This window comes from Methylobacterium brachiatum (assembly GCF_020523825.1).
In the GTDB taxonomy this organism is placed as follows: Bacteria; Pseudomonadota; Alphaproteobacteria; order Rhizobiales; family Beijerinckiaceae; genus Methylobacterium; species Methylobacterium brachiatum.
The window spans coordinates 277546-332025 of sequence record NZ_JAJALK010000005.1; the positions used below are offsets into that span (position 1 = coordinate 277546).

Here is a 54480-nt window from a genome sequence, read left to right on the forward strand (position 1 = left end):
GCGGTCGAAGGCCGCGGCCTCCTCCGGCGTGATGCGGTCGAGGCCGGCGCTGCCCTGCTCGCGCGTCGATTCCGCCGTCAGGCTGCGGGCCCGGGCCTCCGGGCCGGCGAGCTCCGGGTGGTTGTTGAGGAAGGCGCGGCGCCGCTCCGCCGGGGCGGCACGCACCGCCTGCATCATCGCGTCGTGCAGGGCGCCGACGCTCGCGAAGGGCCGGTGCGGCCAGGCGGCCTCCGCCACCCAGGGCGCGTGCTCGAACACGCCGCCGAGCAGCGCCACGAAGGCCTCCGCCTCCATCCGGTTGATCGCGGCGAGATCCGGCATGGCCTCAGCTGCCGCGATAGGTGGTGAAGCTCGCGGGCGCGCACAGCATCGGCACGTGGTAGTGCTGCCGGGCGTCGAAGATCGCGAAGCGCACCACCGGGTCATCGATGAAGATGTCGGCCTCGGCCGTGCCCGGGCGCTGCCGGAAATAGTCGCCGACGTGGAAGACCAGCTCGTACTGGCCCGTCCGGGCCTCGTCGGCGGGCAGGATCGGCGCATCGGTGCGCCCGTCCGCGTTGGTCACCGCGCTGCGCACCAGCCGCCACCTCTCACCGTCGAGCACCGAGAGCTCGATGCGTACCCCGGCGGCCGGGCGGCCGCGATCGGTGTCGAGGACATGGGTCGAGATGCCGGCCATGGATGCGCAGTCCCGGTAGGGTTGGGCTCAGCTGCCGCGATAGTAGGAATAGCCCCAGGGCGTGAACAGCACCGGCAGGTGGTAGCGCTGGCGCGGATCGCGGATCTGGAAGCGGATCGGCACGCGGTCGAGGAAGTTGGGGCTCGGGAGCGCCACGCCGAGGGCGGCGAAATATGCCCCGACATGCAGCAGCACTTCGTAGCGGCCGGGCTTCAGCGCATCGTCGACCAGAAGGGGTTCGGCCGGGCGACCATTGGCCGTCGTGGTAACCGTCTTGATCGGCCGGTACAGCTCGCCTTCGCGGATCGACAGGTCGCAGACCAGGCCGGCCCCCGGGGTGCCGTGGGCATTGTCGATCGCGTGCAGGGTCAGCCGGGGCCCGAGCCCGGCCTGCGAGGTCGGGGCCGCGGCGAGCGGCCCGGGCTGAGTGCCTGACGCGGGAGCAGCTCCGCTGGGCTGCGCCTGGGACGGCGTCCCGGCGACAGCCACGGCGCCGCCGAGGCCGAGCCCGCCGAGGCTCCGGCGGGTCAGGGCGATACGGTCCACGCCGGTCCCCCGTTCGTCCGCATCGAATGCCCCTCGCCCCGGGATGCGGCGCGTTTCGGCCGCAGAGGGCGACAGAACCGGTGTGAAACGAATCGCGACAGCATTCCGCCTGCCCCTCGCGCCATCGACAGGCCCGGTCTCGCAAAGGCCGAGCCAGCCGTCGAGGGCCTCAGGGTGTCTCGGGGTCGGTCGACGGGGGCGACGGTGCGGCATCGGCCTTCTTGCGGTCGCGCTCCTTGCGCAATTCCCGCTCGGCCAGAAGCCAGAACTCGATCTCGAACCCCTCCGGCCGGTGATTGCGCTCCCACAACTCGTAGGCGCGCTCCCGGATCTGCTCGAACGGGATCGCGTCCGGCGCGCCCCTGTCCTCGGTTCGATTCGGGGGCGGGCGCGGGCCGCTCTCCGGAGCGCTGGGCTCCGGAGCGGACCGTATGTCGGGACCGGTTTCCGGCGCCTCGTCTTTCATCAGGAGGCCGGCCTGTCGAGATAGGCGGCGACGCTGGTGATGCGGCTTCCCACCATGGTCACGGCCTTGCGCAGCCGCTCCTCGCTGACGCCGAAGCGCTGCGCCCACTCCTCGCGCATCACCCGGTCGTAGATGTCGATATGCGTCTTGCCTCTGAACTCGGTGGACATGGTTCGCACGCTCTGGATTGCTGGTCAGCCGCGGCCAGGCCGGGCTGTCTGAAGGGACAACCGGAGAGGGCGGGATCGGTTGCCAGGCATCGTTCGATCGGACGGCGCCTTCGGATCGCGGAGGCGGCGGCGGGCAAGCCCTCGGTCGTCGGCCGCCTGAGCCGGCCTCGATCCGGATGCCGGCGTCCGTCTGAGACGTCGTATTTCTGGACGATCGGTCTTCCGGTTCGTCACCCGGCGCTGCCCCCAACCGGGCGGCGCTCGGCCGGCGCTTCCTCCGCGCGGACCGACTCGCACAGGAAGGGCGATGGCGGGGCCTCGACGCCGCGCCAGCGGGCATAGGCCCAGGGGCGATACCAGGCGGCCCCATCCGGAAGGCGGTCGGGCACGAGATCGATGCCGTGCGTGCCGAACGGACCGCAGCGGCAGATCCGCGAGAAGCCCATCCAGGCCCCCGGCCAGACCCCGTGCCGGGCGATCGCCTGGTCGGTATATTCGGAGCAGCTCGGCCAGTGCCGGCACTGGCGGCCGATCAGGCCCGACAGGGTGAGCTGGTAGGTGCGAATCGCCCAATGCGCGGCGCGGCGGACCATCGGGCCCTACGCGGCCGCCTGACGCTTGATGGCGATCTGGTCGAGGGCGTCGACCACCGCGTCGAAGGTCAGCAGGGTCGAGGCGTGCCGCGCCTTGAAATCCCGCACCGGTTCCAGGACCGCGAGATCCGCCCAGGCGCCGCCGGGGGCCGGGCCGTTCTCCTTCAGCATCGCCCGCATGGATTCGCGGACATTGCGCAACTCCTCCGCGCTGGCGCCGACCACGTGGCGGCCCATCAGCGACGAGGAGGCCTGGCCCAGGGCGCAGGCCCGGACCTCCTGGGCGAAATCGGCCACGCGGCCGTCCTCGCCCAGGACGAGGTCGACCGTCACCGTCGAGCCGCACAGGCGGGAATGCGCGGTGGCGCTGGCGTCGGGCCGTTCCAGGCGTCCCAGCCGCGGGATATCGGCGGCCAGTTCGAGGATACGGCGGTTATAGATGTCGTCGAGCATCGGGGCCTCGGCCGGGTGCGTCATCCGATCGGGCTTTTGCCCATCGGGATTCTGCCGCGCGACGCGTGCATTGCGTGTTGCCGCGCGAACAATGATATAGGCCGCATGCGGTCGCTTCGCGAGGAGGCGGCTCGTCGACCAGGGTCGCGCCCACGGCCAAGGTAGTTCCCACGGCTCAAGTCCAACCGGGGCGCCGGCTCGAAGCTGTTTCGAGCCCGGGATCTCCCTCTCAGCCCGACGCGATCCGACGATGTATGCCAAGCCTGATAGCACCACGATGAAGTCCCGTGTGGCGCGGGCCGGAGATGCCATGGATGCCGCGCTTAAATCACTGTCCTACCGGGGTGAGGGAAACGGTCTGGACCGTGGCGGCCTCGATGGGCAAGATCTGGGACAGAGTCTGACGGGTATGCGCAACGACAACCGCCCGGTCGATGACGGCCGCCCCGCTCCGGTCGAGATCGCGCCCGAGCCCGCCTCCGCCACCCGCGTGCCCGAGGGCATCGAGACCGGCCGGCCGAGCCGCGCCGAGGCCGAGGCCGCCGTGCGCACGCTCCTGCGCTGGGCCGGCGACGACCCGAACCGCGAGGGCCTGCGCGACACGCCGGCCCGGGTCACCAAGGCTTTCGGGCAGCTGTTCGGCGGCTACGAGATGGACGCCGAGGCCCTGCTGGCCCGGGTCTTCGAGGAGGTCGAGGGCTATTCGGACATCGTGCTGGTGCGCGACATCCCGTTCTACTCCCATTGCGAGCACCACATGGTGCCGTTCATGGGGCTCGCCCATATCGCCTATTACCCGACCCGCGGCGTCGTCGGGCTCTCGAAGCTCGCCCGCGTGGTCGATACCTTCGCGCGCCGCCTCCAGACGCAGGAGACGATGACCGCCCAGATCGCCGACGTGATCGAGAGCATCCTCAAGCCCCGCGGCGTCGCCGTGATGGTCGAGGCCGAGCATCTCTGCATGGCGATGCGCGGCGTGCAGAAGGCCGGTGTCTCGACCATCACCAGCCAGTTCCGCGGCGTGTTCAAGGACGACGCCAGCGAGCAGGTGCGCTTTCTCACGCTGGTGCGCGGCGGGACCAAGTAACCGCGGGCCGGATCGCCCGATCGGGCGGCCACCGTCACGCGGTCTTCATCGATCAGCCTACACGCAATAGCCTCGACGCAGCTTTACCGGACTCGCTTCTGCCGCCATGACCGCAAGCGACATCGCTTTCGATCCCCCCGGCACCCGGGCCGAGGTCGAGGAAGGCACGACCTTCACCCCGCGCTTCGACCGGGACGGCCTGGTCACCTGTATCGCGGTCGACGCCCATGACGGGCGGGTGCTGATGCTCGCCTACATGAACGCCGAATCGCTGGCCCGGACCATCGCCACCGGCGAGGCCTGGTACTGGTCGCGGTCCCGGCAGGAGCTCTGGCACAAGGGCGCGACCAGCGGGCAGATCCAGCGCGTCGTCGAGATGCGGGTCGATTGCGACCAGGACGCGCTGCTGATCCGCGTTGAGGTCGGCGGCGATGGCGGCTGCTGCCATACCGGCCGCCGCGCCTGCTTCTATCGCCGGGTCGTCCGCGGGCCGGATGGCGCCGTCGCCCTGGAGGCGGCCGGGACATGAGCTCGTCCCTTGCCTTGCAGTGGCAAGAGTGTCCGGCCGTCCCCCATTTCCTTCCCGGCACCGTCGAGCCGATCCGCCCCCCGCCCAGCGCCGGCCCCCGCATCGGGCTGGCGCTGGGCGGCGGCTCAGCCCGGGGCTGGGCCCATATCGGGGTGATCCGCGCCCTCGAGGAAGGCGGCATCCATCCCACCGTGGTGGCCGGCTGCTCGATCGGCGCCGTGGTCGGCGCCTGCTACGCCGCCGGCCGCCTCGACCGCTTGGAATCCTTCGCCCGGGAGCTGACAAGGCGCCGGGTGGTCCGGCTGATCGACCCGCGCTTTCCCGGTTCCGGGCTGATCGCCGGCAACCGCCTGCGTCAGCGGCTGTTCGCCGATCTCGGCACGCGCCGGATCGAGACCCTGCCGATCCGCTTCGGCTGCGTCGCCACCGAGTTCGGCAGCGGCCTGGAGGTGAGCCTGACCGAGGGCCCGACGGTCGAGGCGGTGCGCGCCTCCTACGCGATCCCCGGCCTGTTCCCGCCCGTGACCCATGAGGGGCGGGTGCTGATGGACGGGACGCTGGTCAACCCGGTGCCGGTGGCGCTCGCCCGCACGCTCGGGGCCGACCTCGTGATCTGCGTGAACCTCAACGGCGATACCGGCGGCCCGGTGGTGCACGAGGTGCCGACCCCGGCTCCGCGGCGCAGCTTCCTGCAGCTGATCCGCGCGCGCCTGCCCGGCTTCGAGCCCCAGGAGCCGGAGATCCCGGTGCCGGGCATCGCCCGGGTGGTGCTCGGTGCCTTCAACATCACCCAGGACCGGATCTCCCGGGCGCGGCTGGAGCGCGACCCGCCGGACGTGGCGATCGGCCCGGATGTCGCCGGTTTCGGCCTGTTCGACTTCCACAAGGCCGACGAGGGGATCGCGATCGGCTACCGGGCGGCCCGGGCGGCCCTGCCCCGGATCCGCGCCGTCGTGAACGGCGCGGCCGCGCGGGCCTAGAGACCCATCCGGCTAAGCAATTGCCGGCTCTGGGAAAAAGACGGCGCCCGATCCAGCGCACGGTCGGCCGGTTTCGCGCCAGGATCGTCACGCGGTTGTCGCAGCCGGTTGCGATGGGCCCTCATCGACCTAGAGGGCTTCCAATGTATTCGAGCCGCCGCCAGATCCTTCTCTCCGGGGGGGCCAGCCTCGTCGGGATGGCGACCGGCCTGGCCCGCCCCGGCCTGAGCCGGGCCGCCGACCGGCCGCTCCTCAGCCACGGCCTCCAATCCGGCGATGTCGGCACCGATTCCGCCGTGGTCTGGGCCCGCTCCGACCGGCCGGCCCGGGCGATCATCGAGTGGGCGACCACCGAGAGCTTCTCCGAGATCCGCGGCGGGGTCTTCGCCGACGCGCTGCCCGAGAGCGACGGCACCGTGAAGGTGGCGCTGACCGGGCTGCCGCCGGGTCAGGACGTGTTCTACCGGGTCCGGCTCCAGGACGTCGCCGCGCCGACCATCGTCGGCCCCGCGCAGGTCGGCCGGTTCCGCACCGCGCCGGCGGATAAGCGCTCGGTCTCGTTCTGCTGGTCGGGCGACACGGTTGGCCAGGGCTGGGGCATCGACGAGGCCCGCGGCGGCATGACGATCTACTCGGCGATCCTCAAGAACCGGCCGGACTTCTTCATCCATTCCGGCGACACGATCTACGCCGACGGGCCGATCCAGTCCGAGGTGAAGCTCCCGGACGGCAGCCTCTGGCGCAACCGCGTCACCGAGGAGGTGTCGAAGCCCGCCGAGTCGCTCGCCGAGTTCCGCGGCCGCCACAAGTACAACCTCACCGACCGGAACGTGCTGGCGATGAACGCCGCGGTGCCGATCCTGGCGCAGTGGGACGACCACGAGGTCACCAACAACTGGTGGCCGGGCGAGCCGCTCACCCGGGCCGAGCACCTGAAGAAGAAATACGCCGACCCGAACGTGCTCGCGCTGCAGCTGCGCGCGGCCCGGGCGTTCCACGAATACATGCCGATGCGCTTCGAGCCGGCCGAGCCCGGCCGGGTCTACCGCAAGATCGCCTACGGCCCCCTGGTCGACGTGTTCATGCTCGACATGCGCTCCTACCGGGGCCCGAACGGCGAGAACCTGCAGAAGGAATACGGTCCCGACGCGTATTTCCTCGGGCCGCAGCAGATCGCCTGGCTGAAGCGGGCGCTCACCGAGTCGCGCGCCACCTGGAAGGTGATCGCCGCCGACATGCCGCTCGGCCTCGTGGTGACCTACGACGTCGACCGCGATTTCGGCTCGGAGGCGGTGGCGCAGGGCGACGGACCGCCGCTCGGGCGCGAGCTGGAGATCGCGGACCTGCTACGCTTCATCAAGCAGTCCAAGATCCGCAACACGGTGTGGCTGACCGCGGACGTGCACTACACGGCCGCGCATTACTACGACCCCAACAAGGCGCAGTTCCAGGATTTCGACCCGTTCTGGGAGTTCGTCTCCGGGCCGCTCCACGCCGGCACCTTCGGGCCCAACGCGCTCGACAACACGTTCGGCCCGCAGCTGCGCTACGTGAAGGCCCCCGAGAAGGGCCAGGTGAACCTGTCGCCGGCCGCCGGCTATCAGTTCTTCGGCCATGTCGCGGTGGACGGCACCACCGAGCAGATGACCGTCACCCTCAAGGACGCGGCCGACACCGATCTCTGGCACGTCACCCTCGACCCCGCGAAGGCGTGAGGGACGCGGCGCGCCGGCCGGACCTTCGCCTCCGGCCGGCGGATCCCCCTAGGCCGTGGTGATGTAGTCGCGCAGGGCCTGGTGCTCCGCCTCGACGGTGGCGATGCGGCGCGCGACCACGTCGCCGATCGAGATCAGGCCGGCGAGACGGCCGTTCTCGCAGACCGGGACGTGGCGGAAGCGCCCCTCGGTCATGAGGCCCATCACCTCCTCGATCGTGGTGCTCTTGCCGCAGGTGGTGACGTCGGCGGTCATGTGGTCCGAGACCGGCGCGTCGAAGGTCGCGCCCCCGTGGCGCGCGAGCGCCCGCATGATGTCGCGCTCGGAGATGATGCCGGCCACCGACCCATCGGCATGCGCGACCACGAGGGCACCGATCCGCTTCTCGGCCAGGATCTGGATCACCTCCTCGAGGGTCTTGTCGGGGCTCACGGTGACGACGGAGCTGCCCTTCTCGGCGAGGATGCGTGCGACGGTCATGGCTCTCTCCCTGTGACGCGGTGCGTGCGCCGTCAGCCGCGGCGCCTTCGTTACGCTGTCGTCCGGGTTGGCCCCGGCTCGTTCACATTATGGCGAGTGTGTGACCGAACCGCCGCGTTGGCAAGGTGCTCAGATCCGGGCGGTTTCGCGCCGGTCCAGAAACGGGAACAGCAGAAAGCCCGCGATGAAGCCGCCGAGATGCGCGTCCCACGCGATGGCGGCGTTCTCGCCCACGAGCGGCACGCTCACGAGCCCGAACAGCAGGTTGGTCACGAGCCAGATCGCCAGGAAGGCCACCGCGGTCCGATTGCGCAGGAGTTCAGGAATCGTCTCGGCCGGCCGGTGCGGCGGCAATTGCCAGGGCTGCCCGGTATAGCCCGACGCGGGGGGCTGGAACACGAAACGGGCGGCCGCCGCCATCAGGGCCGAGATCCCCGCCGAGGCGCCCACCAGCGGCCCCGCGCTCAAGGGATCGACCATCACGTGCAGCAGGCCGCCGGCCACCGTGCCGGCCAGCGCGATCAGGCCATAGCGCCAGGCGCCGCAGCGCCGGGCCACGGGCGACCCGAAGGCGGCGAGCCACACGCTGTTGAAGATCACATGCATCCAGGAGCCGTGCAGCAGGGCGTAGGTGCCCAGGGTCCAGGGCTGCAGCGCGTGCTCGGAGGTGATGTAGCGGGCGAATGCCTCGCGGGCGGCCTCCATGTCCGGGTCGCCGGCGCCGGCCGCCGCCTGGATCACGTCGGCGGCCTTCCCGGGATCGAACCACACCGTCCAGCGGGCGGGCACCAGGGCGAGGTCGAGGACGACCCGGATGTCGAGGGTGTCCGGCAGCACAAACTCGCGCAAGGCCTGGATCGCCATCAGCAATCCGATCGAGAGCGTCACCACCCGCGGCATGTTGAACACGGGCACGCGGCTCTGGCGCGGGAATTCGGGGGAGGCATCCATCCCGGCACCATGTCGGGGCTCTAGGGGGTCGGGCAAGTCCCGGCGACGTATTGAAGCCTTTTCAGGTGACGTTCGGCTGTGGTCGGGTCATCGCGGACGTCCATAGGCGGACATCGGATTGCCGGCATCGGACGCAGATACGCGATCCAAAACCGGCTCACACCGTGCCATTATGGCGTTTGACGCCATAATGGCCCTCTGGCATTCTTTCGGCGTGACTGCCGTTCTCGTCATTGCCGACAAAGTGATCTTCGATGACGGAGCGATCCAGGAAATCGTCGTCTGGCAGGTGCCGACGCCTGTTCCGCCGACCGTACACGGCTTCAAGTATCGGTTGTTCTACGGCTCTCCCGGACAACGCCTCATAGGCTACGACAACGAGCGCGGGAAAGGCGATCATCGCCACCGCGAAGGCGTTGAGGAGCCCTATCACTTTCGAGGCTGGGAAGAGCTCATCGACGACTTCCTGACGGATGTGGCACGGATGAGGAGACGGAGATGACGGATGTCCTCCTGCATGTCGGGCACGACCCTGCGGCTACGAAGGCCCGCTTTCTCGAAGCGATCCGCCGCGCCGAGGCCGGTGCTGCCACGCGTGAGCGACACATCACGTTCGAGACGTGGGATGGCCTGGCCAAGGTTCTGAGCGGCAAGCGCCTGGAACTGCTGCGCCACGTCTACCAGCATCCTGCGGCGTCCGTCGCCGAACTCGGGCGGGCACTCGGCAGGGATTACAAGCGGGTCCACGAGGACGTGGAGATCCTGACGGTCGCCGGCCTGCTCGAGCGAACCGAGGGCGGCGTGCGCGCCGCCTACGATGAAATCCGCACCGTGATCAGCCTGAAGCCGGCCGCGTAGACCGTCCTGCGCCGGGCTCGCGTCCCAGAACCGTCCCGCGTCGGCCGGCACGGCGTATGCGCCGGGAGCCTCAGATCGCCCCGGATCGCCGGCCCGTCCCACGCGGATGTGCCAGGTTGATCCGGGGACGGACACCAGGCGTATCGATTCGGGACTCCGATGAAACATCCCACGAGCCGCATGCTCCATGCCTATTGGGAGCGCCTGCGCGGCGAGCGCGCCGCGCCCGAGCGCTCCGAGATCGAGCCGGGCGAGATCCGGCATCTGCTGGCCGACAGCCTGATCCTGGAACTCGACATGGCCACGCGCTCGGCCACGGTCCGGCTCGCCGGCACGCGGGTCTGCGCCCTCTACGGCCGCGAGCTGAAGGGCGAGACCTTCGCCAGCCTGTGGGGGTCGGAGGCGCCCGATCCCTGGCGCATCGTCGACATCGTCGCCAGCGACACCCTGGGCGTGGTGGCGGGCCTGCGCGGCCTGAACACGGCCGGCGAGGCGGTGGATCTCGAGCTGCTGCTGCTGCCGCTGCGCCATCGCGGGCGCATGCAGGTCCGGGCGCTCGGGACCCTGAGCCTCGACAGCACGCCCCATTGGATCGGCCTGCGCCCCCTGGTGGAGGCGGAGACCACCTCCTTGCGCATCCTGCCCGGGCGCAGGATGGAGCCCGCTCCGCCGGCGCGATCGGCCCTCCGGGGGCCGGCCGGCTTTCCCGGTCCGGTGCGCCGGGGCCATCTTCTCGTGCATGCCGGCGGGCGGGCCTGACACCGCGAGCCGAAACCTGAATTCAGGACGTCCGGCACGGGTTTTTACGAACGGATATCGCAGCCGATCGGCATAAGAATCGACATGGACAGGTCAGCCCTGATCCAATGGTCGCGCACGACAGAAAAATCCGTCCCGCGGCGGATATTGCCGAAGCGGGAAAAAGGCTTTCGTAACAGTCCGGGTCTAGCCTGCGACAACGATTATCGCGGCGAGGAGCCCATCCCGGTATGATCGCGGTCGAGGCCACCGCTGGAACGGAAACGGGCCGCGGGGTCAGCCGTGGGCGCGACGCCGCCGACCAACGCCGCCACCAGCGCGTGCGGGTCGCCGTGCTCGGCCGCTACATGCTGGCCGACCGCCGGGAATATCCGTGCCAGACCGAGGACATGTCGCCGGGCGGCGTCCGGCTGACCTGCGCGGTGGTGGGCGAGATCGGCGAGCGCGTGGTGCTCTACCTGGAGCATATCGGCCGGATCGAGGGCGTCATCGCGCGTCACAGCGCGGGCGGCTTCGCCGTCCAGCTCAACGCGACGCCGCGCAAGCGGGACAAGATCGCCTCGCAGCTGACCTGGCTCGCCAACCGGGAGATCCTGGGCCTGCCCGAGGGCCGCTCCCACGAGCGTCTCGTGCCGACCCATACGGCGGTGACCCTGCGGGTCGAGAGCGGGCGGGAGATCCAGGCCCGGCTGATCGACATCTCGATGTCGGGCGTGGCCATCGCCAGCTCGGCGACGCTGCCCCTCGGGGCGGCCGTGACGGTGGGCAGCACCCCCGGGCGGCTGGTCCGCTACTTCGAGGGCGGCTTCGGCGTGCAGTTCCTGCTGCCGCTCTCCCCCGACCGCTTCCATGCCGGGATGACGCTGTAGGGTCTTCCCCCCGGGCGTCTCAGATCTTCTTCGCGAGCTGAGCCGCGGTCTCCTCGGCCGGGCGCGAGAGGTCGAGGGCGCCGAGGAAGCGGTTCTGCGCGTCCATCACGTAGACGATCGCGGTGTGCTCCATCGTGTAATCGCCGTCCTTGCCGGGCACCTTGCGCGCATAGGCGCGATAGGCCTTCTCGGTGGCGACCACCTGCTCGGGGCTGCCGGTGAGGCCGGTGATGCGCGGATCGAAGCTCGACAGGTAGGTCTTCAGGCTCGCCGGGTCGTCGCGCTCCGGGTCGACGGTGACGAAGGCGACGCGCATGCGCTCGGCCTTCGGCCCGAGGGCGGCGAGCACGTCCGAGACCTGCTGCAGCGTCGTCGGGCACACGTCCGGGCAATGGGTGAAGCCGAAGAACACGAGGTGCGGCGCACCGGTGAAATCCCGCTCGGTGACGGTGCGGCCGTTCTGATCGATCAGCGTGAACGGGCCGCCGACACCGGGAACGCCCACCGGCGCCCGGTCCGGCATGAAGGCGAACACCGCCGCCCCGGTCAGGCCGACGAGGCCGAGGCAGAAGGCGAGGAGCGGGATCAGGGCGCGGCGCATCTCTTCGGACTCCGACCTCCGTGCTGCGGCTGGCACAGCACGGAACGGCGCGCGAAGGCAAGCCGGCTCGCCTGGGACCTGATGTCAGGGCTTGAACGTCAGGGCTTGGCGGCGGGCTCTCCGGCGGGCGGGGCGGCCGCGGCGCCCTTCGGCGGTTCCTTGCCGAGATAGATGTATTCCGGCGCGGCCTTCAGCTGATCCTTGGTCGTGTCGATGCGGGCCTGGAGCGTCTTGTCGTCGGTCCGGTCGAGCTTCATCACCGACGGGTCGACGGCCACGTATTTCGAGCCGATCCCCAGGAAGCCGCCGACGCCGATGATCCAGGCCTTCACGCTGCCCTTCTGGTCGAGGACGAAGTCGGCGATCTGCCCGATCGTGTCGTTGGCCGCGTTGGTGACGTTGGCCCCGATCAGCTTGCTGGCGACCATGTCGTAGGGGGTCTGGGCCACGAAGGTCGGGCGCAGGTTGTCGGCCATGGTGGCCGGCTGACCGGGGACCGGCGTCGCCGGCGCGCCGGCATTCGGGGTCGGGCTGGCATTCTGCGCCGCGGCGGTTGCGAGGCCGGCCAGCAGAAGGGCCGAGGCGAGGAACGGAGTGCGCATCGGGTCAGGACTTTCGGACAGGGATCGCAAACGAAGGTGGCGCCGCCTTAAGCCTTTGGCGCAGCGTAAGTTCCGCCGATTTTCATCGCGTCGCGCCGATTGCGTGCCCCTTTGCCGGCTGCGCGTCCGCGACCTGGGACCCGGCGTTCGGCGGCATCACCGTCGCGAGCGTCGCGTTCATGCGTGCCGAGAGCCACGCCACGAAGCGGCTCGCCCGCTCGTCCCGGTCGATCGGATGGGCCGAGAGGGCGACGTATTGCGTGCCGTCCGGCCGGAACCCGCAGGGGCCGCACAGGCGCCCGGCCGCCAGATCGCGCCCGACCATGTGGATCGAGGCCAGGGCGACGCCCTGCCCGGCCAGAGCCGCCTCGATCGCCAGGTAGAAATGCTCGTAGGTCATATCCGCGGTGCAGGCGATCGCCGGACGGTTCAGGCGCGTCCAGGCCGCCCAGGCATCGGGCCGGCTGCGGGTATGGAGGGCCGGCAGGTGGAACCGGCCCGTATTGGCCTCGAATCTCGGCAGGGCCTCCGGGCTGCAGACCGGTCCCATCGCCTCGTCGCAGATCACCCGGGCATGCAGCGTGCCGTCGATCGCGAAGTCGTTCCGGCGGATGGCGAGATCGACATGGTCCCGACGGAAATCGATGCGTCCCCCGGCCGCCAGCACCCGCACCTCGATCCCGGTATCCTGCAGGAACGCGCCGAGGCTCGGGATCAGGAATTTCAGGCACAGGGTCGGCTCGCAGGACACGACCAGCGGTTGCCGGGGCTCCCCGGCGCGGAAGTCGGCGAGCGCATCCTCCAGGTCGCCGAAGATGCCCCGGAGCCGGGCGGCCAGCGCGCGTCCCCGCTCCGTCAGGAACACGCCGCGGTTTCTGCGGACGAACAGCGCCGCGCCGAGATCCGCCTCGAGGTTCTTGATCTGCTTGCTGACGGCGCCGTGGGTGACGTGAAGCTCCTCCGCGGCCCGGGTCAGGCTCCCGTGGCGGGCGGCCGATTCGAACACCCGCAATGCGCCGAGTTGCGGCAGGCGCGCGCGCATGGGGTCCGGGGCATCCATGCGGTGAGTTTTCCTCACGTTTCCCGGTGAGAGCAACTCGATTTTTTCACTCCGGCGCCCGTGCTTCCATGAGCCGACCGCAGCGACCGCGAGGCATGCGGTCCCGGTCCGGCAACAGCGAGACCCCGGCCATCCGCATCGGCGACGATGCGCGGCCGGGCCCGCGATCCTTGAGGAGTTCGCGATGGAGCAGGCCGCTCTGATCGTCCCCGTCGTCTGGCTGGCCGTGCTGAGCCCCGGCGCCGATTTCGCCATGGTGTCGCGCAACAGCTGCCTGTACGGCCGTCAGGCGGGCCTCGCGGTCAGCACCGGGATCGCGATCGCGTGCTGGTTTCACGTCGCCTACGCGATCCTCGGGATCGCCCTGATCGAGCGCACGCTCCCCCACGCCTTCGGCATCATCAGGATCCTGGGCGCCGCCTATCTGATCTATATGGGCGTCTCGATGGTCCTGCGCCGCCGGGCGGCCGAGCCGGATGCCGCCGGACCGCCCGCCACCTTCAGCGCGCGCGGCGTCGTCACCGGCCTGCTCACGAACGGGCTCAATCCGAAGACCTCCATCTTCGTGATCAGCATCTACAGCCAGGCGCTGGGCCCGGACGCGCCGTTGCGGCAGCAGATCGCCTGGGGCCTGTTCATCTCACTGTCCCACCTGGCGTGGTTCGCCCTGGTCTCGTCGTACCTCTCGAAGCCGGGCGTCCGCGCCTTCGTCCTGCGCCGCCAGATCCTGTTCAACCGGGCGATCGGCGTCGTCCTCACGCTGTTCGGGACGATGCTTCTGTACGTCAACCAGCCGGGCGGCATGCTGTAGCCCGGGCCGGGAGCGCGCCGCTTTGACGGCGGGGCGCCGGCCGATCACAAGCCTGGCCCCATGCTGCGCCTCGTCCTCTACCAACCCGACATCCCCCAGAACACCGGCACGATGCTGCGGATGGCCGCCTGCCTCGGGCTGGCGGTCGAGATCGTCGAGCCCGCGGGCTTCGACGTCTCGGACCGGCACCTGCGCCGCTCCGGCCTCGATTACCTCGACCACGTGGCGATCACCCGGCACCGCTCGTTCTCGGCCTTCGAGGCCTGGCGGGCCGAGGCCGGCCTGCGGCTGGTGCTGGCCACGACGGCGGGCGCCCGGCGCCACACGGATTTCGCCTTCGGCCCGGACGATTGCGTCATGGTCGGGCGTGAATCGGCCGGCGTGCCCGACGCCGTCCACGCGGCCGCCGATGCGCGGGTGGTGGTGCCGATCCGGACGGGCCTGCGCTCGCTCAACGTCGCGGTCGCGGCCGCGATGATCGCCGGCGAGGCCCTGCGGCAGACCGGCGGGTTCGAACCGGATCGCGCCCCGTCGGCTTGATAGGGGCGGGCCGCCGGAAGCACCCGCGCCGCCAGCCCGGGAGACGCGCCGCATGACCGAACCCGCCCCCTACAGGCCCTCCCGGCGCCACGCCGATCTGGGCCCGGCCTTCTACGATCCCGTGGCGGCCGCGCGCTTCCCCGCGACGATCCTGCGCTACCGCAACCAGGACTGGGCCGCGCGCGTCGGCCTCGCCGGCCTCTCGGAGGCGGACTGGATCGGCCATTTCGGCCGGTTCGAGCCGCTGCCCGGCAGCTTGGAGACGCCGCTGGCGCTGCGCTACCACGGCCACCAGTTCCGCTCATACAATCCCGAACTCGGCGACGGTCGCGGCTTCCTGTTCGCGCAAGTGCACGACCTCAAGGACGGACGGCTGCTCGATCTCGGCACAAAGGGCAGCGGCACGACGCCGTGGTCGCGCGGCGCCGACGGACGGCTCACCCTCAAGGGCGGCGTGCGCGAGGTTCTGGCCTCGGCTCTGCTGGAAGCGCAGGGCGTCGACACCTCGAAGAGCTTCAGCCTGATCGAGACCGGCGAGGATCTCGTGCGCGGCGACGAGCCTTCGCCGGCCCGCTCCAGCGTGCTGGTGCGGCTCTCCCACGGGCATATCCGGATCGGCACCTTCCAGCGCTTCCGGGCGCTCGGCGAGCCCGACAACATCGCCCGGCTGCTCGACCACACGATCGCGACCCACCGGCCCGAGCTCTGGCGCGACAGCCTGGAGGACCGGGGCGTCGCCTTCCTGGAGGACGTGGTCGCCCGGGTCGCCCGGCTCGGCGCGCAATGGGCGGCGGCGGGCTTCGTCCACGGGGTGCTCAACACCGACAACATCAACGTCACCGGCGAGAGCTTCGATTACGGCCCCTGGCGGTTCCTGCCGCATTACGACCCGGACTTCACCGCCGCCTATTTCGACGAGACCGGCCTCTACAGCTTCGGCCGCCAGCCGGAGGCGCTGTTCTGGAACCTCGCCCGGCTGGCCGACTGCCTCCTGACGCTGGCCCCGCAGGCGCGGCTCGAGGGCGCCCTCTCAGGTTTCGGCCCCGCCCTGCAGGAGGCCTTCGCGAAGGCCCTGTTCGGCCGGCTGGGCTTGGCGGAGGCGTCGCGGCCCGAGACCGACCGGCTGGTCTCGGCGGTCTGGCGGTTCCTGGCCGAGACCCACGCGCCGTTCGAGCAGTTCTTCTTCGACTGGTACGGCGGCCCGGCGAGCGCCGGGCGTGCGGAGGCCGGCCCGAGCGCCCACCATTACCGGTCGGAGGCCTTCGCGCCGGTGCGGGCGGCGCTCGACGCGCTGGCCCCGGCCCCGGGCGCGCGGCTCGACCACCCCTATTTCGCGGGCGCGCCCTGCACGATGCTGATCGAGGAGGTCGAGGCGCTCTGGGCGCCGATCGCGGAGGCCGACGATTGGTCGCTGTTCACCGCCAAGCTCGCCGCGGTGGCGCAGATGGCCGAGGCCTGCGGCACGTCGCCCGCGGCAGCGGCCTGAGCCTCCTCGTCCGCCAGCCGTCGGCGCTCCTCGGCGTAGCCCCCCGCGATGGCCATATCGACGAGGCGGCGGGTCAGCCGGAAGGCCAGCCAGAACAGGACGAGGCAGACGGCAGTCGCGGCGGCAGCCTTGAGCGGGTCCACGGGACTCCTCGAACAATCTCCCCTATGTCGGGGGCGCCCCTCTTAGAGCCGCCCTGGACCGCGTTGCAATTGGACTTGGCTCCAAGGTCGTCTCCGACAGGGGCCCCAGCCCCGCGCCAACGCCGAACCGGGGCCGGTCCGGCGGCGGGCGTTCTCGAATTCAGGCAGGTGCCGTTGCGCGAGACCTTCCACATCGAAGTCCTCGGTCCCGAGGCGGACGAGGTCCAGACGCGGATCTCCGTGCGCGTCGGCAGCCTGGAGACCGCCCAGGAGCGGGCCCTGCGCCTGTTCGCCCGGGCCCGGGTCCCCCAGCGCTCCGGCGAGCCGGCCCAGGCCGTGCGGGTGATCGACGGCGCCGGCCGCGAGGTGTTCTTTCGCAGCCGCTTCGACTCGGCCGATTGAACCGGCCGATGCGCGCCGCCCTGATCCTGCCCGGGCTCGTCCTGCTCACCGGCGTGCTGTTCCTGCGCAGCTACACCCTGGCGCCGGCCCCCGACCGGCGCGGCGGCACGACGCTGCAGCTGACCTGGCCGAACCGCCCGGTCTTCGGCAGCCCGCGGGCCGACTGCCTCGGAACGCCCGCGGACGAGCCGGTCGTCCCCTGCCTGATCGCCTCGGTCAATCGGGCTCGGGGCGAGGGCATAGGGCTGATCCAGCTGCCGTTCTGCGCGACCTGCTACGCCCTGTCCGAGCGGATCGCCCGCCTCGGTCGCGACGAGGCGGCAGTGCAGGCCCGACTCACGCAGATCGCGCGCTTCGGCTGGTGAGGCGGGCCCGGGCTGTCAGAAGCAGGCGACGCATCCGCCCCGACCACAGTCCGGACGCGCCGCGTTCAACGGCGGGCGCGGGGCTCGCCCCGAGAGACGGGTGCGTGATCGCATTGCAGCAGCTACGCCCAAGGCGTACATTGGCGCATGGATTTCGACTGGTCGGATGCGAAGGAAGCGGAGGTCCGCGCCGAGCGCGGCCACGGCTTCCGCGTTCCGAGCCGGATCTTCGCAGGCCGAACCGTCGAGTGGGAGGATGACCGCGACGATTACGGTGAGATCCGCATGGTCGCAGTCGGCCGGGTTGAACGCCGATACTGGACGGTCGTCTACACGGACCGGGAGGACGCAACGGGACCCTACCGCTGGATCATCACCGCTTGGCCGTCCGAGAAATGGGAACAGCAACGATGGCACGCAGGAGCCTAGAGGACCTCATGGCCGGCGAGGCGGATCTCGATGTCGAGAAGCTCGCGGCCACCACCGACGAAGATATTCGCGGCTACAAGGCCCAGGACGGATTCGCCGATATGCCGTCCGGGCCGGCGCGTCCCGTCCTCGCGCCGGCCGAGGTGCGCACGCGGCTGGGCCTGACGCAGGAGGCATTCGCCCGCGCCCTGCAGATCCCGGTAGCGACCCTGCGGAACTGGGAGCAGAACAGGAAGCTACCCGACCCCGCGGCCCGCTCGTTGCTGAACGCAGTAGCCCGGGAACCGGAAGCTGTTTTGCGCGCTCTCGGCTCGCCGGTCGCGGCACCGGCGAAGAGGCTGTCCCGATAGCATTGCGGCAGCGAGGCGAAGCAGGCCGCCGGGATCGCGCGTCTACGCGGGCAAGATTTTCGTCATCCAGATATAGGAATGGCCCGGCGGCAAATCGTCCATCCGACCAATCTCGACATACCCAAATCTCTTATAAAATTCCGGCGCCTGAAACGTCATCGTGCCGAGTCGGAACTTGATACATCCGCGTTTGCGGGCTTCCTGTTCGGCCTCGGTCAATAGCCGGGTTCCAATGCCTCGGCCGCGATGTTCTTCCCTCACCCACAGCATCGCGATCGCGAACCAATCCCACTGGATAAAGCCTTGGAGCCCGCCCAGCACAGTTCCTTGATCGTCGCGACAGATGAACCACAACGGTTTCGTCGGATCGGGACCGTTGTGCAACGCATTGAACGCATTCAGCCCATCTTCGACGATCTTGACCGCCGCGTCGGCTTCTGTGCTGATCGTGATGGTGCTTGCAGTCATTGTAAGCGTCCGAGGTGAAAAATTCGAACACCGACGCGCGGAGCGTTGCTCTCACCGATAGGATCGGAAGGGTTTCGGGCCGAGATTTGCCGCTTCAGGCGAGCGAGAAGACAGCCCTTATTCCTCACACGATGACCCGGGGCTGCGAAACGACTCACGCAGATCGCGCGCTTCGGCTGGTGAGGCGGGCCCGGGCGACGCGCTCGCGGGCGCGCTCCAGGGTTCGGGCCAGGGGGAACAGCGGGTCGCGCCCGGCCTCGACCAGGAGGTGGGCGATCGGGCGCCGCTCCGTCCAGAAGGTCGAGCCGAGGGCGAAGTCCGGCGGGGCGCAGGAGTCGATCCGTTCGATGTCCTCCCCGGCCAGGACCGCCTCGGTCAGGCGGTGGACGAGCTGCACCCCGGGGGCGGCCTCCGGGTCGGCCTCATCGTGGGCGATCTTAAGCACCCAGGCCTCGGCGCCGGTGAGCGGCAGGATCGCGGAAGCGAGGATCCGGTCGTCCCGGCGCAGCCGGGCGACGCGCACGCGCCCCTCGGCCCCGAGATCGGCCAGGGCGGCGCGCAGGAACGCGACCTCGTCGGGCCGCTGCCCCAGGCCGGTGCCGGCCCGGCCCTTCCAGCCCGCCGCCTCCAGGGCGACGTGGTCGTCCAGGGCGCGGTCGAGCGCCGCGGGGGCATCCAGGATCTCGAGCGCGACGGGACCCGCGGCCTCCAGGCGCTGCCGGGCGAGGCGCAGCTTGCGCCGGCGCTTGCCGGAGAGGTGGTCGAGATACGTCGCCCGCGCCGGCATCGACCGGCCGGTCACGTCGAGCAGACCGCGTTCATGCGGCCAGTAGGCCGCCTGCCGCGTCCCGCGCGCAGCCAGCAGGTCGACGAGCGGACCATCCGCGGGCGCGTTCGGCAGGAACAACCGCGGCGGCAGGCCGAGCGTCCGCGGCGCGGCGAGCAATCCCGCGAGCGCGGCCTCCGGGTCGGCGCCGTCGAGGAGCGGGGCGCCGAAGGGGCCGTAGCCGTGGGTCCAGCCCATCAGCACCGGAAGCGGTACGCCCCAGCGGCGCCACGACACCCGGAACGGCCAGGCGGCCAGGAACCGCACGCCCGGCGCCTCGGGCGGACGGTCGGCGACGACCAGCAGACGGATACCGGCGCCGAAGGATTTTCGGGCCGCCAGCGCGTAGCCGGCCTCGTAGAACGGGTTGCGGATATGGGCCTCCGCGCCGAGCGCCCGCCAGGCCGGGATCCAGGCGGCGGCGGGATCGAGGGGCCGAACCGCGGCGACGAGGCCGCCGGGAAGCGTCGCGGTGTCCGGCATGGCGCGCCCGTCAGGCCGCGAGCCGGTGGCGGATCGCACCGGCAAAACCGAGCACGTCGAAGTGCCAGGCGGTCGCCCCCGCCCCGACGACCAGCAGGACCAGCCGCAGGGCCTGACCCGGCGGCATCAGCCCCCCCGGGACCAGGCCGATCCCGGCGATGACCGCGCCGCAGACCAGGGCGGCGCCCGCAATCCCCGCCATGTCGGCGAGCGGCAGCGGCATCGGGGTGCCGGCCCGGTAGGCGCCGAGCACCAGCACCAGGCAGGCCGCCGCCTGCCCGCCCGCGAAGGCGAGCGCCGCCCCGGAAGCGCCGAATCTCGGGATCAGCAGCAGGGACAGGATTGCCACCACCGCCAGGGTGGCGAAGGCCGCCGCCGCCTCGAGCCGGCTGGTGCGGGTAAAGTAGATCACCTGCCCGAAATAATAGGCCCGGAACATCATCAGGATGCTGGCCAGGATCAGGACCGGGGCGAGCGCCCGCGCCTCCGCCCGGTAATCCGGCCCGAGCAGCACCGCGACCACGAGGTCGTCGAAGCACAGGAAGAACACCGCCCCGAAGGCGGCGATCAGGGTCATGGCCCGGGCGGCGTCGCTCAGAACCCCGGAGGCGGCCGCGATGCCGCCCACCCGCGCCTCGCGCTTGGCGATGGAGATCAGCGACAGGGCGATCGCCTCACCGAACACGATGAAGCTCTGCTTCAGGAAGTCGGCCAGCGCCCCGTAGGCGCCGAGCCCCGCGGGCCCCACCGTCTTGGCGATGATCAGCCGGTCGAGGCTCTGGGCGAGGGCCGCCGTCCCGAACGAGAGGACCAGCGGCCAGCCATAGGCGAACAGGCGCAGCGCCTCGGCCCGGCTGCCGCGGCCGGGCATCATCGGGGCGATGGTGATCGCGGCCGGCAGCGCCGCCAGGGCGTTGGCGGCGGCCACGGCAAAAGCGAGGTGCAGCGGATCGGTGGACAGGTGAAGCGCCAGGCTGCCCAAGCCGAGGATCAGCACGGCCCGGCTCATCACCGAGGCCGCCACCGCCCCAGCCTTGAGGCGCGTGCGGGCGATCTCGGTGGAGCCCTCGAACAGGGTCGTGCCGAAGGCGAGCGCCAGGATCGCCGCCGCCATAGGGGCGGGGACGAGCCCGAGCCCGGCCGCGAACGCGCTGCCGAGGCCGGCGAGCAGCAGCGTGCCGCCCAGGATCCGCACCACGGTGCCGACCTGCGCCGGCTCGCGGGCCTCGTCGTAGAGGGCGAAGAACGCGAATTTCGGCCACTGGCAGGTCGCCCCGTAGAGCACCAGCGCCCAGGACAGGACGTACAGGTAGGTGCCGTAATTCTCCACCGGCGCGAGCCGGGTGAACACCGCCACGGAGGCCATGTTCAGGGCGGCGGCGAAGCCGCGCGAGCCGACATAGATCAGGCTGTGCCGGGCAATCATGTCCTACGCATCACGCGCCATAAGGGTCGCCGGTCCGGCGATACCCCTTATGGCGCGCAAGCGTTAGAGCATCGTTCCGGATACCTGAACGATACTTTAAGACGACGTTGCTTCGAACCCGCACGCCGGCAAGCGCTGCCTCGACGACTTACTCAGCGCCGGATCAGCGACCGCCCGGTCATCTCGGCGGGCTGGTCGAGGCCCATCAGGTCGAGGAGGGTCGGCGCGACATCGGCCAGGCGGCCGTCGGAGAGCGCCACGCCGTCGACGCCGACGAGCGTCACCGGCACCGGGTTGAGCGTGTGGGCGGTGTGCGGCTCGCCGGTCTCGGGATCGCGCATCATCTCGCAATTGCCGTGGTCGGCGGTGACGAGCAGGGCCCCACCGCTCGCCGTAATGGCGTCGACCACGCGGCCGAGGCAGGTATCGACCGTCTCCACCGCCTTCACGGCCGCGGCGAGGCTGCCGGTATGGCCGACCATGTCGGGATTGGCGAAGTTCAGGAGGATCATGTCGTAGCGGCCGGAGCCGATCGCCTCCACGGCCCGGTCGGTCAGCTCCGCGGCCGACATCTCCGGCTGCAGGTCGTAGGTCGCGACCTTCGGCGACGGAATCAGGATCGCGTCCTGGCCCTCGAACGGCGCCTCGCGGCCGCCGTTCATGAAGTAGGTGACGTGGGGGTATTTCTCGGTCTCGGCCATGCGCAGCTGGGTGCGCCCGGCCCGGGAGACGGTCTCGCCGAGGCCGTTCGGCAGGTCGAGGGGGCCGAACAGGGTGTCGGCGAAGGCGTCGATCTCGACGCTGTACTGGACGATCCCGAGGGCGGCGGCGAACCGGACCGTCCGCGTGCGCGCGAAACCCGTGAAGGCCGGATCGAGCAGGGCTTCGAGGATCTGCCGGGTCCGGTCGGCGCGGAAGTTGAAGCTCAGCACACCGTCGCCGTCGTTCATGCCGGCATAATCGCCGATGATGGCGGGCCGCAGGAACTCGTCCGACAGGTCGACAACGTAGGAAGCGGCGATCGCCTCCATGGCGCTCGCAAACCGGGCGCCGCGCGCCGCGGTCATCGCGTCGTAGGCGATCGAGACCCGCTCCCAGCGCCGGTCGCGGTCCATCGCGTAGTAGCGGCCGCACAGGGTGGCGATGCGCGCGCCCTCGGGGAGCGCGGCCTCCACGGTCTCGAAGCAGGCGGCGGCGGAACGGGGCGGCATGTCGCGCCCGTCCGTGAAGGCGTGGAGGCGGACCGGCACGCCGGCCTCGACCAGAACCCGGGCCAGCGCCACCGCGTGGTCCTGGTGGGCGTGGACGCCCCCGGGCGAGAGCAGGCCGACGAGATGGCAGGTGCCGCCGCTCGCCCGCAGCCGGTCGATGAACCGGACCAGCGCCGGGTTAGTGGCGAGCGAGCCGTCCGCGACGGCGGCGTCGATCCGCGGCAGGTCCTGCATGACCACCCGGCCGGCGCCGATATTCAGGTGCCCGACCTCGGAATTGCCCATCTGCCCCTCGGGCAAGCCGACATCGGCGCCGTAGGTCATCAGGCGCGCCCGGGGACGCTCGCGCATCAGGGCGTCGAAGACGGGGGTGCGCGCCTGGAGCACGGCGTTGTCGGCGACCGTATCCCGGAGTCCCCAGCCATCGAGGATCACGAGCATCACGGGGCGCGGGGTCCTGTCGGGCACGGTCACAACACTCCAAAGCCGTCACGGCACATTGCGGCTTCCGGGCTCCACGAAGTCCGGAAAGATGCGCGTGTCGATAATCGGCTTGACCGTGCGAGACTACAGCCCTGGATAGAAATCCGCGACGGATGCGGAACGGCGTCCGGCTTCTGACACCGGATTCGCGGGATCTGCGCGCGGGAAGCCCCGTCAATTGACGCTCGCCGGGTCCGATCCGGGCGGGACGCCGAGCAGGGGCGGCTTCCGGCGTAGCGCAGTCCGCAGCAGCGTCCGGCGATAGCCCCGATGCGACAGGAACCCGGCGGCCCAGGCCAGGTGCATCGCGATCGCCGCCGGGCCGCTCATGACCAGCATCGGCTCCCGCGCCTTGAGCGCCAGCGCGAGGCCGCTCAACCCGCAGCCGCCCGCATAGACCGCGAGCAGGATCAGCAGCGCCGGCGCGACCGTGACGAGGGCCAGGGCGGCGACGCCGTAGAGCAGGACCAGGGGTGGCAGCATCTGGCGCAGCCGCGGCAGGCTGGCATGCTTCTCCAGGGTCCGGGCGCAGCCGCGGCCGTACAGGAAGTATTGCCGCGTCAGGCTGAACAGGGTCGCGCGGGGGAAATAGGTCACGGCGAGATCGGCCGCGAGATAGATCCGGCCGCCGGCGGCGCATAACCGGCGGTCGAGCTCGGCATCCTCGTTGTGGGAGAAGCTCTCGTCGTAGCCGCCGACCCGCAGGAACTCGCGCCGGTCGAAGATGGCGTGGTGGCCGTGGGAGACGTAGCCCGAGATCCCGCCCAGGCGATGCGCCGAGCCGCCATTGCCGAGCCGGCTGTTCTGGGCGGCCGCGATCGCCCGCTGCAGGGGCGTCACCCCGATCGTCCGCAGCGGCACGACCACCGAGACCGCCTCGCGCAGGCGGATCGTCCGCACCAGGTCTTGCACCCAGTGCTCGGGATAGGCGGCGTGGCAATCGGCGCGCACGAGATAGGTGGAGCGGGAATCCGCGAGCCGCGCCGCCAGGTTGAGGCCCGAGGCCTGGATGCGCCGGGCGTTGTGGATCAGCTGGATCCGCGGGTCCGCGGCGCTCAGCGCCCGGACGATCGCGCAGGTCTCGTCGCTGCTGCCGCCATCCATCACCAGCAACTCGCAGGGGAGCGTGCCGGATGCCGGCATCACCGAGCGGATCGCCTCGGCGATGTGGCGGGCCTCGTTCAAGGCCGGCATGGCGATCGTCACGAGCGGGATGCCGGCGCCGTCCGAACCATCGTCCGAAGCATCGTTCATGGCGGTTCTCCTGAGACCAGGGCCCGATCTTTCGCCGGACCCGCGGTGGCCCCGTTCCGGAGGCAGCGCCCAACCTCGGCCAAGACGGCTCGCACGCCCGACGCGATGGCCCGGGCCGGCCGAGCCGGTCTCGACAGAGGCGACGTCCCACGCCCGGGGTCTTTTCTGTCGTCATAAGCAGCCAATACGGTGGTTAACCACAACCACCTCTTCAGTCGGCAGCCTCGATACGACGAAAGGTGTAATTCGTCCCGGCCGACCGCGATGATAGCTCGGCTCAGTGGGATCGCCGCCCCGGCAGCCGAGCGCCGCGCGGATCCCGCAAGCACCGATCGTCGTGCGGGATCGCCTGGAATGATGGACTCTTTGGACGCGCTCGCGCTCGATGCGCCGAAACACGGGCTTGCCGGGCCGACATCAGAACCGGCCGCGATGCCGGTCACCGAGATCCGTCCGGATCATAAGCTCGTCGCCTTCGATGCCGCGAGCGTCTGGCAGTATCGCGGGTTGCTCTGGGTCCTGATCCTGCGCGACCTGAAGGTGCTCTACCGCCAGACCGCCCTGGGCGCCTGCTGGGCCATCGCGCAGCCGCTGTTCACGGTGGCGATCTTCACCGTCATCTTCGGCCACTTCGCCAAGATCCCCACCGACGGGGCGCCCTACGCGCTGTTTGCCGGGAGCGCCATCATCCTGTGGACCTACTTCGCCGAGTCGGTGCGCCGGAGCGCCACCGGCCTCGTCACCGAGGCCGAGCTCATCCGCAAGATCTACTTCCCGCGCCTGGTGATCCCGCTCGCCACCGTGGTGTCGCCGATGGTCGATTTCGCCATCGCCCTGGTGGTGCTGCTGGCGCTGATGCTCTGGTACGGGGTGGTGCCGGGCTGGCACATCGTCTTCGCGATCCCGACGCTCGCGGTCACGGCGATGCTGGCGCTTGGGGTGAGCCTCTGGCTCGGGCCGGTCAACGTCCGCTTCCGGGACGTCAAGCACACGCTGCCGTTCCTCATCCAGATCTGGATGTACGCCTCGCCCATCGTCTACGCGGCGAGCATCGTCCCGGACTCGGTGCGCTGGGTCTACGCGCTGAACCCCATGGTCGGGCTGATCGAGGCGTTCCGGTTCGCGATCCTCGGCGGAACCGCCCCCGACCTGTTCGCGCTCGCCGTCTCGGTCACGGCCGCATCCGTGCTGCTCTTCACCGGACTGATCTTCTTTCAGCGCATGGAGCGCTCCTTCGCGGATATAATCTGATGTCGATGGCGATCAGCGTACAGGATATCGGCAAGCAATACTGGCGCGCCCCGCGGGCCACGCACGAGAACTCCCTGCGCGAGGCGCTCATCGCGGGCGCGCGGGGCTTGGTGACGCGCCGGTCCGCGGCGCGCCCGTCCAGGGAGGGCTTCTGGGCCCTCAAGGATGTCAGCTTCGGCATCAAGCACGGCGAGAATGTCGGCATCATCGGGATGAACGGGGCCGGCAAGAGCACCCTGCTCAAGCTGATCTCGCGGATCGCTGCGCCGACCACCGGCAGCATCAAGCTGGTCGGCCGGGTCGGGGCCCTGCTCGAAGTCGGCACCGGCTTCCACCGGGAGCTCACCGGCCGCGAGAACATCTTCCTCTACGGCTCGATCCTGGGCATGCACCGCCAGGAGATCGCCGAGAAGTTCGACGCGATCGTCGAGTTCTCGGAGATCGGCGACTTCATCGACATGCCGGTGAAGCGCTATTCCAGCGGCATGTATGTCCGGCTGGCCTTCTCGGTCGCCGCGCATCTCGAGCCCGACATCCTGCTCCTCGACGAGGTCCTGGCGGTCGGCGACTACACCTTCCAGAAGAAGTGCATCGACTTCGCCCGGCGCCTGCAGACCAAGGGCTCGACGATCCTGCTCGTCTCGCACAACATGTTCAGCGTGAAGACCATGTGCGAGCGGGTCATCTACATCAAGAACGGCCGCGTCGCCTTTGACGGCCCCACCGACGAGGGCCTGCACCACTACGAGCGGGACAGCTACCTGGCCGACGCGCCGTGGTTCAAGCCGGAGGGCGGCCACCATCCGGTGGAGATCCGGGAGGTGACGGTCGCCGACGAATCCGGGGCGCCGAAGACGCTGTTCCGGCACGGCGAGCGGATGCGGATCACGGCACGCTACACCGCCTCGGAGCCGATCGCCGACCCGCATGTCCTGTTCTCGGTCACCCGGTCGGACGAGCTGCTCTGCTGCAATTTCAGCACGATGACGGACCGCGCCAAGCTGCCGCCCCTGTCCGGGGAGGGCACGATCGAGTTGCTGACGCCGCCGCTGACCTTGAACGCCGACACCTACACGGTCTCGGTGGTGGTCCGGCAGCGGGGTTTCGAGCGCCTGCTCGCCGCGCGGATCGGGGCCCGCTTCCACATCGAGCACCCGGTCTTCGCCCCCGACGTGTTCGGCGTCTTCCACATGCCCGGCACCTGGACGGCAGATCCCGCCCCGCATCGCTGAAGCCCGGAGAGCACGATGGCCACGATTGCGTCAGGGCACCACCAGGACGGGACACGCGGCGCCGACGAGACCGCCCGGCGGGCCGGGCGGATCCGGTCGAACTTCTCGGCCTTCGATGCGCGGGTGCGGGAAGCGGAGCGTCGCGCGGCGTCCGGGGACCTGGAAGGGGCCGCCGTCGAGGCCGCCATCGCTGCGACGCTGGCGGCCCACCGCCATTGCGGCGTGTTCGCGAGCCCGCGCCTGGAGCGGGTGACCGCGCAGATCGGCCGGCGGCTGGAGCCGCAGCCCGACCACGGGCCGGCCCCGGAGCCGGCGCCGTTCCGCCGCGTCCTCCACGTCTGCACGCAGCTCGCCCCGGTGGGCGGCCTGACCAAGATGCTGGCCCTCTGGATCGGCGCCGATGCCAACCGGACCAACGGGCTCGCCCTGACCCAGCACCGGGGACCGGTCGATGCCCGCATCACCGAGGCCGTGCGGGCGAGCGGCGGCACGATCCACCACCTGAACCACCGCCAGGGCGGCAAGCTCGCCTGGGCGCGGGAGCTGCGCCGGGTCGCGCGCGACTACGACGTCGTCGTCCTCCACATCCATTGCGAGGATGTGGTCCCGCTGATCGCGTTCGCGGATCCGGCGAGGCATCCGCCGGTGCTGCTGCTCAACCATGCCGATCACCTGTTCTGGATCGGGGCGCGGATCAGCCACGCGGTGATCAACCTGCGCGAGGCCGCCCGCCGGCTGGCAAATACGCGGCGCGGCGTCGACCCGGCCCGGAGCCTCCTGCTCCCGACCCTGATCACGCTGCCCGAGCGTCAGCGCAACCGGACCGCCGCCAAGCGTGCCCTCGGCATCCCGGAGGAGGACATCCTCCTGGTCTCGGTGGCGCGCGGCGCGAAGTACCGCAACGTCGGGCCGGTCACCTACGCGGACCGCCATGTCGACCTGCTGGCCGCGCACCCGAATGCCCGCCTGATCGTGGTCGGCGCCGGCGCGCGGGCCGACTGGGCTCCGGCGCAGGCGGCGACAGGCGGGCGCATCACCGCCTATGCGGAGCAGGCGGATCCGCGGGTGTTCTTCGAGGCGGCGGACATCTACGTGGATTCCTACCCGTTCGTGTCCTCGACCTCGATGCTTGAGGCCGCAGCCTACGGGCTGCCGCTGGTGACGCGTTTCGAGGCGCCCGAGGCGGCCGAGATCGTGGCGATCAACCATCCGGGGCTCGACGCTACGGCCCGGGTCGCCCGCGACCAGGCTGAGTACGAGGCCCACCTGACCGCGCTGATCACCGACGCGGAAACCCGCCGGGCCGCGGGATCCGGGATCAGCGCCGCCATCGCGCGCCTCTACGCACCGGCGAGCTGGCTCGCCGGGCTCGACGCGGTCTACGCCCAAGCCCGGGCGCTGCCCCGGCTCGCGCCGGATGCCGGGCCGGTGATTGCCGAGGCGCCCCATCTCGGCGAGCCGGACCTGCGCCACCAGGACATGTTCGGCTCGGATTTCCCGGTCTCGGGCATGACCAAGAACTACATCGGTATGCTGCCCCTCCGGCAGCGCGTCGCCTCCTGGGCGGCCCTGCGCCGGGCCGGCGATCTGTCCGGGCCCTGGGAGCGGGTGCGCCTGCTGCTGCCGGAGTGGCTGGTGCGCAACGTCAAGGACCGGCCGGGGCTGCTGCGGGCCGGTTGATCGGGCGGGACCATCGCATCCCGCAAGCCGAGACCCGAGAAGCCCTACGGTTTCTCGGGTCTCGGCGTCTGTTTGGTATTCAGGCTTCGGCATGCCCGCGGGTCTCAAGCCGCCTGCGACGGCTTCGCCTGCGAGGCGGGGCGCGACAGGCGAGCCCCCCTCAGCGCGTTCCCGGCTCGGCGGCGGCGAGCGGCCGGCCGGCCTGAACGACGGCCAGCAGGGCTCCGCGCAGATGCGTTGGCCGGACCGCGTCCTTGATCGCCCGGTGCGGCATCAGCCGGAAGGCGGACAAGAGCGCGCCCGCGGCGGCGCGCCGGTCGCCGCGGGCCGCATGGGCCTGGGCGCCATCCAGGAAGGCGTCGTAATAGCCCTGCACGGTCGCGAAATAGAGGCGTAGGGCCGCGACGCGCGAGACGCCGAGCGCCGGCGCGTGCCGGCGGAAGACCAGCCGGGTGAAGTGGATCCGGCGGGCGATCAGGCTGTCGAAGGTCCCGGGCGGCCGCTGCCGGAAATGCACGCAGGGCACGGCGACGAAGCCGGCCCGGTGCCGGCGGACCGCACGGATCTGCCAATCCCAATCCTGATCGCCGAGCAGCGCCTCGTCGAACAGGCCGACGCTGTCGACCAGGCTCCGGCGCACCACCGTCGCGCCCACCTGCGGGAAGTAGCCGCTCAGCATCCGGCGCAGCAGCGCCCCGCCGTCCGCCGGGAGGTCCGCCGGCCAGGGACCGTAGACCGGCTCCAGATCCTGGGAGGTGGTGACGACCTGCCCGAAGACGATCCCGAGATCCGGCTCCGCTTCGAGCCGGCGGAGATGGGGGCGGATATGGCCCGGCTGCCAAACGTCGTCGTCGTCGAGGAACGCCACGTAGGGCGCGCTGGCCCGCAGCAGGGCGGCGTTGCGGGCGGCCCCCGCGCCGGGCCGCGCGACGGCGACGTGGAGCGCGCCGAATTCCGCCGCGGCCTCGGCGCCCGGCCCCGGCCGGCCGTTGTCGCCCACGATGATCTCGAAGGCGAGATCGGGCCCCTCCAGGGCGCGGATGCTCGCCAGGGCCTCGCGCAGCAGGGAAGCCCGATTGCAGGTGGGCACCACCACGGAGACCGTGAGGCGGGGCGCGGGCCGGATCATGTCCACTCCTCCCAGGCATCGTAGGCCCCCTTCAGGAGGGCACCGAAGACCAGATCGTTGTCGAAATGCGTGACGAAGCTGCGCCCGACGGTCCCGAGCGGCCGCGTCTCCACGGCCTGCGCGTAGACGATCCGGTAGCCGGCCTGCTGGGCGGCGCGGGCGGCGTCGGGCGTCCAGTTCGCCGACTGCCCCAGCGGGATCGCGAAGCTCTCCGGCCTGAGGCCCAGGCGGGCCGCGATCGACCGGCGCGAGCCTTCCAGCTCCTCGGCCGCCCGCTCGGGGCTGATCCGCCCGAAATCCGGATGCGTGACGGAATGGCTGCCGATCTCGGCGCCCGCCGAGGCCAGCGCCTCGACCTCGCGCCAGCTCAGGACCCCGCCCGGGCCGGTCCCGGGCCGGTCGAGCCAGCCGGAGACGACGAACAGCGTCCAGGGGATCGCGTGGTCGCGCAGGATCGGCTCCGCCGCCTCGAGCACGCTGCGCCAGCCGTCGTCGAAGGTGATCGCGAGATCCCAGGCCTCGCCGTTGCCCTCCGCGATGGTGGCGGCCGGCACGAAGCGGTAGCCGAGGCGCAGGGCCAGCTCGATCTGGTGCCGGAAGCGCCCGGGGGTGACGTCGTTGACCCCGCATTCGGGCTGCCCGACCGAGTGGTAGCAGAGGATGCGCCCGCCCGGCCTCTCGCGGCGCGTCCCGGCAACCGCCAGGGTCGCGCGCTCGCAGGCCATCCGGGCTGCCGCGACCCGCGGACGGGTGAGCCCCACGGTGCGGGCGAGGCTCTTGACCGGCCCGGGGATCATCGCAGGGCGGCGCGCAGGCCGGAAACGACCTGATCCTGCAGCGCGTCGTCCATGCCGGCATAGAGCGGCAGGAGGATCGCGTGGTCGCGCGCCCGCTCCGATTCCGGCAGGGCGAAGCGCCGGGGCGCCTCGGCGTAGGGCGGCTCCAGATGGGCGCACATGATGCCCCGGCGGGTGGCGATGCCCTGGTCGAGCATGGCCTGCATCACGGCACCCTGGTCGGCCGCCTCCGGCAGGCGGACGCAGAAGCTCTGCCAGTTGCTGCGCGAGCCCATCGGCTCGGGCGGCGGCGTCACCTCCGGGAGATCGGCGAGCCGCGCCCGGTAGCCGTCGGCGAGAGCGCGCCGCCGGGCGATCAGGCCGGGCAGCCGGGTCAGCTGCGCGCGGCCGATGGCGGCCTGCACGTCGGTCATCCGGTAATTGTAGCCGGCGATGGTGTACTCCTCGGCGACCACCCGGGCGCTGCCGTGGCGGGCCACGTCGGACACGCTCATCCCGTGCTGGCGCCACAGCCTGAACTTGCGGTCCCATTCGGGATTGGCCGTGGTGATCATGCCGCCGTCGCCGGTGGTCAGGACCTTGCGCGGGTGGAACGAGAAGCAGGCGACGTCGCCGGCGGGTCCGCCGACCGGCCGCCAGACATCGCCCTGGAGCCGCTCGGAGCCGATGGCGCAGGCCGCGTCCTCGATCACCGGGATGCCGGAGCGGCGCCCGATCGCCACGATGGCTTCGAGGTCGCAGGGCATGCCCATCTGGTGGACGCAGACGATCGCCTTCGTCCGCTCGGTGAGGGCCGCGGCGGCGGCCTCCGGGGCCATGTTGAAGGTCGCCGGGTCGATGTCGACGAAGATCGGAATCGCCCCGCACTGGGCGATGGCGTTGGCGGTGGCGATGAAGCTGTGGCTCACCGTCACCACCTCGTCGCCGGGCCCGACCCCGGCGGCGAGCAGCGCGAGATGCAGCGCGGTGGTGCAGTTCGAGACCGCGCAGGCATGGGGGGCGGCGACGATGGCGGCGAACTCCGCCTCGAAGGCCGCGACCTGCGGCCCCTGGGTCAGCCAGCCGGAGCGGACCACGGCGGCGGCGGCCTCCGCCTCCGGCTCGCCGACATCGGGTTTCGCGATCGGGATCATGCGAGCGCCCGCCTCAGGTGATCCGAGCCGGCCTCGTCGCTCCACCAGGCCACCAGGTCGGCGAGGCCCTCCGCCGCCCCGATCTCGGCCTCGAAGCCGATCAGCTCCCGGGCGAGGCTGGTGTCGCACAGGCGCCGGGGCACCGGGTTCACGGCGCGCTCGGCCTCGTGGACGAGCGGGGTGCCGTCCCGGCCCATGATCCGGGTGAGATGGCCGGCGAGATCGACGAGCGAGGTCTCCACGCCGGTGCCGACATTGAGCACCACGTCGGTGGCCGGGGCGGTCGCCGACAGGATGTTGGCCCGGGCGATGTCGCGGACATGGACGAGGTCCATGGTCTGCAGCCCGTCGCCGAACACGATCGGGGACTGGCCCTCGGCCAGGCGCTGCATCCAGCGCACCATCACCTCGGTGTAGCGGCCGGTCAGGTCCATGCGCGGCCCGTAGGCGTTGAAGTAGCGCAGGGCGACGTAGTCCAGCCCGTACATGTCGTTGAACGCGCGCAGCAGGCCCTCGCCGAACGACTTGGCGGCCCCGTACAGGGTGCGGTTGTCGTAAGGGTGGTGCTTCTCGGTGGTCGGGAAGCTCTCGGCCATGCCGTAGACCGAGGCCGAGGAGGCCATCACCACCTTGGCGACGCCGGCCTCGACGCAGCGCTCGAGCAGGTCGAAGGTCGCGGTCGCCATCACCTCGAAGGCCTGGCGCGGCTCGGCGGCGCATTGCGTGATCCGCAGGGCCGCCTGGTGGAACACCACGTCGGTGCCCTTGACCAGGGTGTCCATCAGGGCCCGGTCGCGGATGTCGCCCTGGACCAGCCGGACGCGCCCCGAGCCGAGGGCGTCCTTCAGGTTCTCGGGGCGCCCGCGGACCATGTTGTCGATGGCCACGATCTCGTCGCAGCCGGCCTCGACCAGCAGGTCGATGATGTGGGAGCCGATGAAGCCGGATCCGCCGGTGACGAGGATCCGGGTCCCGCGCAGGTCGCCGCCGAAGCGGCTTCCCTTGGTAACCTCACGCAGCTTGGGCATCGGCGACCTCGCAGTAGCTCGCGACGGCCCGGCAGACGGTGTCGATCTGGCTGGTCGTCAGTTCCGGGAACATCGGCAGGGACAGGGTCCGGGCGGCCAGCCGCTCGGTGACCGGCAGGCAGCCGGTCCCGTCGTCGAGATGGCGGTAGGCGGGCTGCCTGTGGACCGGGACGGGGTAGTGGATGCCGGTGGCGACCCCGGCCTCGGCCAGGTGCTGGCGCAGGCCCTCGCGGTCGGGGGTGCTGACCGCGTAGACGTGGAAGGCGTGGTCGCGTCCGGCCGGACCGGGCAGGTCGAGCCCGAGGCCCGCGAGCCGTTCGCCGTAGGCGGCCGCCACCGCCTGCCGGGCCCGGGTCCAGCCCTCCAGATAGGGGAGCTTGGTGCCGAGGACCGCCCCCTGGACGCCGTCCATGCGCAGGTTGAAGCCGTGCCGGACGTGGTTGTACTTGCCCTGCTGGCCCCAGTCGCGCAGGCACCGCGCGGCTTCCGCGAGGTCGTCCCGGTCGGTGACGATGGCACCGCCCTCGCCGTAGGCGCCGAGATTCTTGCCGGGGTAGAAGCTGAAGCAGCCGATATCCCCGATGGAGCCGGCCTTCCTGCCGCCCCGCTTGGCGAGATGCGCCTGGGCGGCGTCCTCCACCAGGGCGAGGCCGTGGCGCCGGGCGATGGCGCCGAGCGCGTCGAGATCCGCCAGCCGCCCGTGCAGGTGCACCGGCAGGATCGCCTTGGTGCGGGGCGTGATCGCCGCCTCGACCAGGGCCGGATCCATGGTCCAGTTCACCGGGTCGATGTCGACGAGCACGGGGGTCGCGCCGGCGTAGAGCACGGCCGCGACGGTGGCCACGAAGGTCGCCGAGACCGTGATCACCTCGTCGCCCGGGCCGATATCGAGGGCGAGCAGCGCGAGATGGAGCGCCGCGGTGCCGCTGCTGACGGCCACCGCGTGCTTGGCGCCGCAGGCCTTGGCGAAGGCCGCCTCGAAGGCGGTGACCGCCGGTCCGAGGACGAAGTCGCCGCTGCGCAGGACGTCGAGCACGGCGGTTTCGACGGCGCCGCCGACGGCCGCGTATTGCGCCTTGAGGTCGAGAAACGGGATCACGAGGCCCTCGCAAGTGGCATGAGGTCGATCGGGTGGCCGTTCTGGCGCAGGGAGCGCATCGCGGCCTCGAGCAGTTCGACCACGCGCAAGCCGCTATGGCCGTCGGTCTTCGGCGCCTTGCCGGTGGCGATGCAGTCGACGAAATGCTCGATCTCGACGACGAGCGCCTCGCGGAAGGACAGGTGCGGCGACCACATGTCCCCGGTCCGGTACGAGACCATCAGCTCGGTGATGTCCCCGGAGCCGTCGCCGACGGTGACGCCGCGGTCGTAGACCTTGACCTTCTCGATCGGGTCCAAGTCGTTGTAGACGATCATCTTCTTGCTGCCGCCGATCAGCGTCTGCCGGACCTTCACGGGGGCCAGCCAATTGACGTTGATCTGCGCGACGACGCCGCGCGGGTAGAAGATCGTCAGGTGGGCCATGTTCTCGGGGCGGCCGCTGAAATGGCCGGTGCCGCTCGCCGAGATCGCCACCGGGGCGAGGTCCAGCACGTGGTCGAGGATCGCGAGATCATGGACCGCGAGGTCCCAGATCACGTTCACGTCGCGCTGGAACAGGCCGAGATTCACCCGGGTCGAGTCGTAGTAGAACACTTCGCCCAGGGCGCCGTCGGTGATCAGCTCGTTGATCTTCTCGACCGCGCCCGTGTAGACGAAGGTGTGATCGACCATAAGGGTCAGGTTGCGCTTGGCCGCCTCCTCGATCAGCAGCCGCGCCTCGAAGGCCGAGGACGTGATCGGCTTCTCGATGAAGACGTGCTTGCCGGCCCGGAGCGCGTTGATCGCGATCTCGAAATGCGAGCTCACCGGGGTCGCCACCATGACGGCGTCGATCTGCGGATCCGCGATGAGGTCGCGCCAATCCTGGTGGAGCTGGGCGGCGGGATAGCGCTTGCCCGCCCGGGCGAGGGCCGCGGCCGACTGGTCGGCGATGGCGGCGAGCCGGCACTGCTCCGTCTCCGACGTGCAGCGGGCGAGATTCGGCCCCCAATAGCCGTAGCCGACGATTCCGATGGCGATCATGTGCGTGGGTCCCCTCAAGCGATCTGCAGAGACTTGGCCGCCGAGGAGCGGCGGGAGCGGGCGCGCTTCTGGCGCGTGTCGCCGATGACCCGGGCGGGGCATCCGGCCACGATGGCGTAGGGCGGGACGTCGCGGGTCACGACCGCGCCGGCGCCGACCAGGGCGCCCTCCCCGATGGTGATGCCGGCCACGATGGTGGCGTTGGAGCCGATCGCGGCGCGGTCGCCGACCAGGGTCTCGACGAGCTCCCAGTCGCCGTCGCGCTTCAGGGTGCCGTCCGGGTTGGTCGCCTCGGGGTAGCGCTCGTTGGTGAAGACCACGCCGTGGCCGACGAACACCTCCGCGCCGATGGAGACGCCTTCGCAGATGAAGCTGTGCGAGGAGATCTTGCAGCGCGGGCCGATGGTGCTGCCCCGCTGGATCTCGACGAACGGGCCGATGCGCGACCCGGTCTTTATTTCGCACCCGTAAATATTAACGAGGTCCGGGTAGAAGATACCCACATCCTGCCCAATATCGGCATCGGTTATCGGCATCCAAGCGGCTCCTTCTGCCGAACTTCTGTGCGGCAAAACTGCGCGGAGCCGTGGACGATCCGGAACCCAGGCTTTCGATACTGGTCCTCCCCCGAAAGGTGCACCGTCTCGGCCGGGGGCGGCGGGGGCCCGGGAGGCCTACCTCGAAAGGCGCAGGCGCCGGCGCCGGGCGGCGCGGCCGGCCTCCTTTTGGACGAGTCCCGGGGAACGGGGCCGCCGCGCATCATGCCGGCCGAGCTGCGAGCGAGCAGGAAGGCACGACGCGTGAAGACCTGGTCCCCGTCCGATCTCTGCGAAGAAAAGGCCCCCCGGGGCGGTGCTTCGCTGCGCAGAACCTTCGCGGCGAGCGCGGCGCTACTGCTGGCCTTCGCGGGATCGCCGGCACGCGCCGAATACCGGATCTCGGCCGGCGACACCCTGGAGGTGACGGCGCTCAGCATTCCCGGATTCAAGCAGGAGGCGACGGTCGGGATCGACGGCACCGTGATGGTGCCGCTGCTCGGCGAGGTGCCGGCGGTCGGGCTGACTGTGGCCGAGCTGCGCAAGGCGCTGCAGAAGGCCCTGCCGGCCAAGGCGGTGCGGCAGCGCAATGCCGACGGGCGCGAATCGATCGCCGTGATCGAGCCCGACGAGATCGGGGTGCGGATCGCGAAGTATCAGCCGGTCTACCTGAGCGGCGACGTGACCAAGCAGGGCGAGCACCCGTTCCATCCGGGCATGACCGTCCGGCAGGCGGTGGCGCTGGCGGGGGGCTACAACCTCCTGCGCTTCCGGATGGAGAACCCGGTCGTCGAGAGCGCCAACCTGCGCGCCGAGTACGACGCGGTCTGGGCGAGCATCGCCCGGGAGAGCGCCAATGTCTGGCGGCTCAAGGCGATCATCGCGGGGGCGCGCCCCGACAAGGCGGCGGCCGGCCCGGAGGCGCCCCTGAACGTGCCGCCGTCGCGGGCGAGCGTCGCGCAGAAGCTCGCCGAGCAGCAGCTGCGCGTGCAGATGTCCGACGTCTCCAAGGAGAAGGAGCACCTGCAGCGCGCGCTGACCCGCTCCCAGAACCAGCTGGCTAGCCTGACCGAGCAGCAGGCCAAGGAGAAGGAGGGCGTCACCGCCGACGCCGACGAGTACGACGCGGTGCGCGCCCTGTTCCAGCGCGGCGCCGTGGTCACGACCCGCCTGACCGACGCCCGCCGGGCGGTGCTGCTGTCCTCGACCCGGGCGCTGCAGACCACGGTCCAGGTGGCGCAGCTGGAGCGGGACAAGGGCGAGCTGACCCGCAGGCTCGAGCGGGTCGACGACCAGCAGGCCTTGGAGGCCATGGAGAAGCTACAGGTCTCGGAAGACAACCTGGCGGCGCTGCGCTCGCGCCTCAACAGCATCAACGACAAGCTGGTCTATACCGGCGCCCTGCGGACCCAGCTCCTGTCCGGCAGCCGGGCGCGGGCTTCGATCGCCGTGTTCCATCCCGGCAAGGCCGGCTCCGGCAGGAGCGGCCCGAACCTGACCGACGCGGCCGAGGACACCGAGCTGCAGCCGGGCGACGTCGTGGAGGTCGTGCTCAAGCCGGATCCCGCCCTGCGCGGGATCGGCGACGGCACCGGCCAGAACTGACCCCCGAACCGACCTCGCCAGAACCGTGCGCCCGCCGCGTGAGGGAAGAGCCATGAACAAGCACTCGACCGCCGCGTCCTTCCTGCAGGCCGAGTCCCTCGGCCCGGCGCGGCCGTGGCGGGAGGGGCCGCGGGGGTCCGATCCCGAGGGCCAGGTCGCGATCCTGACGATCGTGCGGCGGAACTGGCGGTCGATCCTGATGCTGAGCGGCATCGGGCTGATCGCGGCGATCGTCTACGTCGCCACCGCCCCGTCGATCTACACCGCCAAGGCGCGGGTCTACATCGAGAGCCGCTCAAGCCCGGTCACGGCCCGCGACACGCCCGGCGCCGCGACCCCCCTGGAGATCCCCGAGGTCGAGAGCCAGGTCGAGTATATTCGCTCGGAGAAGATCGCCCTGGCCGCCGTGCGCCGGCTCGGCCTGCCGCCGTCTCAGGACCTGGCGGTGCCGCCGCATCCGCTGGTGGCGAAGCTCCGCGAGGGGCTGGGCGCGGTCAAGCTGTTCGTCGGCCACCTCATCGGCCTCCATCCCGCCGCCAAGCCGGTCAGCCCGGCGAGCCCCGAGGAGCGCCAGGCCGGCACCGTCCGCGAGAACCTGGAAGCCTCGCGCATCGGCGCGGCCTACGTCATCGAGGTCGGCTACAGCCTCGACAATCCCGCCGACGCCGCCGCCGTGGCGAACGCGGTCGCGGACGCCTACGTGGCCACGCAGCTCGAGAACCGGTCGCAGATCTGGAAGGTGGCCGGCGAGTGGATCCTGCCCCGGCTGAAGGAGCTGCAGCAGCGCGCCAGCCAGGCCTCCCGGGAGGCCCAGACCTACAAGGCCGAGCACGCGATCATCGATCTCGGCAAGCGCGGCCTCGTGGGCGAGCAGCAGCTCGAGGAGCTGAACACCGCGGTCGCCTCCGCGCGGTCCAAGACCGTGGACGCCCGCGCCACCCGCGACCAGATCCACATGCTGCTCGCTTCCGACATCGCCGATCCCGGCATCACGGAGGCCTTCAAGGACACGGTGATCATCCAGCTGCGCAAGCAATACGTAGACCTGGTGCAGCGCGCCGACGACCTGAAGCGCCGCCTCGGCCCCGACCACGACGCGGTGACGGCGATCCAGAAGGACGTGCTGGCGGCCAAGCAATCCCTGCGGGCAGAGCTGGAGCGCCTCGCCGCCTCCCTGGACCGGGATTACGAGGTCGCCAAGGCCCGCGAGGACAGCATGTCGGCGTCCTTCGACGCGCTGATCTCGAAGACGCTGGTGACCAGCGAGGCCAGGGTGAAGGCCAAGGAACTCGACCGGGCGGCCGAGACCTACGACCAGATCTACACGAACATGCTCAGCCGCTACATCGACGCGGTCAACCAGCAATCCTACCCGCAGCCCTCCGCGCACGTGATCACCCCGGCGAGCGTCCCGGAGCGCCCGAGCGCGCCGCGCGGCGGGCTGATCGTGATGCTCGGCCTGCTGGTCGGGGCCGGGCTCGGGGTCAGCGGCGCCTTCGCGCGGCACTGGTTCGACCGGACGATCCGGTCGCCCGGGCAGCTCACCGGCCAGGGCCTGCCCTGCCTCGCCGCCCTCCCCGAGCTGCGCCGCGAGCCCGGCTACCGGGCCGCCCTGGCGCTGGCGCAGGCCCATGCCAGCGAGGCCCTGCGGCCGGCGAGCGTCGAGGCGTTCAAGGCGAGCGCCGTGCGGTTCATGCCGCAATCGGTCTTCGTCGAGCGCCTCCACAGCCTGAAATCGCACCTGCTCGGCAACGACCGCCGCGGGCCGGTCTTCGCCATCGGGGTGACTTCGGTGGAGGCCGGAACCGGCAAGACCACCTTCGCGAGCAATTTCGGCCAGCTGCTGGCGCGGTCGCGCTCGGCCGCTACCAGCCGGATCCTGCTGATCGACGCCGACGTGCGGCAGGCGACCCTGTCGCGGCTCAACCAGGCGGCCGACCAGCGCGGGCTGCTCGACGTGCTCGCCGGCCGGTGCGGCACCGAGGAGGCGGTCCGCCTCCAGCTCGGGGATGTCCGCCTGCTCGCCTGCGGCAGTCTCCTGCCGGGCGACCCGCATTTCAGCGACCTGATGACCCCGGAGGCCATCGCCGGCCTGGTCCGGGACGAGCGCACCCATCTCGACCGCATCATCGTGGACCTGCCGCCGGCGGACGAGCTCCCGACCTTGCGGCCGCTGCTCGACATGCTCGACGGGGTGATCCTGGTGGCCGAGGCCGGCAAGACCGACATCGACGACGTGGTCGCCGCCGTCCACGACCTCGAATCCGCCGGCTGCACGGTGCTGGGCGTGGTGCTCAACAAGACCAACGCCACCCCGGCGGTCCGGCGCGGCACGATCGTGAACAGCCTGGTCCGCCGGACCGCCGCGCTCAAGCCCGCCGCCCCGAGCCGGCTCGCCCGCTCCTGGCGCCGCCGCCCGGCCGCCGACGCGACGGATGCGGGAGCCTCCGCGTGACGGGGTTTCGCCGGTCGGATCGCGGGCACGGGCGGACGAGCCTGGCCGCCCTCACGCGATCCCCTCATCCCGACCGGTCTCACATATCGGGCCGGGCAATACGCGCGCCGGACGAGGCACGGGTCCCCTCTCCCGTGCGGGAGAGGGTTGGGGTGAGGGACCAGGTTTCTCCGGAGAGGGCGCACCCGCCGCATCGCCGTTCGAAGGGCAACGGACCGACAGCCTCATACCCTCCCACGGTTAGGGGCTTTGCCGGGATGGCCGGTGTTGGGTGTGACACGCCATGACACGGACCCATCCTGAAGCGGCGGCGCCCGGCCGGGTCGCGTTCTTCGGCCATGACCGGATCGAGCCGACCATCCGGAAACGGGTCGGGGCCATCCGGGATACCGGCTGGTCGGTGGTCGAATACATGTTCGTGCGCGCCCGGGCCGGCCTCCCCGATCCCGCGGCCTCCGGCGACGTGGTCCCCCTCGGGCAGACCGTGGACCGGCATTACGGCAAGCGGCTGCCGCTCCTTGCGCTGGGGATCGCTCGGGCGCTCACGCGCTGGCGCGACCTGCGCGCGGCCGACGTGGTCTATGTCCGCAACCTCGACATGGCGCTGGTGGCCTGGGCCTCGGCGCGGCTCGCGGGCAGCCGCGCGCCGCTGGTCTACGAAGTGCTCGACATCCAGCGGCTGATGGTGCGCCCCGACCGGGTCGGGCGGATCGCCCGGGCGGTCGAGCGCTGGATCCTGGGCCGCAGCGCGCTGCTCGTCGTCAGCTCGCCGGACTTCGTGACCCGCTACTTCGCGCCGGTCCAAGGCTTTGCCGGTCCCTGGCACCTGCTCGAGAACAAGGTGATGGCCCACCGCCTCGCCGCGGTGGCGCACCGGCTGGAGCGCCGCCGGGTCGCGGGGCCGCCCTGGGTGATCGGCTGGTTCGGCACCCTGCGCTGTCGCCGGAGCCTGACCATCCTGGCGGCGGTGGCGCGGGCGCTGGGCAATTCGGTCCGGATCGTCATCGCGGGCCGGCTCTCGGAGGAGGATATCGACCCGCAGGATTTCGCCGCGACCCTGGCCCGGCATCCGAACATGACGTTCCGCGGCCCCTACGCCAATCCGGGCGAGTTGCCCGACATCTACGGCGGCGTCCATTTCAGCTGGGCGGTCGATTACCTGGATGACGGTCTGAATTCCGACTGGCTGCTGCCGAACCGCCTCTACGAGGGTGGGTTGTGCGGGGCGCTGACGCTCGCCCGCGCCGACACCGCCACCGGCCGCTACGCCGAGACCGAGGCGCTCGGCTGGGCGTTCCCGGAGCCCCTGGAAGCGTCGGTGATCGCGTTCCTGCGCAACCTCGACGCGGAGACCTACGCGCGCATGCAGGCCGGCCTCCTCGCCTGCGAGACCACCCGGTTCGTCGACACCCACGGCATGCGGGATCTGCTGGCGCGGGTCGCCTGACCGGCGGTCGTGACGCACGGGAGCCCAGCCCCTTCCTGGGCTCGGGGAGTCCCATGTCGCGCCGGGCAGATCGCGAACGGCCCCCTTACTGTGCGGGTGGGCGGATTCACCCATCGTCGACGGCGTAAGGCGCGGGTCCCCTCTCCCGTGCGGGAGAGGGGGCCTGCCGCGTCTCTCACAGAGCGACATGTAAACTGCATAGCCCACACGGCGACCTGCGCCTCCCGCGCTCCTGCGCGGTTCCCAGAGGCCGGACAGGCGCTATGCGCGCTGGGCCCCGGCCCCGATTCGCCGCCGATTCGCAACCGAGGGCCCGGGGAAGGCTCCGACGCGTGGATTTCCACCCGCGCGCAGTACCCGGACTACCGATACGCCACGAAATCTGATCTTTAGGTGGCAATGCGCCGATACCATCCTGTATCGGAAGATTCCGCCGCGGATATGCAAAACAGCTCCGCTAAAACCGATTCCGGTGACTGAATTCGCACCACGAAACGGCACGGCACTCCAGCGAAAACACCGGGGCCGCCGCAGCGACAATATCGCCTCAAAAAGCCTCCGCTCGATTATAGAGATACGAGTCGTCGGCGCCAGTGGACAGTGAGGTGCGCCGAAAGACTTGAGAAATGGACAGCAAGATCTGGCGGCGGCGCCGCGTCCGATTGGACGATCCCCTACGTACGTAGTTTGTGACTGTTTTGAGTTGCGTAGAAATTTAATCAAACGAGCGCAGATAGGGTATTTACAGCCGATTTTACGAAAGTTAGCATTATATCCGCGGTCATCGAGAGCCACTTATAAGGCACCCAATAGACCGCTATCCGCCAGTGTCACGCCGATGGCGATTTCATTGGGTTCCCACGCCCTCGTCTGACAATGGGCTTCCTGCGAAAGGAGGTAACTTCTTATGGCCAGTCTTGGTACTCGAGACGAGCGCGTCATCGTCGAGCGAAACACTCTCCAGAGCCGTGGCGGCTTCCCGGGGGTGCAGGGCGGTGACGGTCCGGCCGTCATCGAGCAGCGGGAGCCGATCCTGGTCCGCGCGAACCGCATCGTGATCATCGATCGGCGGCAGCTCGTCGGTCGATGCCTGGCCGCCTCCCTGCGGGAGGCCGACAAGGACACCGTGTTCGAGGTCTTCCCGGACATCGAATCCTGGAAGCGCCAGACGCCGTTCGCGGCCGCCCACGTGGTCGTGCTGTGCCGGCCGGACGGCAACCTCTCGGAGACCGAGTGGGCCGAGATCAGCCGGGAGCTGGCGCTGCTGCAGGGCGAGGCGGGCGCCCCGCCGGTGGCGGTCATCTCGGACGGGGAGAACCTCGACCAGATCGTGCGGACGATCAAGCTCGGGGTGAAGGGCTACATCCCGACCACGACCTCGGTCGACATCGCCCTGCAGGCGCTCCAGCTCGTCCAGGCCGGCGGCGTCTACATCCCGGCGGAATGCCTGTTCCCGCTGCTCGCCAGCATCAAGGTCGAGGCGCCGGTCGAGACCGGCGAGGACGAGATCTTCTCCCCGCGCCAGCTCTGTGTCGCCCGGGCGTTGCGCAAGGGCACGCCGAACAAGATCATCGCCTACGAGCTGAACATGTGCGAGAGCACGGTGAAGGTCCACGTCCGCAACATCATGAAGAAGTTGAAGGCGAAGAACCGCACCGAGGTCGCCTACCTGACCAACAAGTACTTCCTGCGCGAGGATTCGAGCCTCGCCACCGTGAAGGCCCCGGCGGCCTGATCCGCCCCGACCCGGACCCGACACCACAGAGCCGTGCCCGATCCCCGCGATCGGGCACGGCTCTGTGGCGTTGGCGGACCGCCCCGATCCGGCGACCGGGGCGGCCGGCTCAGCCGGCGGCGACGAGGGGCCAGCCCTGCGCGGCGGGGGCGGTCCGGGGCTCGGCGGGTTCCGCGGGGCGGCCGACGCTGGTATAGGCGAAGCCGTGCAGCCGGGCCTCCTCGGGCCGGTAGACGTTGCGCAGATCCACCAGGATCGGCGCCCGCATCGTGGCGCGCAGCCGCGCCAGGTCGAGCGCCCGGAACGCGTTCCACTCGGTGACGATCACCAGGGCGTCGGCATCCGCCGCGCAGGCATAGGGATCCGGCGCGAAATCGACCCCCGGCAGGAGCGGCCGGGCCTGGTCCATCCCCTCGGGATCGTAGGCGCGAACCGTGGCGCCGGCATCCTGCAGGCCGGCGACGATCGCGAGGGCGGGCGCGTCGCGCATGTCGTCGGTGTTCGGCTTGAAGGTCAGGCCCAGCACCGCCACCATCTTGCCCCGCACCCCGCCGCAGGCCCGGATCACCTTGCGGGCCATGCCGCGCTTCCTCTGGTCGTTGACCGCCACGACGGTCTCGACCAGCCGCAGCGGCACCCCGGCATCCTGGGCGGTCTTGACCAAAGCCAGCGTGTCCTTGGGGAAGCAGGAGCCGCCATAGCCCGGCCCGGCATGCAGGAACTTGCCGCCGATGCGGTTGTCGAGCCCCATGCCGCGGGCGACCTGCTGGACGTCGGCGCCGACCTCCTCGCACAGATCCGCGATCTCGTTGATGAAGGTGATCTTGGCGGCCAGGAACGCGTTGGCGGCGTATTTCGTCAGCTCCGCGGTGCGCCGCGAGGTGACCAGGATCGGCGCCTGGTTGAGGTAGAGCGGCCGGTAGACCTCGCGCATCACCGCCTCGGCCCGGGGATCGTCGGTGCCGACCACGATGCGGTCGGGCCGCTTGAAGTCCGCGATCGCCGCACCCTCGCGCAGGAATTCGGGGTTCGACACCACGGCGAACTGCGCGTCCGGCCGGATCTCGCGGATGATCCGCTCGACCTCGTCGCCGGTGCCCACCGGCACGGTCGACTTGGTCACCACCACGGTGAAGCGGGTCAGCGCCCGGGCGATGCTGCGGGCCGCCTGGTAGACGAAGGACAGGTCGGCGAAGCCGTCGCCGCGCCGCGAGGGGGTGCCCACGGCTATGAACACCGCATCGGCTTCAGCGACCGCCGCCTCCAGGTCGGCGACGAAGGACAGGCGGCCCTGGCGGACGTTCTCGGCCACCAGCGCGTCGAGTTCGGGCTCGTAGATCGGGATCGCCCCGGCCTTCAGCGCCTCGATCCGGTCGCGGTTGCTATCGACGCACACGACCCTGTGGCCGAAATCGGCCAGGCATGCCCCGGAGACCAGCCCGACATAGCCCGACCCGACCATCGTGATGTTCATGCTTGCCTCGCCCCATCGCGAATGCCCGGAGATGGTTCGGTCTACGGCGAGGCCGTGGCGGCGGCACCTCAGGCGTTAGGCGTAGGGGCGGTCGGCGGGACGGGGTAGGCCGCCGGCGCGGTCCGGCCGGGCGGCCCGGGCGCGCCGAGGACCGCTGGCGGCGCGGCGGGATACCTCGCTTGGCTTAGGGCGGGCGGATCCCGCCCGGTCCGAGGCGCGTGCGCGCGACCGGCCAGCCTAAAAGCTAAGTCTTTTTCGCCCCTTTTAGGGCTGGATACGGGAGGGTTTAGGCGACCAGGATCGTCGGGCCGAGCTCTCTCGGGACTTTGGCCAGGGAGAGTCCATTTGGCCGCACGCTTCTACTTCGAGCTAGCCAACGCCGAGATCACGTTCCACGACACGACCGGCGTTGAGGCCGCCGACCTCGCCGAAGCCCTGCTCGAGGCGCGCAGCGTCATCGCCGAGATGGCCGACGAGATCGCCGAGGCGCCCGCGGGGCTTCCCTGGACGCTGCTCGTGCGCGACGAGGCCGGATGGCTCGTCGGCCGCCTGCCGGTGCGGAAATGACCGGCCGGGCGTTTACAGGTTGTTAACCCTTCGTCCGGAGGATCGGGCAAGCCTTCGATCACGGGCAGCCATGGCCAGACCGATTTCCTCGCCCTCCCGGGATCTGCGCGCCGCCGCGCTGGCGGATGCAACCGCCACCGACATGGCCGGTGCCGCCCAGGCCCTGGCCGCCGGCGATCCCGAGACCGCCGAGGCCTTGCGCTCGATGGCCCGGCACAACCGGATCCTGGCGCTCAAGCTCCGGGCCCTGCAGGGCACGACGCCGGACCGGATCGGCCTGGCGCGGATCGCCTGAATCCGCGCCATCGCGACGCTCGGGCGAGCCTCGCGACGGCGCGCCGCCACGCGCAGCGCGTTTCCGCCCCGGGCTGCGGCGGGCGGATCGTGACTCCCTCGCCTCGCAGGGAAGGCACGGATTCACAGCGTGCCGGGAGCGGTGCGGGCGTCCTCTCACGAGCGGACCGGCGGATCAGCCCATCCCACCCCGTCACGCCGCCCGCATGGTCGCCAGGAAGCGATCGACCTCGGCCGAGAGGCGCTCGGACTGATGGGACAGGCCGGTGGCCGCCGAGAGGACGTTGCCGGCCGCCGCGCCGGTCTGCTCGGACACGTCCGCGACCCCGACGATGTTGCCGGTCACCTCCTTCGTCCCGGCGGTCGCCTGGGCGATGTTGCGCACGATCTCCTGCGTCGCCGCGCCCTGCTGCTCCACGGCGGCCGCGATCGAGCTCGCCACGCCGTCGATCTCGCGGATCCGCTGGGTGATCGTGCCGATCGCGCCGACCGCCTCACCGGTCACCCCCTGGATCCGGCCGATCTGCTGGCTGATCTCCTCGGTGGCCTTGGCGGTCTGGCCGGCCAGTTCCTTGACCTCGGCGGCCACCACGGCGAAGCCGCGGCCGGCCTCGCCGGCGCGGGCGGCCTCGATCGTCGCGTTGAGCGCCAGCAGGTTGGTCTGGGCCGCGATGGCCGAGATCATCTGCATGACGTCGCCGATCCGGCTGGCCGCGGCGCTCAGCTCGGCCACCAGGGCGGCGGTCTGGTCCGCCTCGCCCACCGCCTTCTGGGCCAGGTCGGTCGAGCCCTGCACCTGACGGCCGATCTCCTGGATGGAGCTGCCGAGCTGCTCGGTGGCGGCCGCCACCGTGGTGACGTTGACCGCGGCCTCCTCGGCCGCCGTCGCCACCGCGCCGGACCGGCTGCCGGCCTCCTGGGCGATGTCCTTCATCACCCGGGCGGTGGCCTGCAGTTCGGTCGCCGAGGACGCGACCTGCTCGACGATGCCGGCGACCGCCTGCTCGAAGCTCTGGGCCAGGTCCAACCGGGCGCGTCGGCGCCCGGCGGAGGCGGCGATGTCGGCGGCCCGCTTGCGCTCGGCCTCCTCGGCGGCGCTGCGGGCGACGCTCGCCTTGATGCCCTCGACCGCGCGCCCGACCGCGCCGATCTCGTCGCCGCGCTGCGCCTCCGCGATGGTGGCGTCAATCTCGCCCTTCGCCATCCGCTGCAGGACGGCGACGAGGCTGTCCAGCGGCCGGGTCACCCCGAACACGATGATGAAGGCCGAGAGGCCCAGGGCGATGAGCAGGCCCGCCGCGGCCGAACCGATTAGCACCACCCGGGCCTGCCGGGCCCCGGCCTCGGTGGCGTTCTTGCCGTCGGCGAGCCGGGCGTCGACTCGCCCCTCGTAGACCCGGGCCGTGTCGTCAAACCGCTTCGCGATCGGCTTGCTGGCGACCATGGTCAGCTGCGTCGCCGCGGCCCGATCGTCCTTCAGCGCGAGGGCGTTGGATTTGTCGAGGACGTCGTAATACTCGCGCGCGATCGTCCCGATCTCCACCAGTAGATCCCGGACCTCCTTCTTCAAGGACCCCGCGGCGAGCGTCTGGATGTTGTCGGCAGTGCGTTTCACCGCGTCCCGATAGGTCTTCTCGAACTCCGGAAGCTCGCTGGCCGGCTGACCGATGATGAGGTTGCGGTTCATCAGGCCCGCCGTCTGAAAGTCCTGGCGAACCTCGGCGAACGCCTCCAGCCGCGCGACATAATAATCCACCAGAACGTGATTACGCTCTGTAATGTCGCCCAGCATACTGAGGGTATAATAAATCGTTCCGACGCTGACGAGGGCCATGATCAGGAGAGGGACGGACATCTTGTACGCAATTTTGCATCGATCCAAGATCCGCATCTGGATAAAAGCTCCAACTTTATGGTCAGCCCGCTATAAAATCCCCTGACTAACTTAATCAAGTGGCTTGACACAAAGATTTGTTCCGAATCAATATGTCGTTGACGCTGGAAACTGAATCGGATCCCGGGATTTTATTTGTCTCCGCCATGCCACTTGCGGATGAATTACTCGGCGAAAACCGGGATTTATAGACGAATCGCAGCAACCATGACGACCGTCCGGAACGACAATGCCTGCCCTGCCGACCGGCCGATCGCTGGGGGTAACGCGCGCACCGACGCGGCGCCGCGCGCATCGCGTTCGGCGGCGGCCAGGTCGGCGACGGGGCGTCGACGCGGCGTATCGCCCGAATGTCCCGATCCGTCGGGCCGCAGCGCCGCGACGCGTCGCGGTGCGCCCATGCGCAGCCACCGCAACCGAAGCAATATCCACCCCGGCGATGGGCGCCAAACTCCCGGAAACTCAATAAAAAACGCATCAACTTGTGCTTTTTATTGATTGTTCGCGACCGGACAGACTGGTAGATTTACAACATAAAGCTTGACAGGGAATTCCCCGCCGTGCCCCCTACAGAAAGCGACGCCAGCGACATGAGTGCCAGCCTGGCACTCGATATGGTCGGCCGCGCCTATCTCGCTTTGGCGCTCCTCTACGAGACGGCGCATCCGGGCGAGTTCGACGGAGTCCAGCAGAAGATCCGGGCGTTCGTCGAGGACAATTTCCGCATCATCCAGGAGACCAGCGGCCGCGGAACGCTGGGTGCCGGCACGGTCGAGGGCGCGGCTCATCTTGTGAACAACGTCCTCTCCGAGGTCGAGAACAAGATCGCCACCATGATCCGGCCGAGCCGATACATGCAGGGCTAGAGCGCGCACCGCCGAACACCCGAGTGTTGCAGTTGAGCCATGAGACCGAGATAAATCTCTCGCCGCGCTTCGGCCCCGACAATTGTCTGGATAACGCGTGTCGACAGTGTTGATAAGGCATGTTAGGCCCCGATAAGGGCGGAAACTAGCTTATCGACACGATGAAGAGCAGCGATGATTGCGACCGGAACGCACGCAGTGCGGATGTTGCACTCGAGGTTTTGGCGCGCGCCTATCATGCTCTGGCAGTCGTCTATGAACTCTCGAGCCCCGGGGCCTACTTGGCTCTTCATGGGCAGATGATGCCGTATCTGCTGGACAGCTTCCGGGATGCGCAGGCCCCGCAAGCCGACGATCCCCAGATCGCCGAATTGTTCAGCGCCGCGCTGGAGCGGGTGCGCTGCGCGCTCGACGACGTCCGATGCGACGTCTCCGCGGTCCGGATGCGGGACGGCGAGCGCGATCACTGACGCATCCGGCCGGCGGCGCGCTCAGCGGGCCGGCCGCAGGAGCGCCCCCGGCCCGAGCAGCAGGCGCGGTGCCCCCTCCCCATCCGGCACGCGGCTCGGGACGAGCCGGGCGAGCTTGGCGTTCAGGGTCTCGGACAGGATGTGCCGCCAGGCCCGGGGGGCGTGGAGCAATTCGCGCAACGCCGCCGCGTAGCCGTGCGAGCGCCGGCGGTCGAGGACGCGCCGGTGCTGCCATTTCCGCAGCATGGCGTCGCGATGGGCCCGCAGCGCCCTGCGGGACGCCGGGACCAGGCCCGCCCGGGACAGCATCGCCTCGTCGAACGCGACGATCGCCGCGAGGTCGTCGGTCCGATGCTGGGCGCTCAGCGAATCCGCGCGCTCGATCGCCACGTAGCCGCAGGGCGCCGTCACGGCGAACACCGCACCCGCCGCCAGGGCCTCGACGTAGAGGGCGTAATCCTCGCCGAGCCGCAGCCGCTCGTCGTAGCGCAGGCCGTGGCGCTGCAGGAACGAGCGGCGCATGATCGGCTTCAGGAAGCCGAGCTCCCGCCGGTGCTCCCGGGGGCGCCCGATATTGCCGGCCACGAAGGTCTCGAGCGACAAGAGTTGCGGCTGGCCGGGCCCGGTGACGAGGCCCGCGACCGCGCTGGCGGCGTCCCCCCGGACCAGGACGATGTCGTCGGCGATCAGGTCCCAGCTGCGGGGGGCGGACAGCAGCCGGCCGAGGCGCCCGTCCAGGAAGTAATCGTCGGCGTCGAGGATGCAGACCAGGCGCGCCGTCGCGACCGCCAGCGCCGCGTTGCGGGCGGCCGCCGGGCCGGCATTGCGGGTCAGCCGCAGCAGCTTCAGCCGGCCCGAGCCGTCGCCGGCGGCCTCGGCGGCCGCGCTGGTCCGATCCGCGGAGGCGTCGTCGACGACGATGACCTCGGCGACCTCGGGCTGGCGCAAGGCCGAGGCGACCGCGTGCGCGATCGTGGCCTCGGCGTTGCGCGCCGCGATGATGACGCAGACATCCGCTCCGTCGCTCTGGGCCTGGACGCTTCGCACCGCACGACTCCGAACCTCTCCCGGCCGGCGGGACCGGACGGCGATCCCGCAGGCTAGGCGGCGCGCCGGGGGGACGCGAGATCGTCCAAAAGGAGGGTTCCGGAGCTGCCGCCGCTCGTCCGAAAGATCGCGGCCGCCGCGGCCGGTTGCCCCGATACTCCCGCCGGATTCCCCGAACGCCCCCGGCGAGGATACGCGCATGACGAGACCGCCCCGCCCGATCCGCCGCGCCTGCCTGGCGACGGCCCTGCTGCTGCCGACGCTCCCGGTCTTAGCCGGAGACGAGCCTGCCCAGCCCGCCGGCTCTGCGCCGGCCTTCCGGGGCGGAAACTCCTTCGTCGAGACCTTCACCAGCCTCGGCGACCGGCGCTGGTACGTGTCCGACGGCTGGGTCAACGGCGACCACCAGCGCTGCACCTGGTCGCGACAGCGCGTCCAGATCCCGGCCACCGGCGCGCTGACGCTGACCCTGTCCGACAGCCCCTACAAGGACCGCGCCTTCAGCTGCGCCGAGATCCAGACCAAGGAGCGCTACGGCTACGGCACCTACGAGGTCCGGATGCGGGCGGGCGCGGCCTCGGGCCTGGTCTCGGCGTTCTTCACCTATAACGGCGCGGAGGACGGCGACCGCCGGACCAACGACGAGATCGACTTCGAATTCCTGGGCAAGGACACCACGGGCGTCCAGCTCAACTACTTCACCGGCGGCACCGGCCAGCACGAGACCATCGAGGCCCTCGGCTTCGACGCGTCGACCACCATGGCCGACTACGCCCTGGAATGGCTGCCCGACCGCCTCCGCTGGTCGGTCAACGGACGGCTGCTGCGCGAGGTCCGGGCCGCGCCCGACCGGCCGATCCCGTCGCATCCCGGCAAGATCATGCTCAGCATCTGGATGGGCCAGGGCGACGACTTCGTCTCCTGGCTCGGGCCGGCGAGCTATCCGGGCCGGCCGATCACCGCCACCTTCGAGCGCGTCGCCTTCACGAAGCTCGGCGATCCCTGCGGCTTCAAGGGCTCGATCGTCTGCCGGTAGGGCGGCCGGGAGGCGGGATCCGCGGGCGGGCGCTCACCGGGGCGCCCGCCCGTCGCGCGCCGGGACCCACGGGGCGTGGTGCCGCAGGCCGCCCGATCGGGGAACGCTAACGAAGTCTTAACCATATCCCCGGCAGGCTGAGGCCCGCGGTCACTACGGGGCCCTGTCGATGTCCGGATACAGCCTTCTCGTCGCACTCTATGCCGTCGGTTTCGTGGAGTTCTGGCGCCTGTGCGTCCTGGCGCCCGCGGCCCACGACGAAGCCTGACGGGCGCGCCCTTCAGCGGCTGCCGCGCTGGCGCAGGACCGCCGGCACGGTGCGCAGCATGATCGCGAGATCCCGGCGCAGGCTCCAGCGGCCGGCATAGTCCAGGTCCAGCGCCACGCGCTCGGCATAGGTCGTGTCCGAGCGCCCCGAGACCTGCCACAGGCCGGTCAGCCCCGGCGGGACCGAGAAGCAGGTCGCGAACGCCGTTCCGTAACGGGCGACCTCAGCCTGCACGATCGGGCGCGGCCCGACCAGGCTCATCTCACCGCGCAGGACGTTCCAGAGCTGGGGCAGCTCGTCGAGCGAGCTCTTGCGCAGGACCTGGCCGAGGGCCGTCACCCGGGGATCCCGGGTCAGCTTGTGCGTCGCCGCCCACTCGGCCCTTGCGTCCGGATGCGCCGCGAGATGCGCGGCCAGGACCGCGTCGCCGTCCGGAACCATCGACCGGAACTTCAGGCAGCCGAACGGACGCCCGTGCCGGCCGAGCCGGACGTGCCGGAAGATCGGCGCGTGGCCGTCGCTCGCCCAGATCAGCAGGGCGATGAACAGCAGCAGCGGCAGCAGCAGACACAGGGCTGTCAGCGCGACCGCGGTATCGAGCCCCCGCTTCGTCGCCCAGCCGAGCCGCGGCCCGATTCGCGCCGGGGAGGTGGCCGGCAATGTCTTGACCAACGCTTCGTTGATCGTCTCGACCATATGGTGCGGCGACGATGGGGGGATGGAGGTGGGGGTCCCAACCGGACGCAGCATGGCGGCGGCTCCTCACTCGGTGCGAAAGGTGGATGAGGCAGTGCTAGACAGGATCGACGCCCGGGTGCCCGTGCAGCCGGACAGGATACCGTCGGGACGGGGGAAATATTTGGCGCGCGAATGTCGTGATACGTTGGCACAGTTGCAAACATGCGGGATAAAGCGCCGCCGAGACCGCCGAATCACCAGTGGGGATAAGTAATTGCTGGTCCTACTGGTCTTCGCCGCTCTGATCGGGGGCGCGATCGGCTTCGCGGTGGGCCTGCTCCAGGGCTGGCTCGTCGCCGCGCTGGCGGCCCAGGCCGGGGCCGCGATCGCCGTGGGCCTGGTCGTCCTGCTTGGAATGCGCCGGTGAGTGCCGCGGGCGGGCCGGGCCCGGCATCCGAGGATCGGGCAGCGACGCTCCGCGGCGGCCTGCGGCCGGGAGCGCCGCAAGATATCGCGTCTTCTGCCGACCGGCGTATGTGAGCGATGACCGATCACATCAGTGTTCCACCCGGAATCGGACGGGTCATCGCGATCATACCCCAGTTCGATATTGTTAAACAACCCTAAACACGACGGCCCCAACACCGAATACAGCAATGCGGCAGATGTTCGGGCCGCCGCGCCTACGCCGATCGAGGTAGGCCGCCCGCGCGCCCGACCGGCCTACACAGCGGGACCGCATCGCACGAGGCGTGCATGGTCCCGTTCGAGCAGCGTCGCGACAGGTGGTCACCGGCTTTCGGGAGACGACGAGGGGGTGTGCAAGATCGCCCGCATCGCCCCGGATCCGGCGCCCCGGCCGATGCGGGAGAGCCCCGCATCCTCGGGTTCGACGGCCTGCGGGCTTTGGCCTTCCTGATGGTCTTCGTCAGCCACAAGGCGCCGAGCCCGCGGACCGAGGCGCTGGGCAGCGCCGGGGTCTGGCTGTTCTTCGTGCTGAGCGGCTTCCTGATCGTCCGCATCCTCGCGGCGGCGCGCGCGCGCATCGAGGCCGGCACGGCGACGCCGCTCGACAGCCTGCGGGTGTTCTACCGGAACCGCTTCGCCCGCATCGTGCCGGTCTATTACGCGTTCCTGTTCGTGCTCTACGCGACCCCGTTGGGCGGCCCGCTGGATCTCGGCGATGCGGGGTTCAAGCGCGCAACCTGGCTGTATCTGACGAATCTCTACATCGAGCGGCATGGCTGGGGGACGGAGCTCGGGCACCTCTGGAGCCTGGCGGTCGAGCAGCAATTCTACCTGCTGTTCGCCCCCGTCGCCCTGTTCCTGCCGCGGCGCCATCTCGGGGCGCTGTGCGGCGCGCTGATCGGCGCCAGCGTGCTGATGCATGTCGTCCTGTGGTCGGCCGGGGCCTGGCTCGTGAGCTTCGACGTCGACACCCTGGCCAATCTCGGGCTGATCGCGCTCGGGGGGCTGGCCGGCCTGCGGAGGAGCCCCCTGCCGGGCTGGCTCCGGCGCGACGCCGCGCTGATCGCCGTGCTGGTCCCGTTCCTGGCCCTGCCGCTCCTGGCCGGGGAGACCGGGCTTTGGCTCGTCGTCGGGCGTCTGAGCGGGGGGCTCGCGGCGCTGCTGCTGCTGCAGATCGTCCAGTGCCCGGAGAGCCGTACCGTCGCCATCCTCGACAGCCCCTGGCTGCGCCGCATCGGCGTGATCAGCTACGCCGCCTACCTGTTCCACGTGCCCCTGCATGCGGAACCGGTGCTGGCGGCGCTCGGGCTGCCCTTCGCCGGGCCGCGCGCGGTCACCCTGGCGCTCGACCTGGCGCTGACCCTGCTCCTGGCGGAAGCCTCGTGGCGGCTCCTCGAATCCCCCGCCCGCCGGCTCCTGCGGGCACCGCGGCGGGCGGCGCGGGAGCCGGCGCTGGTCACGACGCTGTAGCCGTCAGGGATTCACGATGTCTTCGACCTTTTGCGGGTGCCGAGCAGAGCCCTGCGGCCGGGCGAAGCCCGGATCCATCGCGACTACGCCCCGATAGCCCGCCAAAGGGCGCGCTCTTTGGAAACCCAGTCTTTTCCCTGAGATGACGGAATTTAGGGCTGCGACGGTCCGGCCGAGCCGCTTGCGCGCACCCAGGATCGGGCGTTCGAGCCCGTGCCACGAGGCAGCGGCGGCGAGGAGCGTCGGGCCGAGGGCCAGCAGGACCAGGACGGTCACCGATTCGATGTGCGGGGCCAGGGAATACACCGCGTTGAGGATCGGGCAGTGATACAGATACAGGCCGTATGAGTAATCGACCTTGTAGGGCCCGATCCGTCCGCCGAAATCCGTGACGCCGATCGCGACGGCGATATAGGCCAGGCAGAGCCCCGACAGGGCGGTCTCGACGAGCGGCCACCGCTCCGGGCCGAGCCCGTGGACGAGGGCGATCCCCGCCAGCGCCGCCGCGAACAGCCGCCCGTCCAGGGGCACGGCATCGCGCCAGACATAGAGCAGGGCTCCGCCCAGGAAGGCGGTGAACAGGATCGCGCCCCGGCCGAGGAAGACGAGGCGGAACAGCCCGTTCTGCGCGAACAGGGGCAGCAGCCCGAGCCCCTCCAGCAGGGCGGGCGTGACCGCGACGGCGACGGCCAGCGCCAGGAGCAGCCGGGGCCGCCGCAGGAGCCCGAGGATGATCAGGCCCGCCATGAGGCCGTAGCAGGCGATCTCGTAGGCGAGGGTCCAGAGGGCGGCGTTGACGATGCCGGGCTGCCCGTTCTGGGTGAAGACCCCGGGGAGCTGCGCGCGGAACAGGCCGATGCTGTTGGCGCCGTACTGCCACACCGCCGACTGCGCGAAATAGGCCGCCGGGCCGTAGCTGGAGAACAGCGGCCCGATGATGAGGGCGGTGACCAGGGTGACGGCGGTCAGCGCGGGCAGGATCCGCAAGGCCCGGTTGACCAGGAACGGCCCGACCGGGAGCCGGGACGCGCTTCCGGCCACCAGGAAGCCGCTGACGCCGAAGAACAGCGGCACGAGGCTGCCGGTGAGGGGCGTGAGCGTATCGGTCCAGAGCCGGCTGCCCAGTGTAGCGCCGGCGTGGAACACCATGACCAGCAGCGCGAGCACGAGGCGCAGCGTGTCGAAGCCGCCGCCATAGCCGCCGCCGGCCGCGAGCGCGCCGCCGATCGTCCGCCCGCGACGGGCCACCTGGTGACGCATGATCGGGCCTCGCACGGACACGCACCGGAACGGGGCGCCTGCGAGCCATGCCACCGCTTCGCCCGCGGCGAGAGACGATTGCGGCCGCGCAAAAGGAGGGATGCCGCAGCCGATCCTGCGCCCCGGGGGTCGGCGCTATCCCCCTTGGCGGGAGCGGACCTCCTCCGAACGGCGTAGCGGGCCGAAGGATCGGCCGCGCCCGGGCTCCGATCGGGGCAACCACCGATAGCGCGACACGCCGGGCCGCGCGCCTGAATAGAAAATACACTGCGGACGTGTTCGCATGACGTGTGGCGACGCCCAGCAACACCCAAGATCCTGCGGACACAGCAACAGAAAAATCAAAGTCTCATCTCAAGAGACATCTTTTCCTTGACTTGCCGAAGCTTCTCGGCCTCCATAGGCGACAGCGAGGCACGGAGCCGCAAGCCGACCCGTCCTGGATCATGATGGTCCTGAAC

Annotated in this window: 58 protein-coding genes (1 of these 58 only partly in view); 29 read left to right on the top strand and 29 right to left on the bottom strand. The window is 70.6% G+C overall.

Annotated features, from left to right (window positions below):
* The 7 genes from uraD to LGR69_RS14150 form a co-directional block, all read right to left on the bottom strand.
* A protein-coding gene (gene uraD, locus LGR69_RS14120) for a 2-oxo-4-hydroxy-4-carboxy-5-ureidoimidazoline decarboxylase (protein WP_007567338.1) crosses the window boundary here: on the bottom strand, positions 1 to 321 show its 5' portion. Its footprint begins 189 nt before the window's first position; 321 of the gene's 510 nt are visible here — the first part of the coding sequence; the start codon lies at positions 319 to 321; the stop codon falls past the left edge of the window.
* A 4-nt stretch (positions 322 to 325) separates the two neighbouring features.
* A complete protein-coding gene (gene uraH, locus LGR69_RS14125; protein WP_007567340.1) occupies positions 326 to 679 on the bottom strand; it encodes a hydroxyisourate hydrolase in 354 nt (117 codons plus the stop codon).
* 27 nt (positions 680 to 706) lie between these two features.
* A complete protein-coding gene (gene uraH, locus LGR69_RS14130) occupies positions 707 to 1225 on the bottom strand; it encodes a hydroxyisourate hydrolase (RefSeq protein ID WP_230366401.1) in 519 nt (172 codons plus the stop codon).
* Positions 1226 to 1394: 169 nt separating this feature from the next.
* The gene (locus tag LGR69_RS31835) at positions 1395 to 1691 is read right to left on the bottom strand and encodes a DUF2934 domain-containing protein (protein WP_268868538.1); all 297 of its coding nucleotides are present in this window, start codon (positions 1689 to 1691) and stop codon (positions 1395 to 1397) included.
* Positions 1691 to 1861, bottom strand: a complete 171-nt coding sequence (locus LGR69_RS14140) for a DUF3606 domain-containing protein (RefSeq protein ID WP_007567347.1) — start codon at positions 1859 to 1861, stop codon at positions 1691 to 1693. The genes LGR69_RS31835 and LGR69_RS14140 overlap by 1 nt, the downstream gene beginning before the upstream one ends.
* Positions 1862 to 2091: 230 nt before the next feature.
* Entirely contained in the window at positions 2092 to 2454 is a 363-nt protein-coding gene (yidD, locus tag LGR69_RS14145) for a membrane protein insertion efficiency factor YidD (protein WP_007567349.1), read from the bottom strand.
* Between the two features lie 6 nt (positions 2455 to 2460).
* Entirely contained in the window at positions 2461 to 2907 is a 447-nt protein-coding gene (locus tag LGR69_RS14150; protein WP_007567351.1) for an iron-sulfur cluster assembly scaffold protein, read from the bottom strand.
* A 250-nt stretch (positions 2908 to 3157) separates the two neighbouring features.
* On the opposite strand from LGR69_RS14150, the gene folE reads away from it, so the two are divergent.
* The 4 genes from folE to LGR69_RS14170 all read left to right on the top strand — a co-directional run bounded on the left by folE (position 3158) and on the right by LGR69_RS14170 (position 7218).
* Complete coding sequence (gene folE / locus LGR69_RS14155) at positions 3158 to 3994, top strand: GTP cyclohydrolase I FolE (RefSeq protein ID WP_230366402.1); 837 nt, start codon at positions 3158 to 3160, stop codon at positions 3992 to 3994.
* A gap of 106 nt (positions 3995 to 4100) precedes the next feature.
* A complete protein-coding gene (gene hisI / locus LGR69_RS14160; protein WP_007567355.1) occupies positions 4101 to 4523 on the top strand; it encodes a phosphoribosyl-AMP cyclohydrolase in 423 nt (140 codons plus the stop codon).
* A complete protein-coding gene (locus tag LGR69_RS14165) occupies positions 4520 to 5503 on the top strand; it encodes a patatin-like phospholipase family protein (protein ID WP_007567357.1) in 984 nt (327 codons plus the stop codon). The genes hisI and LGR69_RS14165 overlap by 4 nt, the downstream gene beginning before the upstream one ends.
* Before the next feature lie 143 nt (positions 5504 to 5646).
* Positions 5647 to 7218: an alkaline phosphatase D family protein gene (locus LGR69_RS14170; protein WP_007567359.1), complete on the top strand. Its 1572-nt coding sequence runs from the start codon at positions 5647 to 5649 to the stop codon at positions 7216 to 7218.
* A gap of 48 nt (positions 7219 to 7266) precedes the next feature.
* On the opposite strand, the gene LGR69_RS14175 is transcribed toward LGR69_RS14170, so the two are convergent.
* On the bottom strand, positions 7267 to 7698 hold the full coding sequence (locus LGR69_RS14175) for a CBS domain-containing protein (RefSeq protein ID WP_007567361.1): 432 nt from the start codon (positions 7696 to 7698) through the stop codon (positions 7267 to 7269).
* Positions 7699 to 7827: 129 nt separating this feature from the next.
* The gene (locus LGR69_RS14180; protein WP_230366403.1) at positions 7828 to 8649 is read right to left on the bottom strand and encodes a rhomboid family intramembrane serine protease; all 822 of its coding nucleotides are present in this window, start codon (positions 8647 to 8649) and stop codon (positions 7828 to 7830) included.
* Between the two features lie 172 nt (positions 8650 to 8821).
* Here LGR69_RS14180 and LGR69_RS14185 point away from each other — a divergent pair, with 172 nt between their 5' ends.
* The 4 genes from LGR69_RS14185 (at position 8822) to LGR69_RS14200 (ending at position 11135) form a co-directional block, all read left to right on the top strand.
* Positions 8822 to 9151: a toxin-antitoxin system TumE family protein gene (locus LGR69_RS14185; protein ID WP_230366404.1), complete on the top strand. Its 330-nt coding sequence runs from the start codon at positions 8822 to 8824 to the stop codon at positions 9149 to 9151.
* A complete protein-coding gene (locus LGR69_RS14190; RefSeq protein WP_230366405.1) occupies positions 9148 to 9507 on the top strand; it encodes an HVO_A0114 family putative DNA-binding protein in 360 nt (119 codons plus the stop codon). Before LGR69_RS14185 ends, LGR69_RS14190 begins: the two co-directional genes overlap by 4 nt.
* Before the next feature lie 159 nt (positions 9508 to 9666).
* Positions 9667 to 10266, top strand: a complete 600-nt coding sequence (locus LGR69_RS14195) for a PAS domain-containing protein (RefSeq protein ID WP_230366406.1) — start codon at positions 9667 to 9669, stop codon at positions 10264 to 10266.
* Between the two features lie 230 nt (positions 10267 to 10496).
* Positions 10497 to 11135 carry a PilZ domain-containing protein gene (locus LGR69_RS14200; RefSeq protein ID WP_122161584.1) on the top strand — a complete coding sequence of 213 codons (639 nt, stop codon included), beginning with the start codon at positions 10497 to 10499 and terminating at the stop codon, positions 11133 to 11135.
* A gap of 19 nt (positions 11136 to 11154) precedes the next feature.
* Here LGR69_RS14200 and LGR69_RS14205 read toward each other — a convergent pair whose 3' ends face one another.
* The 3 genes from LGR69_RS14205 to LGR69_RS14215 all read right to left on the bottom strand — a co-directional run bounded on the left by LGR69_RS14205 (position 11155) and on the right by LGR69_RS14215 (position 13398).
* Positions 11155 to 11736, bottom strand: coding sequence for an SCO family protein (locus LGR69_RS14205; protein ID WP_050732028.1), 582 nt, complete (start codon positions 11734 to 11736; stop codon positions 11155 to 11157).
* 98 nt (positions 11737 to 11834) lie between these two features.
* On the bottom strand, positions 11835 to 12338 hold the full coding sequence (locus LGR69_RS14210) for a PRC-barrel domain-containing protein (protein WP_230366407.1): 504 nt from the start codon (positions 12336 to 12338) through the stop codon (positions 11835 to 11837).
* 82 nt (positions 12339 to 12420) lie between these two features.
* The gene (locus LGR69_RS14215; RefSeq protein ID WP_230366408.1) at positions 12421 to 13398 is read right to left on the bottom strand and encodes a LysR family transcriptional regulator; all 978 of its coding nucleotides are present in this window, start codon (positions 13396 to 13398) and stop codon (positions 12421 to 12423) included.
* A 184-nt stretch (positions 13399 to 13582) separates the two neighbouring features.
* Between LGR69_RS14215 and LGR69_RS14220 the strand changes: the two genes are divergently transcribed.
* From LGR69_RS14220 to LGR69_RS14250, 7 genes are all read left to right on the top strand, one after another.
* On the top strand, positions 13583 to 14209 hold the full coding sequence (locus LGR69_RS14220) for a LysE family translocator (RefSeq protein ID WP_230366409.1): 627 nt from the start codon (positions 13583 to 13585) through the stop codon (positions 14207 to 14209).
* Between the two features lie 60 nt (positions 14210 to 14269).
* Entirely contained in the window at positions 14270 to 14749 is a 480-nt protein-coding gene (locus LGR69_RS14225) for a tRNA (cytidine(34)-2'-O)-methyltransferase (protein ID WP_230366410.1), read from the top strand.
* 52 nt (positions 14750 to 14801) lie between these two features.
* Complete coding sequence (locus tag LGR69_RS14230) at positions 14802 to 16235, top strand: protein adenylyltransferase SelO (RefSeq protein ID WP_230366411.1); 1434 nt, start codon at positions 14802 to 14804, stop codon at positions 16233 to 16235.
* Between the two features lie 317 nt (positions 16236 to 16552).
* Entirely contained in the window at positions 16553 to 16780 is a 228-nt protein-coding gene (locus tag LGR69_RS14235) for a hypothetical protein (protein WP_007567380.1), read from the top strand.
* An 8-nt stretch (positions 16781 to 16788) separates the two neighbouring features.
* The gene (locus LGR69_RS14240; RefSeq protein ID WP_007567381.1) at positions 16789 to 17145 is read left to right on the top strand and encodes a hypothetical protein; all 357 of its coding nucleotides are present in this window, start codon (positions 16789 to 16791) and stop codon (positions 17143 to 17145) included.
* A gap of 147 nt (positions 17146 to 17292) precedes the next feature.
* On the top strand, positions 17293 to 17574 hold the full coding sequence (locus LGR69_RS14245; protein ID WP_007567383.1) for a BrnT family toxin: 282 nt from the start codon (positions 17293 to 17295) through the stop codon (positions 17572 to 17574).
* A gap of 8 nt (positions 17575 to 17582) precedes the next feature.
* Positions 17583 to 17924, top strand: a complete 342-nt coding sequence (locus tag LGR69_RS14250) for a helix-turn-helix domain-containing protein (RefSeq protein WP_007567385.1) — start codon at positions 17583 to 17585, stop codon at positions 17922 to 17924.
* Positions 17925 to 17966: 42 nt separating this feature from the next.
* Here the strand turns inward: LGR69_RS14250 and LGR69_RS14255 are convergent, their stop codons facing one another.
* The 5 genes from LGR69_RS14255 to LGR69_RS14275 all read right to left on the bottom strand — a co-directional run bounded on the left by LGR69_RS14255 (position 17967) and on the right by LGR69_RS14275 (position 24075).
* The gene (locus LGR69_RS14255; protein ID WP_230366412.1) at positions 17967 to 18392 is read right to left on the bottom strand and encodes a GNAT family N-acetyltransferase; all 426 of its coding nucleotides are present in this window, start codon (positions 18390 to 18392) and stop codon (positions 17967 to 17969) included.
* Between the two features lie 154 nt (positions 18393 to 18546).
* The gene (locus LGR69_RS14260) at positions 18547 to 19701 is read right to left on the bottom strand and encodes a GNAT family N-acetyltransferase (RefSeq protein WP_007567390.1); all 1155 of its coding nucleotides are present in this window, start codon (positions 19699 to 19701) and stop codon (positions 18547 to 18549) included.
* A 10-nt stretch (positions 19702 to 19711) separates the two neighbouring features.
* Entirely contained in the window at positions 19712 to 21127 is a 1416-nt protein-coding gene (locus LGR69_RS14265) for a lipopolysaccharide biosynthesis protein (RefSeq protein WP_007567392.1), read from the bottom strand.
* A 152-nt stretch (positions 21128 to 21279) separates the two neighbouring features.
* Positions 21280 to 22779 carry a 2,3-bisphosphoglycerate-independent phosphoglycerate mutase gene (gpmI, locus tag LGR69_RS14270; RefSeq protein WP_039903951.1) on the bottom strand — a complete coding sequence of 500 codons (1500 nt, stop codon included), beginning with the start codon at positions 22777 to 22779 and terminating at the stop codon, positions 21280 to 21282.
* 216 nt (positions 22780 to 22995) lie between these two features.
* Positions 22996 to 24075 (bottom strand): glycosyltransferase family 2 protein, encoded by a 1080-nt coding sequence (locus LGR69_RS14275; RefSeq protein WP_230366413.1) that lies wholly within the window; start codon positions 24073 to 24075, stop codon positions 22996 to 22998.
* A gap of 354 nt (positions 24076 to 24429) precedes the next feature.
* Here LGR69_RS14275 and LGR69_RS14280 point away from each other — a divergent pair, with 354 nt between their 5' ends.
* Genes LGR69_RS14280 through LGR69_RS14290 form a run of 3 tightly spaced genes read left to right on the top strand, consistent with a single transcriptional unit; the run spans position 24430 to position 28238 of the window.
* Complete coding sequence (locus LGR69_RS14280; protein ID WP_007567397.1) at positions 24430 to 25326, top strand: ABC transporter permease; 897 nt, start codon at positions 24430 to 24432, stop codon at positions 25324 to 25326.
* A complete protein-coding gene (locus LGR69_RS14285; RefSeq protein ID WP_230366414.1) occupies positions 25326 to 26558 on the top strand; it encodes an ABC transporter ATP-binding protein in 1233 nt (410 codons plus the stop codon). Before LGR69_RS14280 ends, LGR69_RS14285 begins: the two co-directional genes overlap by 1 nt.
* 15 nt (positions 26559 to 26573) lie before the next feature.
* Entirely contained in the window at positions 26574 to 28238 is a 1665-nt protein-coding gene (locus tag LGR69_RS14290; protein WP_230366415.1) for a glycosyltransferase, read from the top strand.
* 160 nt (positions 28239 to 28398) lie between these two features.
* On the opposite strand, the gene LGR69_RS14295 is transcribed toward LGR69_RS14290, so the two are convergent.
* From LGR69_RS14295 to LGR69_RS14325, 7 genes are read right to left on the bottom strand one after another with little or no spacing between them, the layout of a single operon-like run.
* Entirely contained in the window at positions 28399 to 29367 is a 969-nt protein-coding gene (locus tag LGR69_RS14295; RefSeq protein WP_230366416.1) for a glycosyltransferase family 2 protein, read from the bottom strand.
* Complete coding sequence (locus tag LGR69_RS14300; RefSeq protein ID WP_122161598.1) at positions 29364 to 30164, bottom strand: polysaccharide deacetylase family protein; 801 nt, start codon at positions 30162 to 30164, stop codon at positions 29364 to 29366. The genes LGR69_RS14295 and LGR69_RS14300 overlap by 4 nt, the downstream gene beginning before the upstream one ends.
* On the bottom strand, positions 30161 to 31297 hold the full coding sequence (locus LGR69_RS14305; protein ID WP_230366417.1) for a DegT/DnrJ/EryC1/StrS family aminotransferase: 1137 nt from the start codon (positions 31295 to 31297) through the stop codon (positions 30161 to 30163). Before LGR69_RS14305 ends, LGR69_RS14300 begins: the two co-directional genes overlap by 4 nt.
* A complete protein-coding gene (locus tag LGR69_RS14310) occupies positions 31294 to 32325 on the bottom strand; it encodes an SDR family NAD(P)-dependent oxidoreductase (protein WP_230366418.1) in 1032 nt (343 codons plus the stop codon). Before LGR69_RS14310 ends, LGR69_RS14305 begins: the two co-directional genes overlap by 4 nt.
* Positions 32309 to 33424 carry a DegT/DnrJ/EryC1/StrS family aminotransferase gene (locus tag LGR69_RS14315; protein WP_230366419.1) on the bottom strand — a complete coding sequence of 372 codons (1116 nt, stop codon included), beginning with the start codon at positions 33422 to 33424 and terminating at the stop codon, positions 32309 to 32311. Before LGR69_RS14315 ends, LGR69_RS14310 begins: the two co-directional genes overlap by 17 nt.
* The gene (locus LGR69_RS14320) at positions 33421 to 34449 is read right to left on the bottom strand and encodes a Gfo/Idh/MocA family protein (RefSeq protein WP_007567413.1); all 1029 of its coding nucleotides are present in this window, start codon (positions 34447 to 34449) and stop codon (positions 33421 to 33423) included. Before LGR69_RS14320 ends, LGR69_RS14315 begins: the two co-directional genes overlap by 4 nt.
* 14 nt (positions 34450 to 34463) lie before the next feature.
* Positions 34464 to 34985, bottom strand: a complete 522-nt coding sequence (locus tag LGR69_RS14325; RefSeq protein ID WP_091860966.1) for an acyltransferase — start codon at positions 34983 to 34985, stop codon at positions 34464 to 34466.
* A 264-nt stretch (positions 34986 to 35249) separates the two neighbouring features.
* Between LGR69_RS14325 and LGR69_RS14330 the strand changes: the two genes are divergently transcribed.
* From LGR69_RS14330 to LGR69_RS14345, 4 genes are all read left to right on the top strand, one after another.
* Positions 35250 to 36590 (top strand): polysaccharide biosynthesis/export family protein, encoded by a 1341-nt coding sequence (locus LGR69_RS14330; RefSeq protein ID WP_230366420.1) that lies wholly within the window; start codon positions 35250 to 35252, stop codon positions 36588 to 36590.
* Positions 36591 to 36642: 52 nt separating this feature from the next.
* Positions 36643 to 39045 carry a GumC family protein gene (locus tag LGR69_RS14335; protein ID WP_230366421.1) on the top strand — a complete coding sequence of 801 codons (2403 nt, stop codon included), beginning with the start codon at positions 36643 to 36645 and terminating at the stop codon, positions 39043 to 39045.
* A gap of 283 nt (positions 39046 to 39328) precedes the next feature.
* Positions 39329 to 40492 (top strand): glycosyltransferase family protein, encoded by a 1164-nt coding sequence (locus tag LGR69_RS14340; RefSeq protein ID WP_230366422.1) that lies wholly within the window; start codon positions 39329 to 39331, stop codon positions 40490 to 40492.
* Between the two features lie 907 nt (positions 40493 to 41399).
* A complete protein-coding gene (locus tag LGR69_RS14345; protein ID WP_091860980.1) occupies positions 41400 to 42227 on the top strand; it encodes a LuxR C-terminal-related transcriptional regulator in 828 nt (275 codons plus the stop codon).
* 109 nt (positions 42228 to 42336) lie between these two features.
* On the opposite strand, the gene LGR69_RS14350 is transcribed toward LGR69_RS14345, so the two are convergent.
* A complete protein-coding gene (locus LGR69_RS14350) occupies positions 42337 to 43701 on the bottom strand; it encodes a UDP-glucose dehydrogenase family protein (RefSeq protein ID WP_230366423.1) in 1365 nt (454 codons plus the stop codon).
* Between the two features lie 345 nt (positions 43702 to 44046).
* Here LGR69_RS14350 and LGR69_RS14355 point away from each other — a divergent pair, with 345 nt between their 5' ends.
* Both LGR69_RS14355 and LGR69_RS14360 read left to right on the top strand, forming a co-directional pair.
* Positions 44047 to 44268 (top strand): DUF6894 family protein, encoded by a 222-nt coding sequence (locus tag LGR69_RS14355; RefSeq protein ID WP_007567426.1) that lies wholly within the window; start codon positions 44047 to 44049, stop codon positions 44266 to 44268.
* A gap of 70 nt (positions 44269 to 44338) precedes the next feature.
* On the top strand, positions 44339 to 44563 hold the full coding sequence (locus LGR69_RS14360) for a hypothetical protein (protein ID WP_230366424.1): 225 nt from the start codon (positions 44339 to 44341) through the stop codon (positions 44561 to 44563).
* A 192-nt stretch (positions 44564 to 44755) separates the two neighbouring features.
* On the opposite strand, the gene LGR69_RS14365 is transcribed toward LGR69_RS14360, so the two are convergent.
* On the bottom strand, positions 44756 to 46453 hold the full coding sequence (locus tag LGR69_RS14365; RefSeq protein WP_230366425.1) for a methyl-accepting chemotaxis protein: 1698 nt from the start codon (positions 46451 to 46453) through the stop codon (positions 44756 to 44758).
* Positions 46454 to 47016: 563 nt separating this feature from the next.
* Between LGR69_RS14365 and LGR69_RS14370 the strand changes: the two genes are divergently transcribed.
* Together LGR69_RS14370 and LGR69_RS14375 are read left to right on the top strand one after the other, a co-directional pair.
* A complete protein-coding gene (locus tag LGR69_RS14370; protein WP_230366426.1) occupies positions 47017 to 47322 on the top strand; it encodes a hypothetical protein in 306 nt (101 codons plus the stop codon).
* A gap of 161 nt (positions 47323 to 47483) precedes the next feature.
* Positions 47484 to 47792 carry a hypothetical protein gene (locus LGR69_RS14375; RefSeq protein WP_230366427.1) on the top strand — a complete coding sequence of 103 codons (309 nt, stop codon included), beginning with the start codon at positions 47484 to 47486 and terminating at the stop codon, positions 47790 to 47792.
* A 21-nt stretch (positions 47793 to 47813) separates the two neighbouring features.
* On the opposite strand, the gene LGR69_RS14380 is transcribed toward LGR69_RS14375, so the two are convergent.
* Positions 47814 to 48839: a glycosyltransferase family 2 protein gene (locus LGR69_RS14380; protein ID WP_230366428.1), complete on the bottom strand. Its 1026-nt coding sequence runs from the start codon at positions 48837 to 48839 to the stop codon at positions 47814 to 47816.
* A 199-nt stretch (positions 48840 to 49038) separates the two neighbouring features.
* On the opposite strand from LGR69_RS14380, the gene LGR69_RS14385 reads away from it, so the two are divergent.
* Positions 49039 to 49875 (top strand): family 16 glycosylhydrolase, encoded by an 837-nt coding sequence (locus tag LGR69_RS14385; RefSeq protein ID WP_007567439.1) that lies wholly within the window; start codon positions 49039 to 49041, stop codon positions 49873 to 49875.
* Positions 49876 to 50155: 280 nt separating this feature from the next.
* Here the strand turns inward: LGR69_RS14385 and LGR69_RS14390 are convergent, their stop codons facing one another.
* Positions 50156 to 50893 carry a sugar transferase gene (locus tag LGR69_RS14390; protein ID WP_007567441.1) on the bottom strand — a complete coding sequence of 246 codons (738 nt, stop codon included), beginning with the start codon at positions 50891 to 50893 and terminating at the stop codon, positions 50156 to 50158.
* A 202-nt stretch (positions 50894 to 51095) separates the two neighbouring features.
* Here LGR69_RS14390 and LGR69_RS14395 point away from each other — a divergent pair, with 202 nt between their 5' ends.
* Positions 51096 to 51248 carry a hypothetical protein gene (locus LGR69_RS14395; RefSeq protein WP_007567443.1) on the top strand — a complete coding sequence of 51 codons (153 nt, stop codon included), beginning with the start codon at positions 51096 to 51098 and terminating at the stop codon, positions 51246 to 51248.
* Positions 51249 to 51640: 392 nt separating this feature from the next.
* Entirely contained in the window at positions 51641 to 52759 is a 1119-nt protein-coding gene (locus LGR69_RS14400; RefSeq protein ID WP_230366429.1) for an acyltransferase family protein, read from the top strand.
* 3 nt (positions 52760 to 52762) lie between these two features.
* Here the strand turns inward: LGR69_RS14400 and LGR69_RS14405 are convergent, their stop codons facing one another.
* Positions 52763 to 54019 carry an acyltransferase family protein gene (locus LGR69_RS14405; protein WP_230366430.1) on the bottom strand — a complete coding sequence of 419 codons (1257 nt, stop codon included), beginning with the start codon at positions 54017 to 54019 and terminating at the stop codon, positions 52763 to 52765.
* Positions 54020 to 54480: the final 461 nt, after the last annotated feature.

Excerpts from the sequence above, each read along its gene's own strand:
- LGR69_RS14375 (WP_230366427.1), top strand. The coding sequence starts at position 47,484 with ATGAAGAGCAGCGATGATTGCGACCGGAACGCACGCAGTGCGGATGTT.
- uraH (WP_007567340.1), bottom strand. The coding sequence starts at position 679 with ATGGCCGGCATCTCGACCCATGTCCTCGACACCGATCGCGGCCGCCCG.
- LGR69_RS31835 (WP_268868538.1), bottom strand. The coding sequence starts at position 1,691 with ATGAAAGACGAGGCGCCGGAAACCGGTCCCGACATACGGTCCGCTCCG.
- LGR69_RS14175 (WP_007567361.1), bottom strand. The coding sequence starts at position 7,698 with ATGACCGTCGCACGCATCCTCGCCGAGAAGGGCAGCTCCGTCGTCACC.
- LGR69_RS14165 (WP_007567357.1), top strand. The coding sequence starts at position 4,520 with ATGAGCTCGTCCCTTGCCTTGCAGTGGCAAGAGTGTCCGGCCGTCCCC.
- LGR69_RS14340 (WP_230366422.1), top strand. The coding sequence starts at position 39,329 with ATGACACGGACCCATCCTGAAGCGGCGGCGCCCGGCCGGGTCGCGTTC.
- LGR69_RS14200 (WP_122161584.1), top strand. The coding sequence starts at position 10,497 with ATGATCGCGGTCGAGGCCACCGCTGGAACGGAAACGGGCCGCGGGGTC.
- LGR69_RS14325 (WP_091860966.1), bottom strand. The coding sequence starts at position 34,985 with ATGCCGATAACCGATGCCGATATTGGGCAGGATGTGGGTATCTTCTAC.
- LGR69_RS14245 (WP_007567383.1), top strand. The coding sequence starts at position 17,293 with ATGGATTTCGACTGGTCGGATGCGAAGGAAGCGGAGGTCCGCGCCGAG.
- LGR69_RS14195 (WP_230366406.1), top strand. The coding sequence starts at position 9,667 with ATGAAACATCCCACGAGCCGCATGCTCCATGCCTATTGGGAGCGCCTG.
- LGR69_RS14280 (WP_007567397.1), top strand. The coding sequence starts at position 24,430 with ATGATGGACTCTTTGGACGCGCTCGCGCTCGATGCGCCGAAACACGGG.
- yidD (WP_007567349.1), bottom strand. The coding sequence starts at position 2,454 with ATGGTCCGCCGCGCCGCGCATTGGGCGATTCGCACCTACCAGCTCACC.
- LGR69_RS14275 (WP_230366413.1), bottom strand. The coding sequence starts at position 24,075 with ATGAACGATGCTTCGGACGATGGTTCGGACGGCGCCGGCATCCCGCTC.
- LGR69_RS14295 (WP_230366416.1), bottom strand. The coding sequence starts at position 29,367 with ATGATCCGGCCCGCGCCCCGCCTCACGGTCTCCGTGGTGGTGCCCACC.
- gpmI (WP_039903951.1), bottom strand. The coding sequence starts at position 22,779 with ATGCTCGTGATCCTCGATGGCTGGGGACTCCGGGATACGGTCGCCGAC.
- LGR69_RS14335 (WP_230366421.1), top strand. The coding sequence starts at position 36,643 with ATGAACAAGCACTCGACCGCCGCGTCCTTCCTGCAGGCCGAGTCCCTC.
- LGR69_RS14250 (WP_007567385.1), top strand. The coding sequence starts at position 17,583 with ATGGCCGGCGAGGCGGATCTCGATGTCGAGAAGCTCGCGGCCACCACC.
- LGR69_RS14345 (WP_091860980.1), top strand. The coding sequence starts at position 41,400 with ATGGCCAGTCTTGGTACTCGAGACGAGCGCGTCATCGTCGAGCGAAAC.
- LGR69_RS14225 (WP_230366410.1), top strand. The coding sequence starts at position 14,270 with ATGCTGCGCCTCGTCCTCTACCAACCCGACATCCCCCAGAACACCGGC.
- hisI (WP_007567355.1), top strand. The coding sequence starts at position 4,101 with ATGACCGCAAGCGACATCGCTTTCGATCCCCCCGGCACCCGGGCCGAG.
- LGR69_RS14230 (WP_230366411.1), top strand. The coding sequence starts at position 14,802 with ATGACCGAACCCGCCCCCTACAGGCCCTCCCGGCGCCACGCCGATCTG.
- LGR69_RS14260 (WP_007567390.1), bottom strand. The coding sequence starts at position 19,701 with ATGCCGGACACCGCGACGCTTCCCGGCGGCCTCGTCGCCGCGGTTCGG.
- folE (WP_230366402.1), top strand. The coding sequence starts at position 3,158 with ATGTATGCCAAGCCTGATAGCACCACGATGAAGTCCCGTGTGGCGCGG.
- LGR69_RS14185 (WP_230366404.1), top strand. The coding sequence starts at position 8,822 with ATGGCGTTTGACGCCATAATGGCCCTCTGGCATTCTTTCGGCGTGACT.
- LGR69_RS14140 (WP_007567347.1), bottom strand. The coding sequence starts at position 1,861 with ATGTCCACCGAGTTCAGAGGCAAGACGCATATCGACATCTACGACCGG.
- LGR69_RS14360 (WP_230366424.1), top strand. The coding sequence starts at position 44,339 with ATGGCCAGACCGATTTCCTCGCCCTCCCGGGATCTGCGCGCCGCCGCG.
- LGR69_RS14405 (WP_230366430.1), bottom strand. The coding sequence starts at position 54,019 with ATGCGTCACCAGGTGGCCCGTCGCGGGCGGACGATCGGCGGCGCGCTC.
- LGR69_RS14255 (WP_230366412.1), bottom strand. The coding sequence starts at position 18,392 with ATGACTGCAAGCACCATCACGATCAGCACAGAAGCCGACGCGGCGGTC.
- LGR69_RS14305 (WP_230366417.1), bottom strand. The coding sequence starts at position 31,297 with ATGATCCCGATCGCGAAACCCGATGTCGGCGAGCCGGAGGCGGAGGCC.
- LGR69_RS14205 (WP_050732028.1), bottom strand. The coding sequence starts at position 11,736 with ATGCGCCGCGCCCTGATCCCGCTCCTCGCCTTCTGCCTCGGCCTCGTC.
- LGR69_RS14240 (WP_007567381.1), top strand. The coding sequence starts at position 16,789 with ATGCGCGCCGCCCTGATCCTGCCCGGGCTCGTCCTGCTCACCGGCGTG.
- LGR69_RS14210 (WP_230366407.1), bottom strand. The coding sequence starts at position 12,338 with ATGCGCACTCCGTTCCTCGCCTCGGCCCTTCTGCTGGCCGGCCTCGCA.
- LGR69_RS14390 (WP_007567441.1), bottom strand. The coding sequence starts at position 50,893 with ATGCTGCGTCCGGTTGGGACCCCCACCTCCATCCCCCCATCGTCGCCG.
- LGR69_RS14385 (WP_007567439.1), top strand. The coding sequence starts at position 49,039 with ATGACGAGACCGCCCCGCCCGATCCGCCGCGCCTGCCTGGCGACGGCC.
- LGR69_RS14215 (WP_230366408.1), bottom strand. The coding sequence starts at position 13,398 with ATGGATGCCCCGGACCCCATGCGCGCGCGCCTGCCGCAACTCGGCGCA.
- LGR69_RS14320 (WP_007567413.1), bottom strand. The coding sequence starts at position 34,449 with ATGATCGCCATCGGAATCGTCGGCTACGGCTATTGGGGGCCGAATCTC.
- LGR69_RS14190 (WP_230366405.1), top strand. The coding sequence starts at position 9,148 with ATGACGGATGTCCTCCTGCATGTCGGGCACGACCCTGCGGCTACGAAG.
- LGR69_RS14350 (WP_230366423.1), bottom strand. The coding sequence starts at position 43,701 with ATGAACATCACGATGGTCGGGTCGGGCTATGTCGGGCTGGTCTCCGGG.
- LGR69_RS14300 (WP_122161598.1), bottom strand. The coding sequence starts at position 30,164 with ATGATCCCCGGGCCGGTCAAGAGCCTCGCCCGCACCGTGGGGCTCACC.
- LGR69_RS14170 (WP_007567359.1), top strand. The coding sequence starts at position 5,647 with ATGTATTCGAGCCGCCGCCAGATCCTTCTCTCCGGGGGGGCCAGCCTC.
- LGR69_RS14285 (WP_230366414.1), top strand. The coding sequence starts at position 25,326 with ATGTCGATGGCGATCAGCGTACAGGATATCGGCAAGCAATACTGGCGC.
- LGR69_RS14180 (WP_230366403.1), bottom strand. The coding sequence starts at position 8,649 with ATGGATGCCTCCCCCGAATTCCCGCGCCAGAGCCGCGTGCCCGTGTTC.
- LGR69_RS14290 (WP_230366415.1), top strand. The coding sequence starts at position 26,574 with ATGGCCACGATTGCGTCAGGGCACCACCAGGACGGGACACGCGGCGCC.
- LGR69_RS14365 (WP_230366425.1), bottom strand. The coding sequence starts at position 46,453 with ATGCGGATCTTGGATCGATGCAAAATTGCGTACAAGATGTCCGTCCCT.
- LGR69_RS14220 (WP_230366409.1), top strand. The coding sequence starts at position 13,583 with ATGGAGCAGGCCGCTCTGATCGTCCCCGTCGTCTGGCTGGCCGTGCTG.
- LGR69_RS14310 (WP_230366418.1), bottom strand. The coding sequence starts at position 32,325 with ATGCCCAAGCTGCGTGAGGTTACCAAGGGAAGCCGCTTCGGCGGCGAC.
- LGR69_RS14150 (WP_007567351.1), bottom strand. The coding sequence starts at position 2,907 with ATGCTCGACGACATCTATAACCGCCGTATCCTCGAACTGGCCGCCGAT.
- LGR69_RS14265 (WP_007567392.1), bottom strand. The coding sequence starts at position 21,127 with ATGATTGCCCGGCACAGCCTGATCTATGTCGGCTCGCGCGGCTTCGCC.